The following is a 41,549-nucleotide window of genomic DNA, read 5'->3' on the forward strand; positions in this document are numbered from 1 at the left end:
AGGGCACCGCCAGGTTTTTTATTTTAATCCCGAAGTTGATAGGCTTTGGGATTTTTTATATTTACGACATAAAGTCATCCCCTGAGCCGAAAGGTTCGGGGGATTTTGCTTTTTTGGCTATTGCTAATTGCTATGTGTGGGGAGTTAAAATTCCTTATCAAATTAACTGCACTTTACTTTTTACGTTTAGCACGAGGATGTGCTTGATCGTAAACCTCTGCAAGGTGTTGAAAATTAAGATGGGTGTAAATTTGTGTGGTTGAAAGGTTACTATGCCCAAGTAATTCTTGCACCGCTCGGAGATCAGAGCTGGCTTCTAGCATATGAGTTGCAAAGGAATGACGGAGTTTGTGTGGGTTTAGGTGACTGTTTAGCCCTTGGCGAATTCCCCAAGTTTCCAAACGTTTTTGGATGGACCGATGAGAAATACGGTTTCCTAATTGACTGACAAATAGTGCCTCATCTTTCGGATTAAATAATAACCGCACTTTTAACCATTGTTGTAGGGCGTGTGAGGCATAACGCCCAAAAGGTACAATACGCTCCTTGTTACCTTTTCCTAATACTCGAACTTCACGGGTGCGTGTATTAATACTGCTTAAATCTAATCCTTGTATCTCTGATAAACGTAACCCGGAACTATACATTAATTCTAAAATGGCACGATCGCGGATATCTATCGGCTCTTTGCTGTCATTGGCAAGAAGCTGTTGGATTTGGTCGCCATCAATATTTTTGGGTAAACGTTTACTTTGTTTAGGTGCTGAAATTCCCGTGGTAGGGTTGGCTTTCAATTTGCCTTGCTGCACTAAATAGCTCAAAAACATTCGAAGGGCGGAAAGACGCAATGCTAAACTTTTTTCTTGAAGACCTTCTTTCTTGCTTTGAGCCAATATAAAACGCACGATGCTAGGGGTAATTTGTTGCCACTGTTGGATACCCTGTGTGGTTAGTAGGGTTAATACAGCATTAAGCTGCCGTTGATAATTGGCAAGAGTATGTGGACTGACTTGACGCTCAATACGCAAATAATCCCAGTAAGATTGAAGATCTGTAAGCATTATAAGGTTAATTCAAATAGACTTTTTTTCGGATTTAATCTGAAACCTTCTTGTTCTAATAATTCACGTTGCGCTTGCCCTAACTCAGCGACCAAGCGATTTGATTGCGTATAAAGTACAAAATCTTTTGCTTTGGAGATTAGTGCGGTATAGATTTCAGTTTGCATAGAGCAATTCACAACATAGATATCTGTCAGCTGCCAATAGCGTTGTAATTGGAGGGAGGATAGACGCGGGTAAAGTTGAATAAATCCAACAGCTTCATCTTGTGAATTTACGGCAATAAAAAAGAGGCTTTCATTAAAGCGGATACGGTTGGTTAAGAATGTTAAAGTGCGGTCAGGATTTTCAGTCATTCCATTGGCAAGACGGTAATGTTCAAAAAGGGGCAAAAGCACCTCAATGTTCCATTGTTCAGCTTTAAAAATCTTCATTTTAATAAAACCGGTTACTTTCTATGATTTCTATAGAATAGATTGTAGCTTTTTCAGATTGAAGAATCACGCACTCAGGAAAAAATTTTTAAAATTTGTGATTTTGAACAAAGAATCAAGACGAAAATTTGGTATAGTAACTCCATTTGTTAATTAATATGGAGAAACACAAATGGCACGTCGTCCTTTAGTAATGGGTAACTGGAAATTAAATGGTAGTAAAGCTTTTACCAAAGAATTAATCGAAGGTTTAAAAGCAGAATTAGCTAATGTGAATGGTTGTGATGTCGCAATCGCTCCTCCGGTGATGTACTTAGCAGAAGCAGAAACAGCTCTCGCTGGTAGTAAAATTGTGCTTGGCGCACAAAATGTAGATGTGAATGTGAAAGGGGCATTTACCGGTGATATTTCAACGGAAATGTTAAAAGATTTTGGTGCAAAATATATTATTATTGGCCATTCTGAGCGTCGCACTTATCACAAAGAAAGTGATGAATTTATTGCGAAAAAATTTGCTGCATTAAAAGAAGCGGGTTTAGTACCTGTATTATGTATCGGTGAATCTGAAGAGGAAAACGAAGCAGGTAAAACCGAAGAAGTATGCGCTCGTCAAATTGATGCAGTCATCAACGCACTGGGCGTGGAAGCTTTTAACGGTGCAGTGATTGCTTATGAGCCAATTTGGGCAATTGGTACCGGTAAATCCGCGACTCCGGCACAGGCACAAGCCGTTCACGCCTTTATTCGTGGTCACATTGCGGCTAAATCTCAAGCGGTGGCAGATCAAGTGATCATCCAATATGGTGGCTCTGTTAATGATGCAAATGCAGCGGAATTATTTACTCAACCTGATATTGATGGGGCATTAGTGGGTGGTGCATCACTTAAAGCGCCGGCATTTGCCGTGATTGTAAAAGCGGCAGCGGCGGCAAAAAATTAGTTTTTTATCGTTAGAAATGAAAAAGTGCGGTTAATTTTAACCGCACTTTTTTAATGCTGCTCTCTTTCCCATAAATCGGCATATTTCACAAAGGTGGAATGGGCAGAAAGTATAGCCAGTAAAAAACCTTGTCTTCCGTCCAAAAAACCGGCTTTTAAAAAGTACATTTTCATAAAACAGCCGATCCCATGGCTTATTCCTTGCCAAAGCGTTGCTTTTTTTCCTTTTGCTTGGCGTTGATCTGCCCATGCTTTGGCATAACCGGCTGATTTTACTAAATAATGATGAAGATTTTTGTAAGTGAAATGTTCTAAATCACCTGTTAATTGCTCAATGCGGGTATTTTTCGGATAACACACTTTCTCATGAACTAAAGCATCATTATAACCGGCATAATCGGTGCGGTATAAACGAACGACATAGTCAGGATACCAGCCGGAATGGCGAATTTTTCGCCCGAACACCTCGCTGATGCGTGGAATTTCAAACACTGTATTTTCCGGGTTTTGCTGTACGGCACCTTGGATTGATTGGCGTAATTCCGGTGTGATACGTTCATCGGCATCTAACCAAAGTACATAGTCGGAAGTGACATATTGTTGGGCAATTTGACGTTGTTTACCGAAGCCCGGCCAATCGGTATTTTCATAGAATTTTGCCCCATAGCTTAGTGCAATTTCCTTTGTATTATCGGTACTGCCAGAATCTAAAATGATGATTTCATCTACCCAATCTTTGACTGTCTCTAAGCATAATGCAAGATCTTGCCCTTCATTTTTTACAATCATTGCAACGCTAATTGTTGGCATATTTTGATTCCTTTTTTGCTATACTACTAAAAATTTTTCAAGTATAACCGAATTTAGTTTATGTGGCGTTTTTTTTATACCGCTCTAATGTACCTGATTCAGCCATTAGTGCTACTTTTTATGTGGATGAGAGGGTTTAAAGCACCGGATTATCGTAAAAGATGGGGAGAGCGCTATGGTTTTTATCACCATTTAACCGCTCCTTCTCCTCATGGCATTGTGGTTCATGCGGCTTCTGTTGGCGAAGTGATAGCCGCAACGCCTTTAGTGCGCCGCATTCAGAAGGATTATCCTGATTTATCCATTACGTTTACCACTGTGACACCAACCGGTTCCGAACGTGTTAAGGCTGCCTTTGGTGAGAGCGTGACCCACTGCTATTTACCTTATGATCTCCCTTTCTCGATTAATCGTTTCATTGATTTTATTCAACCAAAACTTTGTATTGCTATTGAAACTGAGTTGTGGCCGAATTTAATTCAGCAACTATATCACCGAGATCTTCCTTTTATTGTGGCAAATGCCCGTTTGTCTTCCCGTTCTGCGAGGCGTTATGGAAAAGTACGGCCTCGTTTACAAAATATGTGGTCTCAAATTAGTTTGATTGCCCCGCAAGATCAAATTAGTGAAAGACGTTTTCTTGAACTAGGTTATCCCCAAGAGAAACTTAAACTTACGGGTAATATTAAATATGATTTAACGGTGAACCAAGCGTTACTTGAGCAAATTAAAATGTTGCGTGAACAATGGGCACAAGCACGCCAAATTTGGATTGCAGCAAGTACGCATGAAGGGGAAGAAGAAATTATTTTGCAGACACATCGTCAACTGCTTGAAAAATACCCTAATCTCCTTTTATTACTGGTGCCACGTCATCCTGAACGATTTAACTCCGTTGCCGCCTTGATCAAAAAGGAAAAATTTCAATTTATTCGTCGTTCGACCGGTGAATTGCCGAATGCAAATACTCAGCTGATTTTAGGCGATACGATGGGAGAAATGATGTTGATGTATGGTATTTCTGACATTGCTTTTGTGGGGGGGAGTCTTGTCAAACATGGCGGACATAACCCTCTTGAACCGCTGGCATTTAAAATTCCGGTGATTAGTGGAAAGCATACCTTTAATTTTCCTGAGGTTTTTAGAACGCTTGTTGAAATGCAGGGAGTATTAGAGGTTAATTCAACGGTTAAAGCGTTAGAGAGAGCGGTGGAAGCATTACTTAGCTCAAAAGAAGCCCGCTTGCGTTTGGGTCATGCCGGCTATGAAGTATTAATGGAAAATAGAGGCGCATTATCACGTTTATTTGATTTATTAAAGCCTTATTTGGAGCGTAAAGTATGACAGCGGTAATCTATCCCGGCACTTTTGATCCCATCACAAACGGGCATTTGGATATTATTGAGCGAAGTGCGGTCATTTTTCCCAAAGTTTTCGTGGCAGTGGCGAATAGCCCAAGTAAAAAACCATTATTTTCTTTGGATGAACGAGTGGAACTTGCCCGACAATCCGTTGCTCATTTAGCGAATGTGGAAGTCTTTGGTTTTTCCGATTTGTTGGCGAATGTCATTAAAGCCTATGATATTACAGCGATTATCCGAGGGGTGCGTACTACAACAGATTTTGAATACGAACTCCAACTTGCGTCCCTTAATCGGCTTCTCACAAAGGGGGTTGAAAGCCTGTTCTTTCCACCTACCGAAAAGTGGGCTTTTGTTTCATCGACTATCGTGCGTGAAATTTATTTACATGGTGGCGATGTGGCTGAGCTCGTGCCAACGACAGTCTTCAATACTTTGCAAACGCGATGCGAAAAATAGCCTTTATTTTAACCGCACTTTTTGCCTTATCCGGTTGTGGCACCGTGGTGAAATTGGTTGACCCTTCGCAAGATTATACCGCCTATGCCGGTGTCGCCTACGATCTGGAAATGGCACAGAAATGGGGCTTACCGATTTTGGATTTGCCTCTCTCCTTTTTACTCGATACTGTTTTACTGCCCTACGCATGGGCTCAATAACAATGATGAAACTGAATCCCCAACAACAACACGCAGTAGAATATGTGACCGGCCCTTGTTTGGTGCTTGCCGGTGCAGGTTCCGGTAAAACGCGTGTCATTATTAACAAAATTGCCCATTTGATTGAAAAGCGCAGTTATTCGCCGAAACAGATTGCAGCGGTCACTTTCACCAATAAAGCGGCGCGGGAAATGAAAGAGCGGGTGGCGCATTCCATCGGAAAAGAACAATCGAAAGGGCTGACGGTTTCCACCTTTCATACCCTCGGTTTTGACATCATCAAACGGGAATACAAGGCATTGGGTTTCAAAGCCAATATGACATTGTTTGATGAACAGGATCAATTTGCTTTATTAAAAGAACTCACCGCAGATGTATTGAAAGAAGACAAAGATCTTCTGCGTGAATTAATTTCTGTGATTTCCAATTGGAAAAATGATTTAGTTTCACCAAAGCAAGCCTATGCCTTAGCACGGGATGGGAAATATCAAACCTTTGCCAAATGTTACGAACGTTATGCGGCACAAATTCGTGCTTATAATGCCTTGGATTTTGACGATTTGATTATGCTCCCGACTTTATTATTCAAACAAAATGAAGAAGTGCGGTCAAAATGGCAGGAAAAAATTCGCTATTTATTGGTGGATGAATATCAAGATACTAACACTAGCCAATATGAATTGATTAAATTGTTGGTGGGGGAACGAGCCTGTTTTACCGTGGTGGGCGATGATGACCAATCTATCTATTCTTGGCGTGGAGCAAAACCGGAAAATATGGAGCGTTTGCGTGATGATTTTCCTCATTTACAAGTGATTAAATTGGAACAAAATTACCGTTCCACCCAGCGTATTTTGCATTGTGCCAACATCTTGATTGATAACAATCAACACGTGTTCGACAAAAAATTGTTTTCTAACATCGGTGAGGGGGAAAAATTGCTGGTGATTGAAGCGAAGAATGAAGAACACGAAGCCGAACGCATTGTGGCTGAATTAATCGCTCATCGTTTTAGTCGCAAGACAAAATATAAGGATTACGCGATTTTGTATCGTGGTAATCACCAATCCCGTTTGTTGGAAAAGGTACTGATGCAAAACCGTATTCCCTATAAAATTTCCGGTGGCACCTCTTTTTTCTCTCGTGCGGAAATTAAGGATATGATGGCGTATTTGCGTTTAGTGGTGAACCAAGATGACGATGCGGCATTTTTGCGTATCGTCAATACGCCAAAGCGTGAGATCGGCACGGCAACTTTACAAAAACTGGGCGAGCTTGCACAGGAAAAACACATTAGCTTGTTTGAGGCGATTTTTGAGTTTGAACTTATTCAACGAGTGACACCGAAAGCCTATGATGCGCTGCAAAAATTTGGTCGTTGGATAGTTGAATTAAATGATGAAGTGCAACGTTCGGAGCCGGAAAGAGCCGTGCGTGCAATGTTGTCTGCCATTCATTATGAAGAATATTTATACGAATATGCCACCACGCCAAAAGCCGCAGAGATGCAAAGTAAAAATGTCGCCACATTGTTTGATTGGGTTGCGGATATGTTGAAAGGCAATGAAACCAACGAACCGATGAATCTCAATCAAGTGGTCACCCGTTTGACTTTGCGTGATATGTTGGAGCGGAGCGAAGATGATGAGGAAAGTGACCAAGTCCAGTTGATGACGTTACATGCCTCAAAAGGACTAGAATTTCCCTACGTGTACTTGATCGGTATGGAAGAAGGCATTTTGCCACATCAAACCAGTATTGATGAAGATAATGTAGAAGAAGAACGCCGTTTGGCTTATGTGGGGATCACCAGGGCACAGAGGGAGCTGACGTTTTCCCTATGCCGAGAACGCCGTCAATATGGAGAGCTGATTCGCCCGGAACCGAGCCGATTTTTAGCCGAATTACCGAACGACGATGTGCTTTGGGAACGGGATAAACCTCAGCTTACCGCAGAACAGAAACAACAACAGACGGAAAGTCAGCTGGATCGTCTCCGTGCCATTTTAAATGGCTAGAAGTGCGGTCGGAAAAAGGAAAGTTTTTCTAAGCGCACTTTATTTGCACAATATGAAGATAAAATATTCAAATACATTACCTTTTTCAAAAAAGGGTTTGACATATTTTCAAAAAAACGTATTATACCGCCCACACACCGATTGTGGTGAGATGGCCGAGAGGCTGAAGGCGCTCCCCTGCTAAGGGAGTATGGGGTCAAAAACTCCATCGAGGGTTCGAATCCCTCTCTCACCGCCATTTGTGGTTTTATTTATTCTGCACCCGTAGCTCAGCTGGATAGAGTACTCGGCTACGAACCGAGCGGTCAGAGGTTCGAATCCTCTCGGGTGCGCCATTTTAAAGCGGCTCTATCTTTTTTAAATGGTCAAGAATAACTAAAACATCACTACGCACCCGTAGCTCAGCTGGATAGAGTACTCGGCTACGAACCGAGCGGTCAAAGGTTCGAATCCTTTCGGGTGCGCCATTTCCCTTTTATCTTTCGTTTTTAATAATTTCCACTCATAATTTAGTTAGAAGGTGTTTTATCTTCCTTCACGATCATCAATATTTTTCAATAAATAATTTCCATCGACATCAGCAAGGCTACGGAATCCCACATTTGTAATTTTGTAAGAATGCTGGGTTTTATAAATAAAATTATCGTGGTGATGTCCGTGAAAAATATGTTTTACGCCCATTTTTTCTGCAAGCCCGTTAATCACTTGAAAACCCATTGGATGGGGTTTAGGCGCTTCATGGCAGATTAAAATATCTGCTTTTTCATTTTCCAGCGCCTCGATATCTGAAGGAAAAATAGAAGTGCGATGACGCAGTGGCACGCCACCACGCCAAATTTTTTCCTGAGGGCTATATTGGCAATAATGAATGGGATCAAAAAACATTGGACGATTTGGCGGCATCCAGATTTGACCTCGGAATACGCCGCCTAATCCGGCAATACGGACACCTTGAATTTCCTTTACACGATTATGTAAATTGCACTGTTTCCATTCCGATCCCCAAATAGCATCAAAGGCTTCGACCGTTTTACTGTCGTGATTACCATGAATAAACCAGATATCACAGTACTGTGCCAGTTTTTCCAATTCATCAGGTGAAGAAAGTTGTAAGTCACCCAAAATAATCAGAGCAACGTTGTCGTTTTTTTGTACAAAAGGATAGAGATGTTCATAACTTCCGTGTGGATCACCTGCAAATAGAATCATCTTATTTACTCTTTAATGTTTTCGGACCGTTTTGTAAATTATCCAATTCTTCTTCATTTAATATTTTTTCAATCACTGATTTCACTTGATTGTAGCGCTCTAAATAGCTTGGTGATTCAATTTCAATGTAAGGCACTTTGTATTTATCTAACAATTTTTTAAGCAATTGTTGGAATTGTTGACGTTGTTTTTGAGATCCTAAACTGCGTAAACCGTCATCCACCCACTTGGTGTTATTTTTTAGCAAAATGGTGACATCAAAGGGGTATTCTTTGATCATGGAATCAAGGAAAGGGTGGGCTTTTCCTTCGTATTGAATACAAAATGCTTGTGTAGTAATAAAATCCGTATCAATAAAGGCGATTTTATGTGCGTGGCGAACCGCATAATCAATGTAACGCTGGTGCCCTAATGCCATTTGCGGATAGTCTGAATACTGCATAGCTTGCTCATCACCGCCCAGTTTTTCAAACACGAACTCACGCCCGTATTCCCATGCAGATGTGGTGTTAAATACCGCAGCCAGTTTATTCACCAGCACACTTTTACCGCTGCTTTCCCCGCCTAAAATGGCGACGGTTTTGGCAAAAAACGGACGAACTTCTTTCGGAATAAATTTCCAATATTGGAAAGGGGTGGTGCGTATTTTGGTTGCTGACACATTAAAGAACGTACGGTCAGGATCCACCAAAGAGACTTCTAAACCCAAATATTTTTCGTAAGGGGCTTTATCCTGTGGTTCACTGCTGAAAACCACGGCGGGCTCAAATCCTTTTTCTTTGAACAGGTTTTTTACTGCTTCGCTCCAAGCCTGCCAACCATTAGGATAGCTCGGAATACCGTCTTCAATTAAATGGTGGATAAAAATCTGATTTTTTTGATATTTGAAGATTTGCTGCATCCAACGTAAACGATCTTGCACGGTAGGCATACGTTTCATTTTGCTATCATAAAAGAGCTTCAAATCACGTTCGGTATCGCTACACACTATCACGTGCAATTCATCGACTTTACTAAACGCTTCATAAATCATATTAATATGACCGGTATGGACGGGATAAAACTTCCCGAAAATAACACCGACTTTTTTCTCTTGGATTGCTGACATGCTTTACCTGCCAATCACATAAGGATTAAGTAGGCGTATTGTAGGATAAATGCAAATATTTTTCACGTTCTGATTTTTTACTTAATGATTTTAGGCTATACTCTACGCGCATTCTCAGGGCAGGGTGAAATTCCCTACCGGCGGTAAAGCCCGCGAGCACTTAAAAGTGCGGTCAATTTTTAGTAAGCATTTTTTGACGCATTAAACACTTTTAAGGTTAGCAGATTTGGTGTAATTCCAAAGCCGACAGTAAAGTCTGGATGAAAGAGAATAAAGCGGATTGGGTTGCCAAGCCGTTCTTTTTATTTGCATTTCTCAGCCCTGATTCTGGTTAATTTTAATCTAAGAAATAAAGGAAATTACGATGAATCAGTCCATTTTATTCCCATTCGGTACAACCGCCGAAGAACGTGTAGCCAACGCCATTCAAGCATTCAAAAAAGGGAATGGTGTATTGGTTTTAGATGATGAAAATCGCGAAAACGAAGGGGATTTAATCTTCCCGGCGGAAACCATCACCACCGAGCAAATGGCGAAATTAATTCGTTACGGCAGCGGTATCGTGTGTCTGTGTATTACGGAAGAACGTTGCCAACAACTTGATTTACCGCCGATGGTGGAAAACAACAATAGCGTGAACAAAACTGCTTTTACCGTGACTATTGAAGCTGCGAAAGGCGTATCCACCGGGGTATCTGCCGCTGATCGGGTTACCACGATTCAAGCTGCGGTTGCGGATAATGCTGTACCTGCGGATTTACATCGCCCCGGCCATATTTTCCCGCTTCGTGCGGTAAATGGTGGCGTACTTGCTCGCCGTGGACACACAGAAGCCTCTGTGGATCTTGCCCGCCTTGCAGGTTTTAAAGCAGCAGGGGTGATTTGTGAAATCACCAATGATGACGGCACCATGGCACGAGCACCGGAAGTTATTGAATTTGCACAAAAATTTGGTTATGTAGTGCTGACGATAGAAGATTTGGTCGAATATCGCTTGGCGCATCAGGTTTAATCTAACAAAAAAGAGCGGTCAAAATTCTCTCAGATTTTTAACCGCTCTTTGTTTTTGATCTCTTTATGCTGAAACTTTATTTTTCTTAAGTTGTAAGAAATAGACAAGTACAAGCAATAACGCACAGCCTAGTGATACGATAAAGAGACTACCGAAGAAACCGTTCCAGTGTAAGGATTGGATAATCCATGCGAGTGGTGCGCCGGCTGCTGCGGCACCAATGTAGGCGAATAAGCTCACAAAGCCGGTAGAGGATCCTGAGGCATATTTATGGGAGTTTTCGGCAGCTGCCATGGCGATTAAGAATTGTGGTCCGAAAATAAAGAATCCTATTAAGAAGAATAGCCCGCTCATAATAATATAGTTATCACTTGGAATGAACCATAGTGCGAGAGATGTAGAGATAATGCCAAGCACATAAATAATGTTCATTTGAGTACGATTACCATTGAAGAACTTATCCGATCCCCATCCGGCAAACAATGCTCCTAAAAAACCGCCGACTTCAAAGAATGAAACGGCAGAGTTGGCTTTTAATAAATCATAACCATGAGTTTCTGTTAAATAGAGATTTCCCCAGTCATTAATACCGGTACGGATGATATAAATAAAGCACCAAGAAAATGCTAATGCCCAAATAATGCTATTTTTGAATACGTAGGTTTTGAGAATTTCCCAGTTAGATAAACCTAACCCTTCATTCTCATGCTCTTTTTCAGCGATATCATCGCGCCATTCACCGACAGTGGGTAAACCCATTGAAGAAGGGCGATCACGCAATAAGAAACACAAAGCAAATCCAAGAACACAAGCAATAATCCCCGGTACGATCATGCCATAACGCCATCCCCAATAAAGAGTGACAGCACCGGCTAAGAGAGGAATTAGCGCACCACCAAGATTATGTGAAGTGTTCCAGATCGCCCACCATAAACCGCGTTCATTACGTGAGTACCAAGTGTTTAAAATTTTAGAACAAGGTGGCCACCCCCAACCTTGGAAGAATGCATTAATCATCCAAAGTGTAATGAACATAAAGACGGATGAACTCATTCCAAACAGGATATTTACCACACCGGTCATCATTAATCCGATGCCCATAAAGTAGCGGGGATTAGAACGATCACTAAGTACGCCAGATAAGAATTTGGATACACCATAAGTAAGGTAAAACGCTGTACCCATAATTCCAATATCTGCTTTTTGTAAACCTAAATCTGTCAACATTGCCGGCATAACAAAGTTAAAACTTTTTCTTGTGAAATAGAATACGGCATAGCCTATATAGCTTGTGATCATCAAATGCAGCCGCCAATAACGGTAGGTTTTATCTATTTCTTCTTTAGATTTTGTGACCGGTAAATCCGGTGGGACACTAAAAATACTCATAATGATCTCCTTGTATATTATTTGTACTACTAAAGTGTTAGTGTAGTGCAAATAGGAGAATAAAAAATAGAGATAGATCAAGTTTTAAGGATTTAGAAAAGAGCGGTCAAAATTCTCTCAGATTTTTAACCGCACTTATTCTGTCTAAATTCTCTTGGTGTCATGCCAAATTCTTTTTTAAATACGGAATAAAAGTATTGAATGGAAGGATAACCGCAGATTTCGGAAATTTCTTGAATAGAGATATCTGTTTGTTGTAACAAATTCTTGGCTCGGGAAATTTTTTCTTCGTGAATAACCTGATGGATGGTTTTATTCATCGAATTTTTGAAACGCTGCTCAAGATTAGAACGTGATGTTTCAAGATGATCCAATACCTGTTCCACTTTTATGCCTTGGCACGCACGATGGCGAATATAATGCATCGCTTGCATTACGAGGGGATCATGTAGCGATCGATAATCGGTGGAGTTTCTCGAGTGTATGGTGATAGGTGGAATTAAAATCGGCGTATGAGGGACTTTTTGCCCGTTTAGCTGCCGATGTAGCAATTTGGCGGCTTGGTAGCCAATTTCCCGAGTGCCTTGTTCGACAGAGGAAAGGGAGACTCGAGATAGATACTGAATCAATTCCTCATTATCAATACCCACTACGCAAAGTTCTTCCGGGACGGCGATTTTGCTGTATTCGCAAGCTTGTAACAAATGGCGTGCTCGTGCATCTGTCACTGCCACAATTCCGGTATGAGGAGGAAGACGTTTTAACCAATCAACCAGTTTGGCTTGTTCCGATAACCAATTTTGTGCATCAATTTGTCCGCCCTCATAGAGATGAAGTGGATAATGATTTTTTTCCATTAATTCAATAAACGCATTCTTTCGTTCCCTCGACCAATGCTTTTCGGCTTCTACTTGGATTCCGTAAAAAGCAAATTGAGACAAGCCTTTTTGTTGAAGGTGTGAAAGGGCGAGTTCAACGAGGGCGAAATTATCGGTTGCAACATAGGGAAAGTGCGGATAAAAATGAGGCTGTTTATAAGAGCCGCCAACGGCAATCGTCGGAATTTTGGTATGTTCAAGTAACTCCGCCGTTTTAGGATCATCAAAATCGGCAATAATGCCGTCAATAGATAAATGGTTTATGCTGTCAGCATGGTAAATAAATTCATCTTCTACGAAAATATCCCACGTACATTGTGAAGCCTGAATATATTGCCCAATACCTTCCACCACTTGTCTATCGTACACTTTATTGGCATTAAATAAGAGTGCGATTTTGTAGTATTGTTCCGCCATTGTTTTGTCCGTTGATTGGGTTGTGAGAAATATAGCGGAAAATGGATTTTTATAAAAGTGCGGATAGAAAAATCGCCATTTTTCAATGGCGATAATATGTTACATTTTTTTCTTGCTACTGGTATCAATCCATACGGCAAGTAATAAAATTGCCCCTTTTACGATATATTGCCAGAAGGTCGGGACATCAAGCATACTCATGCCGTTATCTAATAATGCGATAATCAATGCTCCAATGACCACACCGAAGACACTCCCGATACCTCCCGCCAAACTCGCGCCGCCAATGACACAAGCGGCAATGGCATCTAATTCGGCATTTTGTCCGGCAGAAGGTGAACCTGCACCTAAACGGGCACTTAAAATTAATCCTGCGATGGCGACCAATACGCCGTTCATGGCAAAGATGATCAGTTTGGTTTTTTCCACGTTAATGCCGGATAATTTTGCTGCATCAATATTTCCCCCAATGGCGTAAACGTGGCGACCAAAGGCGGTTTTACGGGAGAGAAATAACCCAAATATAGCGAGAACGGCAAGCACTAATACAGGGAATGGAATACCACGATAATCGTTTAATAAATAAATGGCACCTAATACAATGATGGCAAACAAGGCATATTTTGAAAAATCTTTTGATAGAGGAGGAACGTTAAGTTGAAGCTGCTGGCGGCTTTTGCGTTGGTAATTTCCCCAGAGAACAAAACCAATGACCGCTATTCCGCCAAGTATGAATCCGGTCATATCGGAAAGGTAACCTTGTCCAATGACTGTCATTGAACCGCTAATCGGAGATACGGTTGTTCCATTGGTGAGACCGATTAAAATTCCACGGAATGCGAGATAACCTGCGAGGGTGACAATAAATGAAGGGACTTTACGATAGGCAACCCACCAACCGTTCCAAATACCGAAGAGTAAACCTAAAGCAAGGGTGGCGATGATTGTGACCGGTAATGGCAATCCCCACCATACATCTGCGATGGCGGCAAATCCCCCTAATAGTCCCATTAGAGAACCAACGGATAAATCAATTTCGGCAGAGATAATGACAAATACCATGCCAATGGCAAGAATACCCGTGATTGATGTTTGACGCAGTAGATTAGAAATATTTCGTGCACTTAAATAAGCACCGTCCGTTGTAATAGTGAAAAATACCATAATCACCGCTATGGCAATTAACATAATATAAACTTGTAAGTTTACGGATTTTAACTTAAACATAGATTACTCCTTAAGCGCGGTTTCCATTACTTGTTCTTGCGTGAGTCCGTTATTGACCAGACTGGCTTTGAGTTTACCTTGGTGCATTACGAGAACTCGGTCACTAATGCCCAACACTTCTGGCAATTCGGAGGAAATAACAATAATAGCCATTCCTTCTTTAGCTAATTGGTTGATTAATTTATAGATTTCATATTTTGCACCAACATCAATCCCTCGTGTCGGCTCGTCTAAAATAAGAATTTTAGGATTGAGTAATAAGCATTTTGCCAAAATGGCTTTTTGTTGGTTTCCACCGCTTAACCGTCCGATAGGAAGTTCCGGAGACGAAGTTTTCACTTTCAATTGTTCAATCGCAGAGCCAATAACCTTTTCCTCTTTTGCATCATTGACGACGATTTTGCCAAAACAATATTCTTTTAACGATGAAAGTGTAATGTTTTTGCCAACGCCCATAATAGAGACGATACCGTGTTTTTTCCGATCTTCCGGAACCATCATCATTTTATGTGCAATAGCCTGCTCACAATTTTTGATCTGCACTTGTTTCTGATGAATGAAAATCTTTCCTTCATATTTACCTTGGTAAGATCCGAATAAGCATTGCACCATCTCTGTGCGACCGGAACCTACAAGCCCGGCAATACCAAGAATTTCTCCGGAATGAAGGTTAAAACTTACATTATTCACACGTTTAATATGTGTATTGATAGGATGCCAGGCAGAAAGATTTTCAACCCGTAAAATTTCGTCTTTAATTTCGTGAGGCTCATGAGGGTAGAGAGAAGTGATTTCCCTTCCCACCATCATGGTGATAATGTCATCTTCACTCATTGTGTCGGCATTTTTTGTTCCGATATGTTCACCATCTCGAATGACACAGATTTTGTCAGAAATTTCTTTTACTTCATTTAACTTGTGGGAAATATAGATACAGGCAATATTATGTGCTTTTAAATCTTTAACGAGCGTTAATAGAATGGCTGTTTCTTTTTCGGTTAATGAGGCGGTAGGCTCATCAAGAATTAATAATCTCACTTGTTTATTTAGTGCTTTTGCAATTTCAACCAATTGCTGTTGACCAAGCCCTAATTCTCCCACACGGGTATTAGGATCAATATCTAATTGAACCTGTTGCAGTAATGTTTTACAGCGTAGATACATTTCATTATCTGCGGTGATACACTTATGTGTCACTTCGTTACCCAAAAAGATATTTTCTAACACTGACATATTTTTAACCAGAGTGAGCTCCTGATGAATAATGGAAATGCCTTTTTCCTCCGTCTCCTTGATATTTTTGGCTTTTAATTCACTTTCTGAAAAATAAATATTGCCACTGTAATCCCCATAAGGATAAATACCGCAAAGCACTTTCATTAGTGTGGATTTCCCTGAACCGTTTTCACCACATAAGGACAGGATTTCCCCGGCTTCAAGCTCAATGGAAATATCGCGGAGTGCGGTCACATCACCAAATTTTTTTGTGATGTTTCTCATTTCTAACAATGCCATAGCTATACTCCCTAAAGAATAGGGGAAGAAACTTCCCCTTTAAACCTATTGATAAATGCTTTCTTTTGTATGGAAACCGTCTTTAATGATCGTTTCATCAATATTGGTTTTATCAACGGCAATCGGATCAAGTAAATAAGCAGGGACGTTTTTAAGTCCGTTATTCAGTTCTGCATTGGATTCAACTTTCTCGTTTTTACCTAGCTGTACTGCGATTTGAGCAGCTTTATCTGCGAGTTTTGTAATAGGTTTATAAACGGTCATGGTTTGTGAGCCGTTGACGATACGTTTAATCGCAGCTAAATCCGCATCTTGACCTGAAATAGTGACTTTACCTGACAATCCTTGTGCACTTAATGCCTGAATTGCTCCACCGGCGGTCGCATCATTTGAAGCAACAACGGCATCAATATTATTTTTATTGGCGGTGAGTGCGTTTTCCATAATTTGCAATGCTTTTTCGGCAAGCCAAGAATCGACCCATTGATCGCCAACCACTTTAATTTTCCCTGTTTTAATTAAAGGGTCTAAGACTTTCATTTGCCCTTTTCTAAACAATTTTGCATTGTTATCGACCGGTGAGCCGCCCATTAAGAAATAATTACCTTCCGGTTTTACTGCGACAATGCTTTTGGCTTGTAATTCCCCCACTTTTTCATTATCAAAAGAAACATAGAAATCTAATTCAGCATTGTTAATTAAGCGATCATAAGCCAATACTTTAATGCCTTCTTTTTTCGCTTCGGCAATGACATTGCTCAATACTTCACCGTTGTGCGGAATAATCACTAAGACATCAATGTCTTTATTGATCATATTTTCAATTTGAGAAATTTGTGCCGAATCATCACCGTTCGCAGATTGTACGAAAACTTTTGCGCCCATAGACTCTGCTTTTTTGACGAAAATATCACGGTCTTTTTGCCATCTTTCTAGGCGTAAATCATCAATAGATAAACCGATTTTAAGATCTTTGGAATAGGCAGAACTACTCAATACCGTTAATGCCGCTGCAAGGGTGAGTAAAGCTGATTTAATTTTCATACTGATACCTCAATAGTTAATTGAATAGAAGGTAGAGCGATTGCTCCGATAGTTAGTTTTCTTCTTTTAACCCTCTCTTTCAATTATAAAATCTTTCACTATTATTACGTTTTTTCACAATTGTGATCTATGCCACAATTGCAAATTATCGCCATTGGAAAACAAAATAACGTAATTGATGAGGACGGTGTTTTTCATAAAAATACAGAAAATTTCATCATTCAAAGAGGAAAATCCTATGGCAAACTACTTCGATAAAATTGAAAAAGTCACCTTTGAAGGCGTACAATCAACCAACCCCTTTGCTTTTAAACACTATGATGCGAATCAGGTTATTTTAGGCAAAACGATGGCGGAACATTTGCGTTTAGCCGTATGCTATTGGCATACCTTTTGTTGGAACGGAAATGATATGTTTGGGCTGGGGTCTCTTGACCGAAGTTGGCAAAAGAACGCTGATGCACTTGCCGGGGCGGAACAAAAAGCAGAGATTGCCTTTGAGTTTTTCAGCAAGTTAGGCGTGCCTTATTATTGTTTTCATGATGTGGATGTTGCACCGGAAGGTAATTCTGCAAAAGAATATTTACAGAATTTCCATCATATTGTGGATATTCTAGAACGCAAACAAGCGGAAAGCGGTGTAAAACTGCTATGGGGAACGGCAAATTGTTTCACCAATCCGCGTTATATGTCCGGTGCATCGACCAACCCGAATCCGGAAGTGTTTGCCTGGGCGGCAATGCAGGTATTTAATGCGATGAATGCCACACAACGCTTAGGAGGGGAAAACTATGTGTTGTGGGGTGGGCGTGAAGGCTATGAAACCTTGCTTAACACGGATCTTAAACGTGAGCGTGAACAACTTGGTCGTTTTATGCAAATGGTGGTGGAACATAAGTATAAAATTGGTTTCAACGGCACGTTATTGATTGAGCCGAAACCGCAAGAACCGACAAAACATCAATATGATTATGATGTGGCAACTGTTTATGGTTTCCTAAAACAATTTGGATTGGAAAAAGAAATTAAGGTGAATATTGAAGCCAATCATGCGACACTTGCCGGACACAGTTTCCAACATGAAGTGGCAACCGCCTGTGCATTGGATATTTTCGGTTCTATTGATGCCAACCGTGGTGATCCGCAACTTGGTTGGGATACGGATCAATTCCCGCACAGCGTAGAGGAAAACACTTTAGTGATGTATGAAATTTTGAAACATGGCGGATTTACCACGGGTGGCTTTAATTTTGATGCAAAAATTCGTCGCCAAAGTACCGATCCTTATGATTTATTCCATGGTCATATTGGGGCGATTGATGTGTTAGCATTATCTTTAAAACGTGCGGCAAAAATGATCGAAGAAGAAACGCTACAAAAAATCGTTGAGGCACGCTATGCAGGTTGGAGCGGTGAACTCGGTCAACAAATTTTGCAAGGTCAGCTTTCTTTGGAACAACTTGCCCGGCTTGTTCAAGAAAAAGGATTTGATCCAAAACCGGTATCCGGTCAGCAAGAATATTTAGAAAATATTGTGAATCAAGTCATTTATCGTTAGGTTTATTTCAAAAGTGCGGTCATTTTTCACCGCACTTTTTAGCGTTGGAGGCAATATGTATATCGGCATTGATTGTGGTACGCAAGGCACAAAAGCGATTATCGTAGATTATGCGCAGAAAAAAGTGATTGGGGTGGGGTATGCCGCACATGATTTGATTGAGCAATCAAACGGGCGACGTGAACAGCATCCTAATTGGTGGCTTGACGCATTCAACCAAGCATTAAGCATGGCGTTAAAACAGGCGCAAACTTCACCGCACTTTTCACCACGTTTAGTGAAAGGCATCGGGATTTCCGGTCAACAACACGGTTTAGTTTTGTTGGATGAGGACGATCAACCTTTATACAACGCAAAACTTTGGTGTGATACGGAAACGGCAGATGAAAATGCCGCGTTGATTGAGCGTCTTGGAGGCAAAGAGGCGGCATTTCATCAACTCGGTATTATGTGCCAAACAGGCTATACCGCCTCTAAATTGTGTTGGTTTCGCCGGCATTATCCGGCGCTTTTTGGACGAATCCGAAAAATTATGTTACCTCACGATTATCTTAATTATTGGCTTACCGGGAATTTTTGTACAGAGTTTGGCGATGCTTCCGGTAGCGGTTATTTTGATATTGTGAAACGGCAATGGAATCCAACTGTATTTGCACAAATTGCACCGGAATTAAATATGGAAGAGGTGCTGCCAACCTTGCTTTCAGCACAGGAAAAACTTGGTGTGATAAAACCTGACATTGCGGCTCAATTCGGTTTTAACGAAGATGTCGTGGTTTCCACCGGCGGTGGCGATAATATGATGGGCGCAATAGGTACAGGAAATATCCGTGAGGGCATTGTCACGATGAGTCTTGGTACATCCGGCACCCTCTATGCTTACACACATAAACCGTTGCAGGATTTACCTCCGATGATTGCTAATTTTTGTTCGAGTAATAATGGTTGGTTGCCGCTCATCTGTGTGATGAATATGACGTCATCAAATAAACAGGTAATGAATTTGCTTAATATTGATGTGGCGGAATTTAATCATCTTGCACAACAAGCACCGATTGGATCGGAAGGGATGACGATTTTGCCATTTTTTAACGGCGAGCGTGTTCCGCCTTTACCGAATGAAAAAGCCCGTATTTTAGGATTAGATTCCAGTAATTTCACCCAAGCCAATCTTTGCCGTGCCATGATGGAAAGCGCAACTTTTACCTTGCGTTACGGATTGGATCTTTTCCGCCAAGCGGGTTTGGCAACATCACAAATTCGTTTGATCGGCGGCGGTGCGAAAAGTGTACTTTGGCGGCAAATCATCGCCGATGTGATGAATACGGAAGTCGTGTGTCTGTTGGAAGACGAAGCGGCGGCGCTTGGTGGGGCAATTCAAGCTATGTGGGCAAATGGCGAAGATGAGTTAGACAGATTATGTGAGGCATTTGTGCATTTAGATCCGGATTCAAGATGCTTTCCTCATCAACAAAATGTTGAATCCTATGAAAGGATTTATCAACGTTATCTTGCTTATCTTCATTCTCTCTATTCTCCCCATTAGAGCAAAAGGTGGGTTAGCCCACCTTTTACTTTTAGGCTATTTCATTTGCCAAATTGACGGCACCTTCATAGCCCAGTTGCCGCCAAGCCTCATACACAGTGACGGCAACGGCATTGGATAAATTCATACTGCGGCTGTTGGCGGTCATCGGAATACGGATTTTTTGTTCCATTGGCAGGGTATCTAAAATTGCCATCGGAATACCACGGGTCTCGGGGCCGAACATTAAGTAATCCCCTTGTTCAAATTTTACTTGGCTGTGAGCCGGTGATCCTTTGGTGGTGAGGGCAAACAACCGTTTCGGTTTTTCGCTTTCTAAAAATGCCTCAAAAGTTTTATGGCGTTCAATATTGGCAAATTCGTGATAGTCCAATCCCGAACGGCGCAGGCGTTTATCATCCCAAGTGAATCCGAGCGGTTCGATTAAATGCAGACGAAATCCGGTGTTGGCACAAAGGCGGATGATATTGCCGGTGTTTTGTGGGATTTCCGGCTCGTATAAAACAATGTCTAACATAAATTTTCTCAATTTTGATATAAACGATAACTCACCATTCCGGTGGTTTTCTCTTTTAATAATGTCCAATTCTCAGGCGTGTTGAGGTGATTTTCTTTTTCCGTTTCCACATAAATGAGGGCGTTCGGCTGCAGCCAGTTATTTTCGGCAAGCAGTCTGATTGCTTGCTCTGCCAAGCCAAAATGGAAAGGCGGATCGAGAAAAACTACATCAAAGTGCGGTTGATTTGGCACTTGTTTTAAAAAATCCAAACAACTTTGATTCAGTACTTGAGCCTGTTCCTCAGTGCATTTTAAGGTCTGCAGGTTTTTTTTCAGTTGATTGGCAACGGTTTTATCTTTTTCTAAAAAGGTCACTTTTTCGGCTTGACGGGAAAGCGCCTCAATCCCTAACGAACCGCTGCCGGCAAAACCGTCCAAACATTTTGCCTGATGAATGTAAGGCATTAACCAATTAAACAAGGTTTCTTTGACACGGTCTCCGGTAGGGCGTAATCCCTCTGCGTTTAACACGGGTAATTTACGACCACGCCAAAGTCCGGCGATAATACGAACTTCGCCTTTTGGCGATTGTCCTTGCGATTTTTTCATAAAGAAGCGGATTTTTAGTGAAAATTGTGCTTAGTTTAGACGATTTTTTGCTAGAATGAACCACATTTTTATCGGACAGCAGTTAAGAGAACAATTTATGGCAGAAGAAAAGAAAAAAGGCGGATTTTGGGCATCATTATTTGGGCGTAATAAAAAACAAGAAAGCACGCAAACTGAACCCATCATTGAAGAAGAAAAAATCGAGGAAACGGCTGTTGAAAGTGAAATTATCGAACCTTCTGTTGAAAAGGTGAAAGAGCCGTCAGATGAAGCAGAAAGTGCGGTCAATTTTGACTCTGTTTTCACTGAAGAAACTCAAAAAGATGAGGTGGAACAAGCCGAAATAGCAGAAAAAAATTCAGAAATTTCAACCGCACTTGAGCAGTCTGATACTATTATTGAACCTGAAAATGTAGAAGAAAATCGCACCGTTGAAGGGGCAGAGATTGAAGCCGATATTGTCGAAGAGGTGAAACAAGAATTTTATCCTGAAACACAATCGGAAGTGCCGAGTGAAACCCGTGAAAAACCAAGCGAAGGCGGTTTTTTTAGCCGTTTAGTGAAAGGGCTACTCAAAACTAAACAGAATATCGGTGCCGGTTTCCGCAGTTTTTTCTTAGGCAAAAAAATTGATGATGAATTGTTTGAGGAGTTGGAAGAGCAGCTTCTCATGGCGGATATTGGCGTGCCAACCACCACGAAAATTATTAAAAATCTAACGGAACACGCAAGCCGTAAGCAATTGCAAGATGCCGAATTGTTGTATCAACAGTTAAAAGTAGAAATGTCGGCAATTCTTGAACCTGTGGCTCAACCGTTAGTCATTGATAGCACGAAAAAACCTTATGTGATTTTAATGGTAGGGGTGAACGGTGTGGGGAAAACCACCACCATTGGTAAACTCGCGCGTAAATTCCAAGAGGAAGGGAAATCCGTGATGTTGGCGGCAGGTGATACTTTCCGTGCGGCAGCGGTGGAACAGTTGCAAGTATGGGGCGAGCGAAATCATATTCCGGTAGTGGCACAAAGTACGGGCGCGGATTCTGCTTCGGTGATTTTTGATGCCATGCAATCTGCTGCGGCTCGCAATATTGATATTTTAATTGCTGATACCGCAGGGCGTTTACAAAACAAAAATAATTTAATGGACGAGTTGAAAAAAATCGTTCGCGTGATGAAAAAATATGATGAAACCGCCCCTCATGAAATTATGCTCACGCTTGATGCGGGAACGGGGCAAAATGCCATCAGCCAAGCCAAATTATTTAATGAAGCCGTTGGTTTAACCGGTATTTCTCTCACCAAACTGGATGGAACGGCAAAAGGCGGGGTGATTTTCGCCATTGCCGATCAGTTTAACTTACCGATTCGCTATATTGGTGTCGGCGAAAAAATTGAAGATTTACGCGAGTTTAATGCCCAAGAATTCATTGACGCATTATTTATCCACGAAGAAGAATAAGGACAGATCGTGATTAAATTCTCTAATGTATCCAAAGCCTATCATGGAGCAACCCAACCGGCGTTGCAGGGGCTGAATTTTCATTTGCCGGTAGGGAGTATGACTTATCTTGTGGGGCATTCCGGTGCAGGAAAAAGTACCTTGCTCAAATTGATTATGGGCATGGAAAAAGCCAATGCCGGGCAAATTTGGTTTAATGGCCACGACATTACCCGCCTGTCAAAATATGAGATTCCTTTTTTGCGTCGCCAAATAGGTATGGTTCACCAAGATTATCGTTTATTGACGGATCGCACAGTGGCAGAAAATGTGGCATTACCGCTGATTATTGCCGGTATGAATCCGAAAGATGCCCACTCTCGTGCGATGGCATCGCTTGATCGCGTAGGGCTTCGCAACAAGGCACATTATTTGCCGCCACAAATTTCCGGTGGGGAACAGCAACGGGTCGATATTGCTCGTGCGATTGTGCATAAACCACAACTTTTATTGGCGGATGAACCGACGGGGAATCTTGATGATGAGCTATCTTTAGGGATTTTTAATCTCTTTGAAGAGTTCAATCGTTTGGGAATGACCGTATTAATTGCCACCCACGATATTAATTTAATTCAACAAAAACCAAAACCTTGTTTAGTGCTTGAACAAGGCTATTTACGTTATTAAGGAAAAACCATGAGCCGATCAACCGATGCTTCTTTTTTTGTGAAAACGGCTTACACCTTACGTGCGGTGTGGGCGGATTTGTGGCAACGCAAATTCGGTACGTTGCTCACGATTCTGGTTATTGCCGTATCACTCACTATTCCGACTGTCAGCTATTTAATGTGGAAAAATTTACATTTAGCCACCACGCAATTTTATCCGGAAAGCGAGCTCACCATTTATTTACACAAAAATTTAACGGAAGAAGATGCGAATTTAGTGGTGGAAAAGATTCGTCAGCAGGAAGGCGTTGACTCCCTCAATTATGTGTCTCGCCAAGAAAGCTTAAAGGAATTTAAAAGCTGGTCGGGGTTCGGCGAAGAATTGGATATTCTTGATGATAACCCACTACCGGCAGTGGTGATGGTGAAACCGACTAAAGAATTTAATGCTTCAGAAAAACGTGAGGTGTTGCGTACCAATCTTGATAAAATCAAAGGTGTGCAAGAAGTCCGGTTAGATAATGATTGGATGGAAAAATTGACCGCACTTTCATGGCTTGTGGCACATGTAGCGATTTTTTGCACTGTATTAATGGCAATCGCTGTCTTCTTAGTGATCGGCAACAGTATTCGTTCAGATGTGTATAGCAGCCGGGCAGACATTGATGTGATGAAATTACTCGGCGCAACTGATCATTTTATTCTCCGTCCTTACCTTTACACCGGCATGATTTATGCCCTGTTGGGTGGTTTTGTTGCCGCCATTTTTAGTAGTTTTATCATTGGCTATTTCACTTCTGCGGTGAAGTATGTCACCGATATTTTCGCCGTACAGTTTGCCCTAAACGGCTTAGCTGTCGGAGAATTGATTTTTCTCTTAGTAAGCTGTTTGATTATGGGCTATGTTGGCGCATGGATCGCCGCAAAAAGACACATTGCCTTGATTGATAACCGAGTTTAGGTGTTGATATTGAAAAGTGCGGTTGTTTTCTATTGTGTTTTGATTTTGAAACAATGTGGAAAATAACCGCACTTTTTGTATTAATGGGATAGCATTTTTTTCCATTCTATCAGGGTATTTTCAAAGGCATCCGATGAAAACAAAGCACTACCGGATACAACCCAATCGATTCCATATTTTTTCAAATGTGAAGCCAATTCAAATGTCATTGAGCCATCAATAGAGATGAGTTTTTCCTGTCGTGAGTCATTAAGTTGGTTAGATAATTGGGTTAATCTTTCGGTTATTTGATCAAAATTAGCTTTTTCCCCTGTTCTTGGATCCAATGTTAAGATTTGGATTAAATCAATATTCGGTAAATAGGGATAAAGTAATTCTAAAGGTGTATTAGGACAAATAGCCAAGCCACATAATATCGTTTTTTGCGTTTTTAGCCATTGTAATGTGTTGTCCAGATCAACGGTATTTTCAACTTGTAAGGTAATAATATCTGCACCGGCAGCAGCACATTTTTTAGCAACGTTAAATTGATCTTTTACCATTAAATGAACATCTTTTATGAATGTGTTAGGAAACTGCTGTATCGCCATACTTCCCACAGTGAAAAAAGGAGAAAACTGTCCGTCAGCAATATCAAAATGCAGGAGGCTGAGTTGGTTTTGGCTCAATAGATTGAGTGTTTCTGAAAATTTAAGCCAATCAGACGCCAATATTCCCACACTGATTGGCTGTGATTTTAACGCTGAAATTAACCGCACTTTTTCTGCGTTCATGATTTAATTTCCTCAGGGAAGACCCATTCAAAGATTTTTTTGCTTCGATGTGTCGTCATTAAGGGCTCAAGCTCTTTCACACAACGTTGGTAATGTTCCGTTTTTCTGTGTTCTGCCAATGCTTGTTCATTTTCATAAACTTCATAAGCATAGAAGCGGGTTCGAATTTCCGGGTCACGTAAGACATCAAAGCGTAAGTTACCTTTTTCTTGGCGTGTTCCGAGATGGTTGCGTTCAAATACATCAAGAAATTCTTGTTCTTTACCTTCTTTTATATTAATTTCAACGAGCATAGCAAACATAATTTCTCCTTAGTTTCAGTGGAATAACATTCCTCCGTTGTAGCAAGGGAGGAATGTTGAGTGATTAACAGTGATGGTTTTTTTCGTGTAGATATAATTGGTATGCCTGTTCAGCATTTTCGCTACCATGAACAATCGCGTTAACAGCTTTTAACATCGCGATTGGTGCATCTGATTGGAAAATATTGCGCCCCATATCTACACCGGCTGCGCCTTGATCAATCGCTTTATAGCACATTTCTAAGGCTTCATTTTCCGGGAGTTTTTTGCCACCGGCAATCACAATCGGTACCGGACAACCTGCGGTAACACGCTCAAACCCTTTATCAACATAATAAGTTTTAATAATATGTGCGCCCATTTCCGCTGCAATACGGGTTGCGAGTGAGAAATAACGTTGATCACGCGCCATATCTTTACCCACGCCGGTTACTGCCATAATAGGCATTCCGTAGCGAGTGCCTTGATCCACCAACTGAATAATGTTTTTAATAGACTGGTGTTCATATTGAGAGCCAATATAAACTTGTGCAGCCATAGCGGAAACGTTTAATCGAAGCGCATCTTCAACGGATACGGCAACGGCCTCATTGGAGAGTTCTGTTAAAATTGAATTTGCACCGGAAGCCCTCAATGCAACGGGTTTACGAACGCTAGGAGGCACAACACTGCGTAAAATACCTCGTGTACACATTAATACATCGGTATATTCAAATAACGGCGCAATATTTAAATCAATGCGTTCAAGCCCGGTTGTTGGGCCTTGGAAATAGCCGTGATCAAAGGCTAACATAATTGTTTTGCCTGTTTTGGGATTAAAAATATTGGCTAAGCGGGATTGCATTCCCCAATCCAGCGCACCCGAGCCTTTTAAATAAAACGCTTGATGAGTTTGTGGTTTGTCTAAACCAAAATCTTTACCGTCTCGAATATCATCTAAATCTGCCATTGTTATGCTCCTTAATTAGAAATTGTACTGATCAATATTGTCTTTAGTGAAGACAACACGTTGTGGTAATAGCACAATGCCGTTACCTTTTGCTTCGTATTCGTAACCCTGAACTTTGTTTGGTGATACTTCAATTGTGCCAATACCTTCAACTTCTACTTTATCACCGACATTAAGCGGTTTGCCTTTCAGTAAATCGTTTGCTACGGCAATGGAAATTTTGCCTTGTTGCACGACATCCCAAAGACCAAACTGTTTAACCGTGCCTCGTTTTACATAAGGTCGCATCACGTTAGGGGTACTAAAACCAACGATAGCAACATGGTTTACTTTGAGATTTTCAGCGGCTTGTGCGGCGGCCGGTAATGCATTGGCATCCGGTGCAATAATGGCATCTAAGTCCGGATAAGCTTTTAAAATACCCTCTGCGGTTTGAAGTGATTTAATCGCATCGTTGTAACCGAATTGAGTGGTGACAATTTCCCATTCCGGATGATTTTTAGCGATTTTTGCTTTCGCTTCTTTTACCCATTGATTTTGATCAGTGACCGTTGGACTGGAATAAAAGAAGGCAACTTTGGCGTTAGGTTTGGTTATTTGGCTTGATGCCATTTCAACAAGCATAGAACCTAATTGTTCCGGTGTTCCTTGGTTAATATAGTGGCTACGGCATTCCGGTTTCGTGTCTGAATCCCAAGTCAATACTTTTACACCTCGTTTCATCGCTCGTTGTAATGTAGAGCATAAGCCATCAGGTGAAACCGCCGAAACTACAATGGCTTTGTAGCCTTGATTGACGAAGTTATTAATTAATTGTACTTGATTGGAAACACTCGGTTCCGTAGGACCGTCATAGGTAACATCCACCCCAAGGGTTTTTCCCATTTCAGTTGCACCTTGCCCACCGCTAGTGAAGAAGCCGACGCCGACTAATTTGGGGATAAAGGCGATGCGATCTGCTGCTTGTGCGGCAGTCGTCACAGATAAACCGAGTAATATGGAAAGTGCGGTCATTTTCATACGAGTTTTCATAACAAGTTCTCCTCTTAAGGTTGAGTGTTTAAGGACTAATCTACGATTGCTTGATGTTTGGCTTTTCGACGTATCCATTGCATCATTGCACCGTAGTGCAAGCTAACGGATTTGCCGATTAATACAATAATCAGTAAGGCACCGGATAGGGCACTTGAAATCTCATTTGGAATACCGATCATTTGTAAACCTTGTTGTAAATAACCGATTAATAGGGCTGCGATAGCGGTACCGATAATAGAGCCTGAACCGCCATAAATGTTGGCACCACCCAATACAACGGCGGTCAGCACCGGCATTAATAATGAGCTGCCTAAATCTGAACGGGCGGAACCAAAATAGGACACTAATAGCACTGCGACAAAAGCGGCAACAAGTCCGATAAATGCGTAAATGAGAAAAAGTGTTTTTTGAATCGGAACTGCACTGTAACGAGAGGTTCGTTCACTCTGACCAATTAGAAAAATGCTTCTTCCAATTTTGGTTTTGTGCATAAGTAGCCAGAAAACAAACGTCATTAATATGAAGTAAAGAATAGGAGTGGGAATTCCTAATAAGGTTTGATTAGCAAATTCTAATAGTGATTCAGGGAATCCACCGATACCTTCATAACCGGTTGCCCCAGCGAAACCGGATAGGAGCAATGCGCCACCGCCAAAAAGATACATGGTGCCTAGCGTGATCACCAAGGGATTAACTTTTGTATAAAGAATAAGCCCGGCATTAATAAGCCCACACAGTAGCCCCACAACAAAGGTTGCCGGGATAGCAAGGCTAAGCGGCATATCCAATTTAAATAACACGCCTAATGTTATGGCGCATAAGCCAACCGTTGAACCGAAAGAAATGTCCATTCCCCCACTGATAATAATCATTGTTAACGGAAGTGCCAGCATACCAATATAGATGAAATCACTTGTACTATATAAGAGTACGTTGAGATCAAGCATTAAGGGATTGAATAGACCGAATCCAAGAATTTCAAGTATTAATAGCAGTAGCAATGTCAATTCCCAAGCATGTTTTTTTATCGTCAACATCATCTTTCTCCTTTAATGACCGCACTTTGATAAACAAATGGGGCTAGTCGTCTTTTAAAAATCGTGCATAGCGTTGTAATTTGAGATTGTGAGCAATCATGACTCGGATTCGACCGTCAAAGACCAAGACGGCTAAAAGCACGATACCCGCAACGAAGTTATTCCAGTAAGCCGGTACTTTTAGAAGTACTAGGATGGAATCAATTTGAATGAGGAAATAAGAGCCAAGCACCGCACCGATTAAGTTGCCGGCACCACCTAACAAACTAATTCCGCCCAATACGCAAGCGGCTATCGCTTTCATCTCTAGCCCATTTCCGGTTGAGTTTGGCACGAATCCGATTTGAGACGTGAACACAATACCGGCGATGGCAGCCATTAAGCCATTTATCGCAAAGGCAATAATTCTGACCCGATTAATCGGTACGCCAAGTTGCATTGCACCTTGTAAATTGTCTCCCACAGCATAAAAATACCGTCCGGTTGAGCATTTTGTTAAGAAATAGTAAGTGGCTAGAATGATGAGAATTAATATCCAGCCAATAGCAGAGATATTCAGAAAAATCGGGGCTGATAAGGTTTTTAGGTCTTGCGGTAAACCTTCAATCCATTTCCCACCTGTGATCAATAACATCATTCCTTTATATAAACCTAATGTTCCCAAGGTTGCCACAATAGCAGGGATTCGTAAGAGCGTAACTAATACGCCATTCAGTAATCCGGCGGTTAAACCGCAAAGTAAAGTGAGGGTAAAGGCACTTGCAAGTCCGAATCCGGCATTGAGCAGACTCCCGACAATAACTGCACTTAATCCCATTGTGGAACCGACTGATACATCAATATTTCGCGTTAAAATGACAAAGGTTGCGCCAATTGCCAGTAAAATCACGATTTGGGCTGAATTAAAAATCATCGTGAGTGTTTGCAAATGAAATCCGGCACCAACAAATCCTAATAGGGCAAACAGCAAACCGATAGCAATTAAAATGGTCAATTCGCGATTATCTTGAATGAGTTTCCACATATTTTTCTCCTTAATGCCCACTGCTACCAAATGCCATTTGCATAATATTGTTAGTGTTAATTTGTTCTCCACATAATGATTCGCTGATTTGTCCGTCATGCATAACCAATACGCGATCAGACATTTGTTCTATTTCTTCTAAATCTGAGGAAATAAATAAAATGGCAACATTTTGTTTTGCAATATTTTTGATTAATTGATAAATATCTGCTCTAGCGCCAACATCTACCCCACGTGTTGGTTCATCAACAATCAATAATGAAGGATTCGCCTCTAAACATTTTGCGATAAGTACTTTTTGTTGGTTTCCGCCGGAAAGTGTTCTGACAGCTTGTTGTTCATCTGAAAATTTAATTCCGATTGCGCGATGGTAACGTTCTAAGATCGCACTTTCTTTTGAGGTGTTTAGCCAAAACCCCGTATTGTTGTAGGTTAGTGCACACACATTCCAAGTGAGTGATGAATCAAGGTATAACCCCGAGGCTTGGCGATCTTCGGGAAGATATACAATCCCTTTATGGAGCCGTTCTTTGATGGAGAGTGGATTGATTTCTTGATTTTCAAACAGAATTTGACCGCACTTTGATTGACGTAAACCATATAAGGTTTCTGCTAATTCCGTTCTTCCTGCACCTACTACACCGGCAAGGCCTAGAATTTCACCGGGATAAATATCAAAGGAAATGTTTTTAAACCCTTCTCCTGTTAAATGATGGACTTGTAGAAGAGGGCGATCTGTTGTTTTTACTCGTTGCTGCCCCGGGAGCTCAAGCCATAATTTTTGAGCTTCGCTGAGTGGTGAGTTTTTGGCTTTTGGTGTAATTGCTTTGATAACGTCATCTTTATTAATTTCATCAATCTTTCCATTAAGTGCAATATAGCCGTCACGCATAACACTGATTCTATGCGATATTTGCCAGACTTCCGGTAACTTGTGGGAAATAAAGACGATACCCACGCCTTTTGTTAGTAACGAATTAATTTTTTTAAATAAATTATCGGTTTCAATTGGCGTGAGGGACGCGGTTGGCTCATCCAAAATAAGAATAGAGGCATCGCGCATAAGCCCTCGCATAATTTCTACTAATTGTTGATCGGCAACTTCAAGAGAACCTGCCTGCATATCAAGTTTGAGGTGTGAGTTTAGTTCTTGTAAAAGTGCGGTCAGTTTTTCAGTTGTTTTTGCATCCCGGGATAAGCCAAATAAAATGTTTTCCTTCACCGTTAAATTAGGAAATAAAAGAGGTTCTTGGGGAACTAAATAAATACCGAGTTGATGCGCTTTATGAGGGGAAAGTCGGTTTTGTTGCGAACCATGAATAACGAGTTCACCGCAGTCCTGTGGGTGAATGCCGGCGATAATTTTCATTAATGTCGATTTTCCTGCGCCATTCCCTCCTAATAACGCATGAACTTCACCTTCAAAAAGGGAAAAATTAATCTCTTTCAAGACTTCAACACCGGAAAATGATTTGCCAATATTATGCGCCGAAAGAAGACATTTTTGAGTTTTATCACACATAATTCCACCATGCCGAATTAACAAATGTAATTTAAATTAATCATTTGTTCATAACTCTATATTAAAAGATGAGAAAAAACAGTGATCAATCTCACATAATTGAATATTTTTTGATCTTTTGTTGTTTGTATTTAAGAAATGTGAGCTTGTTCACGTTTTTGTAAAAATTAGGAAAAGAACAATTGATAAAATTTTTAAACAAATGAATAATATCAGACAAAGAAGGAATGAAATATGAATGAACGAATAGACGATAACGGTGAATTTTCCCAAAACATGACGGAAGAAGAGCTGCTTGCCAGAATGGCGTGGTTTTATTATCACGATAATTTAACGCAGAGTGAGATTGGGGAAAAATTAAAGCTACCTCGCTTAAAAGTTTCCCGATTATTAGAAAAAGCCCGGCAATTAGGAATCATTAAGGTACAGATTAACTCTCGTTTTACAGGTTGTTTTGAGCTAGAAGAAGCCTTACAACAACATTTTCAATTAAAGTATATTCGTATTTTACCGGCATTAGAACAGCATGAAATTAATGAGCGTTTAGGCGTTGGAGCGGCGCAGATGTTGATGTCATTAATGAAACCAAATCAAGTTTTAGCGATTGGTTTCGGCGATACGATTATGAAGACATTAAAGTATGCAAGTGAGTTTATTACCCACAATAACATTAAATTGATCACCTTGTCTGGTGGGGTGGGGCCTTATATGAAAGGGATCGGGCAATTGGACGGTTCCTGTTCTGTAAGCATTATTCCTGCTCCTTTACGTGCCTCTTCCATTGAGGCGGCAAGGTTATTTAAGCGTGAAGCCTGCGTTCGTGACATGATGCTTGCCGCCTGTAGTGCCAATACGGCAATTGTTGGTATAGGAGCAACGCGCCAAAAGGGGCAAGCGACATTGCTCCGTTCAGGTTATATCACGGAGGAAAAACAGCAAATTATCCGTAACCAGGGCGCAGTAGGGGATATTTTGGGCTATTTTATGCGTAGAGACGGAAGTTTGCAGCCTGATATGCCATTACATGAAGAACTGATCAGTGTACCGCTTGAAAATTTAAAGAAAATTTCTAATGTCGTTGGCGTTGCAGGCGGAGAAGATAAGGTGGAGGCTATTTTAAGCGCATTGCAGGGAAATTATATTAATTCATTAGTTACAGAAGAAAACACGGCTCGAATGATGTTAGCTCAGTTGGTTTAGCAATAAAGGGCTTATTTTCTTCTTAATTGAAAGGAGAAAATGATGAATACACAGCAAGCAATTTATTTAATGGCATTAGATGCCGGAACGGGGAGTGTAAGAGCGGTTATTTTTGATATAGAAGGTAATCAGATTGCAGCTGCCCAACGAGAATGGACGCATTTATCGGATCCTAATATTCCCGGTTCTATGGAATTTGATTTAAAAAATAATTGGCAATTAACTTGTGACTGTATTCGTCAGGCTTTGCAACAATCGCAAATCCAAGCTGGACAGATTGCGGCGATTTCTACTTGTTCAATGCGTGAGGGTATCGTGCTTTATGATGAACAAAAACAACCGATTTGGGCATGTGGCAATGTAGATGCGCGTGCGGTAGAAGAAGTCAAAGAGTTAAAGACGCTTTGTAGCAATACATTTGAATCCTATTTATATTCTATTTCCGGTCAAACTTTGGCATTAAGTGCTGTGCCTCGTTTATTATGGCTCGCTCACCATCGACCTGATATTTATCGTAAAACGAAAGCGATTTCAATGATTAGTGATTGGTTGGCATTTATGCTGAGTGGGGAGTTGGCAGTTGAACCTTCCAATGCCGGTACGACAGGGATGTTGGATTTAAAGACTCGTCAGTGGTCGGCTGAGTTACTGGATATGGCAGGGCTTGTATCGGATATCTTAACACCTGTAAAAGAAACCGGGACATTGCTAGGTAGTGTAACGGCAGAAATAGCCCGTCAAACAGGGTTAACACAGGGGACGCCTGTTATTGTCGGTGGTGGCGATGTTCAACTGGGTTGTATCGGTTTAGGTGTGACTGATCCTGAGCAGGCGGCAGTGATCGGGGGTACGTTTTGGCAACAGGTGGTGAATTTACCACATCCTGTAACGGATCCTGAAATGAATGTTCGTATTAATCCTCATGTTATTTCACCTTTAGTTCAAGCCGAATCAATTAGTTTTTTCACCGGATTAACCATGCGTTGGTTCCGAGATGCTTTTTGCGATGAAGAAAAGCGGCTGGCTGAACGATTGGGGACGGATGCGTATGCACTTTTAGAACAAATGGCTGAAAAAGTACCGGTTGGATCTTATGATGTAATTCCTATCTTTTCTGATGCGATGCATTTCAAATCTTGGTATCACGCTGCGCCTTCTTTTATTAATCTTTCTATTGATCCTGATAAATGTAATAAAGCGGTTCTATTCCGTGCATTAGAGGAAAATGCCGCGATAGTGTCTTCATGTAATTTGGAACAAGTGCAAAAATTTTCCGGTGTAAGATTAACCTCTATTGTGTTTGCCGGTGGAGGCGCAAAAGGAAAATTATGGAGCCAAATTTTATCTGATGTAACAGGTTTGACGGTTAATATTCCGGTTGTGAAAGAGGCAACAGCATTAGGTTGTGCAATTGCAGCAGGTGTGGGGGTAGGTATCTATTCTTCCTTATCTGAAGCCGGTAAAAAACTGGTGAAATTTGAACGCCAACATCAACCGAATGCCGACAATCACAGGTTATATCAAGCTCATAAATCTCGTTGGCAGGATATCTATAAGAAACAATTACAATTAGTCGATAACGGATTAACAACATCATTATGGAAAGCCCCGGGTTTATAAAAATATATGAGAAAATAACCGCACTTTTTGTATATTTTTGAATAAATACCTTGCAATCTGTTTTGGTTTTATGTAGTATTGGCGGGCTTTCAGTTTGAGAAGCCGTTTAATGTAATCATTTATTAAACGTGCGCAACGATATGTTGCGTTAAACAATGTTTCCGATTTGGAGACTATATAACAGGTAACTTGCACCTCCTTTTCTATGTTTGAAGTTAGAATTGTGATTGGTGTTAGTTTTTTTATTAGCTAAATTTTATTGGAGCTCTGGTCTAATGCAGAACCAAAGAATCCGTATCCGCTTAAAAGCGTTCGATCACCGTTTGATCGACCAATCTACTGCGGAGATCGTAGAAACAGCTAAACGTACCGGTGCGCAAGTTCGTGGTCCGATTCCTTTACCAACTCGTAAAGAACGTTTCACCGTGTTGATTTCTCCACATGTGAACAAAGATGCTCGTGACCAATACGAAATTCGTACTCATAAACGTTTAGTAGATATCGTAGAGCCAACAGAAAAAACTGTTGATGCATTAATGCGTTTAGATTTGGCTGCCGGCGTTGACGTGCAGATCAGCCTAGGTTAATTAAGAGGTTATTACAATGATTGGTTTAGTCGGTCGTAAAGTTGGTATGACCCGTATCTTCAATGAAGACGGTGTGTCAGTACCAGTTACCGTTATCGAAATCGAAGCCAACCGCGTAACTCAAGTTAAAACTCTTGAAAACGATGGCTATACTGCAATTCAAGTTACTACTGGTTCTAAAAAAGCGAACCGTGTAACTAAGCCTGAAGCAGGTCATTTCGTGAAAGCAGGTGTTGAAGCTGGTCGCGGTTTATGGGAATTCCGTACTGAAGGTGAAGAATTCACTTTAGGTCAAGAAATCAATGTTGACATCTTTGCAGATGTTAAAAAAGTGGATGTTACCGGTACTTCTAAAGGTAAAGGTTTCCAAGGTGGTGTTAAACGTTGGAATTTCCGTACTCAAGATGCTACCCACGGTAACTCTTTATCACATCGTGTCCTTGGTTCTATTGGTCAAAACCAAACTCCGGGTCGTGTGTTTAAAGGTAAAAAAATGGCAGGACATTTAGGTGCTGAGCGTGTAACCGTTCAATCACTTGAAGTTGTTCGTGTAGATGCTGAGCGTAAATTGCTATTAGTAAAAGGTTCTGTACCTGGTGCTATCAATGGCGATGTTATCGTTAAGCCGGCAGTTAAAGCATAAGTCTAGGAGATAGAGATGGAATTACAAGTTGTAGGTGCAAATGCACTCACTGTTTCTGAAACTACCTTCGGACGTGAGTTTAACGAAGCATTGATCCACCAAGTTGTTGTTGCTTATGCAGCAGGTGCGCGTCAAGGTACTCGTGCGCAAAAAACTCGTGCTGAAGTGTCTGGTTCAGGTAAAAAACCTTGGCGTCAAAAAGGTACAGGTCGTGCTCGTGTTGGTGATATTAAATCTCCAATTTGGCGTTCTGGTGGTACAACCTTCGCGGCAAAACCACAAGATCACAGCCAAAAAGTGAACAAGAAAATGTACCGTGGTGCAATTAAAAGCATTCTTTCTGAATTAGTTCGTCAAGACCGTTTAATGGTTGTTGAGAAATTTGAAATTGATGCACCAAAAACTAAAGTTTTAGTACAAAAATTAAAAGATTTAGCAGTTGAAGATGCGTTAATTATCACAGCGAGTTTAGATGAAAATCTATTCTTAGCAGCACGTAACTTATATAAAGTTGACGTACGTGATGTACAAGGTATCGATCCGGTAAGCTTAATCGCTTTCGATAAAGTGATTGTTACTGTTGATGCTGTGAAACAAATTGAGGAGATCTTAGCATGAGTCAAGAACGTTTGCTGAGCGTGCTTCGTGCACCGCATATCTCTGAAAAAGCAACCAACAATGCTGAAAAATCTAACACTGTTGTACTTAAAGTTGCTTTAGATGCGAACAAAGCTGAAATTGCTGCTGCAGTTGCTCAATTATTTGAAGTAAAAGTAGATTCTGTTCGTACTGTGGTTGTTAAAGGTAAAACTAAACGCCGTGGTACTAAAATGGGTCGTCGCAGCGACTGGAAAAAAGCTTATGTAACTTTAGCCGAAGGCCAAAACTTGGACTTCGTGGACAGTGCAGAGTAATCGGAGGAGAATAGAGAATGGCTATCGTAAAATGTAAGCCGACCTCCGCTGGTCGTCGTCACGTTGTTAAAATCGTGAACCCTGAATTACACAAGGGTAAACCTTACGCACCATTACTAGATACTAAATCTAAAACCGGTGGTCGTAACAACTATGGTCGTATTACAACTCGTCACATTGGTGGCGGTCATAAACAACACTACCGTTTAATCGATTTCAAACGTAACAAGTTAGATATCCCAGCGGCTGTTGAGCGTTTAGAATATGATCCAAACCGCTCTGCTAACATTGCTTTAGTGCTTTATAAAGATGGTGAACGTCGTTATATCCTAGCACCGAAAGGCTTGTCAGTAGGCGATCAAATTCAAGCGGGTATTAACTCACCAATTAAAGTGGGTAATGCATTACCAATGCGTAATATTCCAGTTGGTTCAACAGTACATAACGTTGAATTAAAACCGGGTAAAGGCGGTCAAATTGCTCGTTCTGCCGGTGCATATGTACAAATCATCGCACGTGAAGGAAACTATGTGACTTTACGTTTACGTTCTGGCGAAATGCGTAAAGTATTGGCTGAATGTGTTGCGACAATTGGTGAAGTTGGTAACTCAGAACATATGCTTCGCGTATTGGGTAAAGCCGGTGCTAACCGCTGGAGAGGTATTCGTCCTACAGTTCGTGGTACTGCAATGAACCCAGTTGACCACCCACACGGTGGTGGTGAAGGCCGTAACTTTGGTAAACACCCTGTTACTCCATGGGGCGTTCAAACCAAAGGTAAGAAAACTCGTCACAACAAACGTACTGATAAATATATCGTACGTCGTCGTGGCAAATAATAAATTAAATTAAAGAGGATTAGCCATGCCACGTTCTCTCAAGAAAGGTCCTTTCCTTGACCTACACTTGTTGAAGAAGGTAGAGAAGGCGGTGGAAAGCGGGGATAAAAAACCAATCAAAACTTGGTCCCGTCGTTCAATGATCATTCCATCAATGATCGGATTGACCATCGCAGTCCATAATGGTCGTCAGCACGTTCCAGTTTATGTATCTGATGAAATGATCGGTCATAAATTAGGTGAATTTGCACCGACTCGTACATACCGCGGTCACGCGGCAGATAAGAAAGCTAAGAAATAAGAGGTAAAGAGATGGAAACTATCGCAAAACATCGTTACGCTCGCACTTCTGCCCAAAAAGCTCGCTTAGTTGCCGATTTAATTCGTGGTAAAAAAGTTGCGCAAGCATTAGAAATCTTAACTTTCACCAACAAAAAAGCCGCGTCTTTAGTGAAGAAAGTTTTAGAATCAGCTATTGCAAACGCAGAGCACAATGATGGTGCAGATATTGATGATCTTAAAGTTGCTAAAATCTTCGTCGATGAAGGTCCTAGCATGAAACGTGTTATGCCACGTGCTAAAGGTCGTGCAGATCGTATTTTAAAACGTACTAGCCACATCACTGTGGTTGTGTCGGATCGTTAATCAGTAGGAGAATAGCAATGGGTCAAAAAGTACATCCACATGGTATTCGCCTAGGTATTGTTAAACCTTGGAGCTCTACTTGGTTCGCGAATACACAAGACTTCGCTGACAATCTTGAAGGCGATTTCAAAGTACGCAAATTCTTAAACAAAGAATTAGCAAATGCTTCAGTTTCACGTATTACTATTGAGCGTCCGGCTAAAAGTATTCGTGTAACTATTCACACAGCTCGTCCTGGTATCGTAATCGGTAAAAAAGGCGAAGATGTTGAAAAATTACGTAACGCAGTATCTAAAATTGCTGGCGTTCCGGCTCAAATTAACATCGCTGAAGTGAAAAAACCTGAATTAGATGCGAAATTAGTTGCAGAAAGCATCGCTTCTCAATTAGAACGCCGTGTAATGTTCCGTCGTGCAATGAAACGTGCGGTACAAAGCGCAATGCGTTTAGGTGCGAAAGGTATCAAAGTTGAGGTTAGCGGTCGTTTAGGTGGTGCAGAAATTGCACGTTCAGAATGGTATCGTGAAGGTCGTGTACCTCTCCATACTCTTCGTGCAGACATCGATTATAACACTGCAGAAGCACACACAACTTACGGCGTAATCGGCGTAAAAGTGTGGATCTTCAAAGGTGAAATTCTTGGTGGAATGGCTGCCGTTGCGCAATCAGAACAACAACCTGCCGACAAGCCTAAAAGAGCGCCGCGCGGTAAAGGTCGTAAGTAAGGAGAAACGCTAAATGTTGCAACCAAAACGTACAAAATTCCGTAAAGTTCACAAAGGCCGCAACCGTGGTATCGCAAATGGTACTGAAGTGAGCTTCGGTACTTACGGTTTAAAAGCTGTTGGTCGTTGTCGTTTAACCGCTCGTCAAATCGAAGCGGCACGTCGTGCGATGTCTCGTGCGGTAAAACGTCAAGGTAAAATCTGGATTCGAGTATTCCCGGATAAACCAATTACTGAAAAACCATTAGAAGTCCGTATGGGTAAAGGTAAAGGTAACGTTGAATACTGGGTAGCCTTAATCCAACCGGGTAAAGTGCTTTATGAAATGGATGGTGTGTCTGAAGAAGTGGCAAGAAACGCATTTGCATTAGCAGCAGCGAAATTGCCTGTTAAGACCACTTTCGTAACTAAGACGGTGATGTAATGAAAGCTCAAGATTTACGTACAAAAAGTGTTGAAGAGCTGAATGCTGAATTATTAAACCTTCTAGGTGAACAATTCAAATTGCGTATGCAAACAGCCACCGGTCAGCTTCAACAAACCCATCAGGCTAAACAAGTGCGTCGTGATATTGCACGTGTAAAAACTGTATTAACCGAAAAGGCGGGTGAGTAATGACTGATAAAATTCGTAGCGTACAAGGTAAAGTTGTTAGCGACAAAATGGAAAAATCTTTCGTTGTTGCTATTGAACGTAAGGTAAAACACCCGTTATACGGTAAATTTATCCGTCGTACAACAAAATTACACGTACACGATGAGAACAACGAAGCCAAAGTTGGTGATACCGTAGAGATCCGCGAATGTCGCCCTCTATCAAAAACCAAATCTTGGACATTAGTTCGCGTTGTTGAAAAAGCGATTATTGCTTAATTCACAATTGTAGAAAATAAAAGCCAATGGGATAATCCCATTGGCTTTTTTTTGATGCTTAAATTTCAAACAATTACTCCATTTATTCCCTTTCCATTTTTATTTTTTGTTAAAAAGTGCGGTCATTTTTTCCTTATTTTTTAGTTTTTCTAAATTTAAACACAATGAATGTCATACCCACAATTTTCTTATGTAAAGTTGTGCAAAGAATGATAGATTTATTTGTTATAAGTCTAGAACTTATTATAAAATTCAGTTAATTTTCAACCTGTTTTTTGGGATGAAAAGAGTTTTATTTTTTGGAGTATTAAAAAATAAATAAGGAACAAGATAGGAGATCCTAAATGAACAAGATTTTTAGAGTAATTTGGAATCATGCGACCCAATCTTGGGTGGCGGTGTCCGAATTAACTAAAGCGAAAGGCAAAACGAAGTCGAAAACAGAAAAGAAAATTTCAGTTTTTGCCATTTCAATGATTACGGCTGGGGCAACTGTGATTGGTGGCTCGGCGATGGCGGCGGTTGTGGATAATGCTGGTACTGGCAGCACAAGTGTTCAAGGTGGTGCGAGTGCTAGTGCTTCTGGAGCAAGCTCAGTAGCACTTGGTTGGGGGGCTAAATCACCCGGATTGCAGGCTATTGCGATTGGTAATGAGCCGAATGCGAGCGGTGAACGATCTATAGCGATGTCCTTTAAGGCACAAGCACAAGGTGCTAGCTCCATTGCTATCGGTAATTCTTCAAATGCAAGCACTGACCGTTCTATTGCCATTGGTCATAATACTACGATTGGATTTGACCCTACAGCGGATGATGGCAAGGGTAGTGGTGCTGTGGCAATTGGTGCTGATTCATACGCTCAAGGACAAGGTTCGCTTGCTATTGGTTTGGGAAACAGAGCGGTTGGTCAACATGCAGGCGGACGTGATGGCTCAATTGCTATTGGTGAAGGGAACACGGCGTTAAACACAAGTTTTGCGATGGGGCGTCATAATAAAGCGATAGGCGATGTTTCTACCGCATTTGGTGTAAATAGTACCTCTTCCGGTCAGCAATCCGTTGCCTTTGGTACAAATACGAATGTATCGGGTAACTTCGCCTATGGTATGGGTTCTTACTCAATCGTAGAAAGTAACTTTTCTACTGCGATTGGTTATATGAGTAAAGCTTTAGGTGTAGGAAGTCGTGACAGTACGGTAGTTGGTTCGTATGCATGCTCAACTAATTCAGAGAGAGCCTCTGCTTTTGGTGTGAATTCTTATGTAACCAACAGTAGTTTTGGTACAGCGATTGGTACGAGAACTAGCATAACTGATTCAGAGTACGGTTCCGCATTAGGTGCAAATGCCACTGTAACTAATAATTCTCAACGCTCTACCGCTCTAGGTTTCTCTTCTAGTATTACTAATGCACCAAGAAGTATTGCCGCAGGTCCTGGCACAAGCATTTCTAATGCCACAGAAGGTACGGTTATCGGTGCTAGAAGTAAAATCACCGACGGCGATAAAGGCATTGCTGTCGGGGTAGCTAACACTATCACTGGCACTCGCGCAGGTGCGGTTGGTACAAATAATACCGTTTCCGGCACAGATAGTTATGTAATGGGTAACAACGTTAGCTTAACTACTAACGGATCTATTGTTCTTGGAAATAATTCCGCAGGCTCTGAAATTGTTTTAGCGGCACCGGATGCTAAGATCGATTCCTATACTTACAGTGCTTCACGTTTTGCAGGGAATGTATTTAGTAACCCGGGTAAACGTTAGCGTAGGTTCAGCAGGCAAAGAACGCCGTATTTTACACGTAGGTGCAGGACGTATTTCTGAAAATTCAACCGATGCGATTAATGGATCACAGCTTTATTTAGTCGCAAAACGTGTTGAAGAAGTAGCAGGCTACAAATGGAACACGAATGCAGCTGGTAATGTTATTGGTTCTTCAACAAATACAGCAATTGAGAAAAATTATGGCGTTAATTTCCAAGCCGGTACAGGGTTAACGATCGAACAAAAAGTTGTTACTGATAGCAACGGAAATAAAGTTGTAACCTATGTTCTGAATGCAACGAACACGGGTGGTACACCTGGACCTCAAGGTGAGAAAGGCGAGAAAGGTGATACCGGACCTCAAGGGCCTCAAGGTGAGAAAGGCGAGAAAGGTGATATCGGACCTCAAGGACCTCAAGGTGAGAAAGGCGAGAAAGGTGATACCGGACCTCAAGGACCTCAAGGTGAGAAAGGCGAGAAAGGTGATACCGGACCTCAAGGGCCTCAAGGTGAGAAAGGCGAAACCGGAGCTAAGGGCGATAAAGGCGACCAAGGCGAAAAAGGTGAAACCGGAGCTAAGGGCGATAAAGGCGAAAAAGGTGAAACCGGAGCTAAGGGCGATAAAGGTGACCAAGGCGAAAAAGGTGAAACCGGAGCCAAAGGTGATAAAGGCGACCAAGGTGAAAAAGGTGAGAAGGGTGATAAAGGTGCAGACGGTAAAGACGGTACCAGCA

General features: G+C 41.3%; 43 protein-coding genes, 3 tRNA genes, 2 pseudogenes and 1 riboswitch. Of the genes and pseudogenes, 29 read left to right on the top strand and 19 right to left on the bottom strand.

Annotation, left to right across the window (positions count from 1 at the left end):
• Window positions 1–173: 173 nt before the first annotated feature.
• Complete coding sequence (gene xerC / locus BKG94_RS07935) at window positions 174–1,061, bottom strand: tyrosine recombinase XerC (RefSeq protein ID WP_077435996.1); 888 nt, start codon at window positions 1,059–1,061, stop codon at window positions 174–176.
• Window positions 1,061–1,495: a GNAT family N-acetyltransferase gene (locus BKG94_RS07940; RefSeq protein WP_077435998.1), complete on the bottom strand. Its 435-nt coding sequence runs from the start codon at window positions 1,493–1,495 to the stop codon at window positions 1,061–1,063. Before BKG94_RS07940 ends, xerC begins: the two co-directional genes overlap by 1 nt.
• 172 nt (window positions 1,496–1,667) lie before the next feature.
• Between BKG94_RS07940 and tpiA the strand changes: the two genes are divergently transcribed.
• A complete protein-coding gene (gene tpiA, locus BKG94_RS07945) occupies window positions 1,668–2,435 on the top strand; it encodes a triose-phosphate isomerase (protein WP_077436000.1) in 768 nt (255 codons plus the stop codon).
• Between the two features lie 50 nt (window positions 2,436–2,485).
• Here the strand turns inward: tpiA and BKG94_RS07950 are convergent, their stop codons facing one another.
• Window positions 2,486–3,244: a glycosyltransferase family 2 protein gene (locus BKG94_RS07950; RefSeq protein ID WP_077436002.1), complete on the bottom strand. Its 759-nt coding sequence runs from the start codon at window positions 3,242–3,244 to the stop codon at window positions 2,486–2,488.
• Window positions 3,245–3,304: 60 nt separating this feature from the next.
• Between BKG94_RS07950 and waaA the strand changes: the two genes are divergently transcribed.
• From waaA to BKG94_RS07985, 7 genes are all read left to right on the top strand, one after another.
• Window positions 3,305–4,588, top strand: a complete 1,284-nt coding sequence (gene waaA / locus BKG94_RS07955; protein ID WP_077436004.1) for a lipid IV(A) 3-deoxy-D-manno-octulosonic acid transferase — start codon at window positions 3,305–3,307, stop codon at window positions 4,586–4,588.
• Window positions 4,585–5,064, top strand: coding sequence for a pantetheine-phosphate adenylyltransferase (gene coaD / locus BKG94_RS07960; protein ID WP_077436006.1), 480 nt, complete (start codon window positions 4,585–4,587; stop codon window positions 5,062–5,064). Before waaA ends, coaD begins: the two co-directional genes overlap by 4 nt.
• Complete coding sequence (locus BKG94_RS07965) at window positions 5,052–5,264, top strand: YceK/YidQ family lipoprotein (protein ID WP_077436008.1); 213 nt, start codon at window positions 5,052–5,054, stop codon at window positions 5,262–5,264. The genes coaD and BKG94_RS07965 overlap by 13 nt, the downstream gene beginning before the upstream one ends.
• A 5-nt stretch (window positions 5,265–5,269) precedes the next feature.
• Window positions 5,270–7,282 carry a DNA helicase Rep gene (gene rep, locus BKG94_RS07970; RefSeq protein ID WP_077436062.1) on the top strand — a complete coding sequence of 671 codons (2,013 nt, stop codon included), beginning with the start codon at window positions 5,270–5,272 and terminating at the stop codon, window positions 7,280–7,282.
• A 145-nt stretch (window positions 7,283–7,427) separates the two neighbouring features.
• Window positions 7,428–7,520: transfer RNA gene (locus BKG94_RS07975), tRNA-Ser, on the top strand.
• Window positions 7,521–7,540: 20 nt separating this feature from the next.
• A tRNA-Arg gene (locus tag BKG94_RS07980) sits at window positions 7,541–7,617 on the top strand.
• A 55-nt stretch (window positions 7,618–7,672) separates the two neighbouring features.
• A tRNA-Arg gene (locus tag BKG94_RS07985) sits at window positions 7,673–7,749 on the top strand.
• A gap of 58 nt (window positions 7,750–7,807) precedes the next feature.
• On the opposite strand, the gene BKG94_RS07990 is transcribed toward BKG94_RS07985, so the two are convergent.
• Window positions 7,808–8,491: a metallophosphoesterase family protein gene (locus tag BKG94_RS07990; RefSeq protein WP_077436010.1), complete on the bottom strand. Its 684-nt coding sequence runs from the start codon at window positions 8,489–8,491 to the stop codon at window positions 7,808–7,810.
• Window position 8,492: 1 nt separating this feature from the next.
• Window positions 8,493–9,711 (bottom strand): annotated as a pseudogene (gene nadR, locus BKG94_RS07995) (multifunctional transcriptional regulator/nicotinamide-nucleotide adenylyltransferase/ribosylnicotinamide kinase NadR).
• A riboswitch (FMN riboswitch) is annotated at window positions 9,706–9,875 on the top strand. It overlaps the preceding pseudogene by 6 nt.
• A gap of 88 nt (window positions 9,876–9,963) precedes the next feature.
• Here nadR and ribB point away from each other — a divergent pair.
• On the top strand, window positions 9,964–10,611 hold the full coding sequence (gene ribB / locus BKG94_RS08000) for a 3,4-dihydroxy-2-butanone-4-phosphate synthase (protein WP_077436014.1): 648 nt from the start codon (window positions 9,964–9,966) through the stop codon (window positions 10,609–10,611).
• A gap of 63 nt (window positions 10,612–10,674) precedes the next feature.
• Here ribB and uhpC read toward each other — a convergent pair whose 3' ends face one another.
• The 5 genes from uhpC to xylF form a co-directional block, all read right to left on the bottom strand.
• The gene (uhpC, locus tag BKG94_RS08005) at window positions 10,675–12,000 is read right to left on the bottom strand and encodes an MFS transporter family glucose-6-phosphate receptor UhpC (RefSeq protein ID WP_077436016.1); all 1,326 of its coding nucleotides are present in this window, start codon (window positions 11,998–12,000) and stop codon (window positions 10,675–10,677) included.
• A 125-nt stretch (window positions 12,001–12,125) separates the two neighbouring features.
• Entirely contained in the window at window positions 12,126–13,295 is a 1,170-nt protein-coding gene (locus BKG94_RS08010; protein ID WP_077436018.1) for a XylR family transcriptional regulator, read from the bottom strand.
• Between the two features lie 99 nt (window positions 13,296–13,394).
• The gene (locus BKG94_RS08015; protein WP_077436020.1) at window positions 13,395–14,522 is read right to left on the bottom strand and encodes a sugar ABC transporter permease; all 1,128 of its coding nucleotides are present in this window, start codon (window positions 14,520–14,522) and stop codon (window positions 13,395–13,397) included.
• A gap of 3 nt (window positions 14,523–14,525) precedes the next feature.
• The gene (gene xylG / locus BKG94_RS08020) at window positions 14,526–16,037 is read right to left on the bottom strand and encodes a D-xylose ABC transporter ATP-binding protein (protein ID WP_077436022.1); all 1,512 of its coding nucleotides are present in this window, start codon (window positions 16,035–16,037) and stop codon (window positions 14,526–14,528) included.
• 45 nt (window positions 16,038–16,082) lie between these two features.
• Window positions 16,083–17,081 (bottom strand): D-xylose ABC transporter substrate-binding protein, encoded by a 999-nt coding sequence (xylF, locus tag BKG94_RS08025; protein ID WP_077436024.1) that lies wholly within the window; start codon window positions 17,079–17,081, stop codon window positions 16,083–16,085.
• 238 nt (window positions 17,082–17,319) lie between these two features.
• Here xylF and xylA point away from each other — a divergent pair, with 238 nt between their 5' ends.
• Both xylA and xylB read left to right on the top strand, forming a co-directional pair.
• Window positions 17,320–18,639: a xylose isomerase gene (gene xylA, locus BKG94_RS08030; RefSeq protein WP_077436026.1), complete on the top strand. Its 1,320-nt coding sequence runs from the start codon at window positions 17,320–17,322 to the stop codon at window positions 18,637–18,639.
• Between the two features lie 55 nt (window positions 18,640–18,694).
• The gene (gene xylB, locus BKG94_RS08035; RefSeq protein ID WP_077436028.1) at window positions 18,695–20,185 is read left to right on the top strand and encodes a xylulokinase; all 1,491 of its coding nucleotides are present in this window, start codon (window positions 18,695–18,697) and stop codon (window positions 20,183–20,185) included.
• Between the two features lie 31 nt (window positions 20,186–20,216).
• On the opposite strand, the gene trmL is transcribed toward xylB, so the two are convergent.
• Together trmL and rsmD are read right to left on the bottom strand one after the other, a co-directional pair.
• Window positions 20,217–20,702 carry a tRNA (uridine(34)/cytosine(34)/5-carboxymethylaminomethyluridine(34)-2'-O)-methyltransferase TrmL gene (gene trmL / locus BKG94_RS08040; protein WP_077436030.1) on the bottom strand — a complete coding sequence of 162 codons (486 nt, stop codon included), beginning with the start codon at window positions 20,700–20,702 and terminating at the stop codon, window positions 20,217–20,219.
• Between the two features lie 8 nt (window positions 20,703–20,710).
• Window positions 20,711–21,292: a 16S rRNA (guanine(966)-N(2))-methyltransferase RsmD gene (gene rsmD / locus BKG94_RS08045; RefSeq protein ID WP_077436032.1), complete on the bottom strand. Its 582-nt coding sequence runs from the start codon at window positions 21,290–21,292 to the stop codon at window positions 20,711–20,713.
• A gap of 97 nt (window positions 21,293–21,389) precedes the next feature.
• Between rsmD and ftsY the strand changes: the two genes are divergently transcribed.
• Genes ftsY through ftsX form a run of 3 tightly spaced genes read left to right on the top strand, consistent with a single transcriptional unit; the run spans window position 21,390 to window position 24,362 of the window.
• Entirely contained in the window at window positions 21,390–22,754 is a 1,365-nt protein-coding gene (ftsY, locus tag BKG94_RS08050; protein WP_077436034.1) for a signal recognition particle-docking protein FtsY, read from the top strand.
• Window positions 22,755–22,763: 9 nt separating this feature from the next.
• Complete coding sequence (gene ftsE, locus BKG94_RS08055) at window positions 22,764–23,420, top strand: cell division ATP-binding protein FtsE (RefSeq protein WP_077436036.1); 657 nt, start codon at window positions 22,764–22,766, stop codon at window positions 23,418–23,420.
• A gap of 9 nt (window positions 23,421–23,429) precedes the next feature.
• Complete coding sequence (ftsX, locus tag BKG94_RS08060) at window positions 23,430–24,362, top strand: permease-like cell division protein FtsX (protein WP_077436038.1); 933 nt, start codon at window positions 23,430–23,432, stop codon at window positions 24,360–24,362.
• Between the two features lie 80 nt (window positions 24,363–24,442).
• Here ftsX and BKG94_RS08065 read toward each other — a convergent pair whose 3' ends face one another.
• From BKG94_RS08065 to lsrA, 7 genes are all read right to left on the bottom strand, one after another.
• Window positions 24,443–25,135, bottom strand: a complete 693-nt coding sequence (locus BKG94_RS08065; protein ID WP_077436040.1) for a beta/alpha barrel domain-containing protein — start codon at window positions 25,133–25,135, stop codon at window positions 24,443–24,445.
• Entirely contained in the window at window positions 25,132–25,437 is a 306-nt protein-coding gene (gene lsrG, locus BKG94_RS08070) for a (4S)-4-hydroxy-5-phosphonooxypentane-2,3-dione isomerase (protein WP_077436042.1), read from the bottom strand. The genes BKG94_RS08065 and lsrG overlap by 4 nt, the downstream gene beginning before the upstream one ends.
• A gap of 64 nt (window positions 25,438–25,501) precedes the next feature.
• Window positions 25,502–26,386 carry a 3-hydroxy-5-phosphonooxypentane-2,4-dione thiolase gene (gene lsrF, locus BKG94_RS08075; protein WP_077436044.1) on the bottom strand — a complete coding sequence of 295 codons (885 nt, stop codon included), beginning with the start codon at window positions 26,384–26,386 and terminating at the stop codon, window positions 25,502–25,504.
• Between the two features lie 15 nt (window positions 26,387–26,401).
• A complete protein-coding gene (gene lsrB, locus BKG94_RS08080; RefSeq protein WP_005685961.1) occupies window positions 26,402–27,418 on the bottom strand; it encodes an autoinducer 2 ABC transporter substrate-binding protein LsrB in 1,017 nt (338 codons plus the stop codon).
• Window positions 27,419–27,453: 35 nt separating this feature from the next.
• Window positions 27,454–28,458: an autoinducer 2 ABC transporter permease LsrD gene (gene lsrD, locus BKG94_RS08085; protein WP_077436046.1), complete on the bottom strand. Its 1,005-nt coding sequence runs from the start codon at window positions 28,456–28,458 to the stop codon at window positions 27,454–27,456.
• 43 nt (window positions 28,459–28,501) lie between these two features.
• Window positions 28,502–29,482 carry an autoinducer 2 ABC transporter permease LsrC gene (gene lsrC, locus BKG94_RS08090; protein ID WP_077436048.1) on the bottom strand — a complete coding sequence of 327 codons (981 nt, stop codon included), beginning with the start codon at window positions 29,480–29,482 and terminating at the stop codon, window positions 28,502–28,504.
• A gap of 10 nt (window positions 29,483–29,492) precedes the next feature.
• Window positions 29,493–31,004 carry an autoinducer 2 ABC transporter ATP-binding protein LsrA gene (gene lsrA, locus BKG94_RS08095; protein ID WP_077436050.1) on the bottom strand — a complete coding sequence of 504 codons (1,512 nt, stop codon included), beginning with the start codon at window positions 31,002–31,004 and terminating at the stop codon, window positions 29,493–29,495.
• 234 nt (window positions 31,005–31,238) lie between these two features.
• Here lsrA and lsrR point away from each other — a divergent pair, with 234 nt between their 5' ends.
• The 15 genes and pseudogenes from lsrR to BKG94_RS10110 all read left to right on the top strand — a co-directional run.
• Window positions 31,239–32,204 carry a transcriptional regulator LsrR gene (lsrR, locus tag BKG94_RS08100; protein WP_005690379.1) on the top strand — a complete coding sequence of 322 codons (966 nt, stop codon included), beginning with the start codon at window positions 31,239–31,241 and terminating at the stop codon, window positions 32,202–32,204.
• Window positions 32,205–32,273: 69 nt separating this feature from the next.
• Window positions 32,274–33,824 carry an autoinducer-2 kinase gene (lsrK, locus tag BKG94_RS08105; RefSeq protein ID WP_425272263.1) on the top strand — a complete coding sequence of 517 codons (1,551 nt, stop codon included), beginning with the start codon at window positions 32,274–32,276 and terminating at the stop codon, window positions 33,822–33,824.
• Between the two features lie 275 nt (window positions 33,825–34,099).
• Complete coding sequence (gene rpsJ / locus BKG94_RS08110; protein WP_001181005.1) at window positions 34,100–34,411, top strand: 30S ribosomal protein S10; 312 nt, start codon at window positions 34,100–34,102, stop codon at window positions 34,409–34,411.
• 16 nt (window positions 34,412–34,427) lie between these two features.
• On the top strand, window positions 34,428–35,054 hold the full coding sequence (rplC, locus tag BKG94_RS08115; protein WP_018356226.1) for a 50S ribosomal protein L3: 627 nt from the start codon (window positions 34,428–34,430) through the stop codon (window positions 35,052–35,054).
• 15 nt (window positions 35,055–35,069) lie between these two features.
• Window positions 35,070–35,672: a 50S ribosomal protein L4 gene (rplD, locus tag BKG94_RS08120; RefSeq protein ID WP_077436054.1), complete on the top strand. Its 603-nt coding sequence runs from the start codon at window positions 35,070–35,072 to the stop codon at window positions 35,670–35,672.
• Window positions 35,669–35,968 (top strand): 50S ribosomal protein L23, encoded by a 300-nt coding sequence (gene rplW, locus BKG94_RS08125; protein ID WP_018356228.1) that lies wholly within the window; start codon window positions 35,669–35,671, stop codon window positions 35,966–35,968. Before rplD ends, rplW begins: the two co-directional genes overlap by 4 nt.
• Window positions 35,969–35,985: 17 nt before the next feature.
• Window positions 35,986–36,807 (top strand): 50S ribosomal protein L2, encoded by an 822-nt coding sequence (rplB, locus tag BKG94_RS08130; RefSeq protein WP_077436056.1) that lies wholly within the window; start codon window positions 35,986–35,988, stop codon window positions 36,805–36,807.
• A gap of 25 nt (window positions 36,808–36,832) precedes the next feature.
• A complete protein-coding gene (rpsS, locus tag BKG94_RS08135; RefSeq protein ID WP_005539416.1) occupies window positions 36,833–37,108 on the top strand; it encodes a 30S ribosomal protein S19 in 276 nt (91 codons plus the stop codon).
• Between the two features lie 11 nt (window positions 37,109–37,119).
• Window positions 37,120–37,452 (top strand): 50S ribosomal protein L22, encoded by a 333-nt coding sequence (rplV, locus tag BKG94_RS08140; protein WP_018356230.1) that lies wholly within the window; start codon window positions 37,120–37,122, stop codon window positions 37,450–37,452.
• A 17-nt stretch (window positions 37,453–37,469) separates the two neighbouring features.
• Window positions 37,470–38,177 carry a 30S ribosomal protein S3 gene (gene rpsC / locus BKG94_RS08145; RefSeq protein WP_077436058.1) on the top strand — a complete coding sequence of 236 codons (708 nt, stop codon included), beginning with the start codon at window positions 37,470–37,472 and terminating at the stop codon, window positions 38,175–38,177.
• Between the two features lie 13 nt (window positions 38,178–38,190).
• Window positions 38,191–38,601 (top strand): 50S ribosomal protein L16, encoded by a 411-nt coding sequence (gene rplP / locus BKG94_RS08150; RefSeq protein ID WP_018356232.1) that lies wholly within the window; start codon window positions 38,191–38,193, stop codon window positions 38,599–38,601.
• A complete protein-coding gene (gene rpmC, locus BKG94_RS08155) occupies window positions 38,601–38,792 on the top strand; it encodes a 50S ribosomal protein L29 (RefSeq protein WP_018356233.1) in 192 nt (63 codons plus the stop codon). Before rplP ends, rpmC begins: the two co-directional genes overlap by 1 nt.
• Window positions 38,792–39,049, top strand: a complete 258-nt coding sequence (gene rpsQ / locus BKG94_RS08160; RefSeq protein WP_077426746.1) for a 30S ribosomal protein S17 — start codon at window positions 38,792–38,794, stop codon at window positions 39,047–39,049. Before rpmC ends, rpsQ begins: the two co-directional genes overlap by 1 nt.
• 344 nt (window positions 39,050–39,393) lie before the next feature.
• Window positions 39,394–40,815 (top strand): ESPR-type extended signal peptide-containing protein, encoded by a 1,422-nt coding sequence (locus BKG94_RS08165; protein ID WP_077436060.1) that lies wholly within the window; start codon window positions 39,394–39,396, stop codon window positions 40,813–40,815.
• Window positions 40,787–41,549: pseudogene (locus BKG94_RS10110) on the top strand (hypothetical protein); the annotation flags it as partial. The gene BKG94_RS08165 and the pseudogene BKG94_RS10110, both read left to right, overlap by 29 nt.

The organism is Rodentibacter ratti (assembly GCF_002000485.1).
Classification (GTDB): Bacteria; Pseudomonadota; Gammaproteobacteria; order Enterobacterales; family Pasteurellaceae; genus Rodentibacter; species Rodentibacter ratti.

Coding starts and splice junctions, on each gene's coding strand:
- BKG94_RS08065 (WP_077436040.1), bottom strand. CDS start 25,135: ATGAACGCAGAAAAAGTGCGGTTAATTTCAGCGTTAAAATCACAGCCA.
- BKG94_RS07965 (WP_077436008.1), top strand. CDS start 5,052: ATGCGAAAAATAGCCTTTATTTTAACCGCACTTTTTGCCTTATCCGGT.
- waaA (WP_077436004.1), top strand. CDS start 3,305: ATGTGGCGTTTTTTTTATACCGCTCTAATGTACCTGATTCAGCCATTA.
- coaD (WP_077436006.1), top strand. CDS start 4,585: ATGACAGCGGTAATCTATCCCGGCACTTTTGATCCCATCACAAACGGG.
- BKG94_RS07940 (WP_077435998.1), bottom strand. CDS start 1,495: ATGAAGATTTTTAAAGCTGAACAATGGAACATTGAGGTGCTTTTGCCC.
- xylB (WP_077436028.1), top strand. CDS start 18,695: ATGTATATCGGCATTGATTGTGGTACGCAAGGCACAAAAGCGATTATC.
- BKG94_RS08165 (WP_077436060.1), top strand. CDS start 39,394: ATGAACAAGATTTTTAGAGTAATTTGGAATCATGCGACCCAATCTTGG.
- rplC (WP_018356226.1), top strand. CDS start 34,428: ATGATTGGTTTAGTCGGTCGTAAAGTTGGTATGACCCGTATCTTCAAT.
- rpsJ (WP_001181005.1), top strand. CDS start 34,100: ATGCAGAACCAAAGAATCCGTATCCGCTTAAAAGCGTTCGATCACCGT.
- BKG94_RS07990 (WP_077436010.1), bottom strand. CDS start 8,491: ATGATTCTATTTGCAGGTGATCCACACGGAAGTTATGAACATCTCTAT.
- rplD (WP_077436054.1), top strand. CDS start 35,070: ATGGAATTACAAGTTGTAGGTGCAAATGCACTCACTGTTTCTGAAACT.
- lsrD (WP_077436046.1), bottom strand. CDS start 28,458: ATGTTGACGATAAAAAAACATGCTTGGGAATTGACATTGCTACTGCTA.
- rplW (WP_018356228.1), top strand. CDS start 35,669: ATGAGTCAAGAACGTTTGCTGAGCGTGCTTCGTGCACCGCATATCTCT.
- ftsY (WP_077436034.1), top strand. CDS start 21,390: ATGGCAGAAGAAAAGAAAAAAGGCGGATTTTGGGCATCATTATTTGGG.
- rpsC (WP_077436058.1), top strand. CDS start 37,470: ATGGGTCAAAAAGTACATCCACATGGTATTCGCCTAGGTATTGTTAAA.
- xylF (WP_077436024.1), bottom strand. CDS start 17,081: ATGAAAATTAAATCAGCTTTACTCACCCTTGCAGCGGCATTAACGGTA.
- lsrA (WP_077436050.1), bottom strand. CDS start 31,004: ATGTGTGATAAAACTCAAAAATGTCTTCTTTCGGCGCATAATATTGGC.
- BKG94_RS08015 (WP_077436020.1), bottom strand. CDS start 14,522: ATGTTTAAGTTAAAATCCGTAAACTTACAAGTTTATATTATGTTAATT.
- rpsS (WP_005539416.1), top strand. CDS start 36,833: ATGCCACGTTCTCTCAAGAAAGGTCCTTTCCTTGACCTACACTTGTTG.
- xerC (WP_077435996.1), bottom strand. CDS start 1,061: ATGCTTACAGATCTTCAATCTTACTGGGATTATTTGCGTATTGAGCGT.
- ribB (WP_077436014.1), top strand. CDS start 9,964: ATGAATCAGTCCATTTTATTCCCATTCGGTACAACCGCCGAAGAACGT.
- lsrR (WP_005690379.1), top strand. CDS start 31,239: ATGAATGAACGAATAGACGATAACGGTGAATTTTCCCAAAACATGACG.
- rep (WP_077436062.1), top strand. CDS start 5,270: ATGAAACTGAATCCCCAACAACAACACGCAGTAGAATATGTGACCGGC.
- uhpC (WP_077436016.1), bottom strand. CDS start 12,000: ATGAGTATTTTTAGTGTCCCACCGGATTTACCGGTCACAAAATCTAAA.
- rsmD (WP_077436032.1), bottom strand. CDS start 21,292: ATGAAAAAATCGCAAGGACAATCGCCAAAAGGCGAAGTTCGTATTATC.
- lsrC (WP_077436048.1), bottom strand. CDS start 29,482: ATGTGGAAACTCATTCAAGATAATCGCGAATTGACCATTTTAATTGCT.
- rpsQ (WP_077426746.1), top strand. CDS start 38,792: ATGACTGATAAAATTCGTAGCGTACAAGGTAAAGTTGTTAGCGACAAA.
- lsrK (WP_425272263.1), top strand. CDS start 32,274: ATGGCATTAGATGCCGGAACGGGGAGTGTAAGAGCGGTTATTTTTGAT.
- tpiA (WP_077436000.1), top strand. CDS start 1,668: ATGGCACGTCGTCCTTTAGTAATGGGTAACTGGAAATTAAATGGTAGT.
- rplV (WP_018356230.1), top strand. CDS start 37,120: ATGGAAACTATCGCAAAACATCGTTACGCTCGCACTTCTGCCCAAAAA.
- rplB (WP_077436056.1), top strand. CDS start 35,986: ATGGCTATCGTAAAATGTAAGCCGACCTCCGCTGGTCGTCGTCACGTT.
- lsrB (WP_005685961.1), bottom strand. CDS start 27,418: ATGAAAACTCGTATGAAAATGACCGCACTTTCCATATTACTCGGTTTA.
- ftsX (WP_077436038.1), top strand. CDS start 23,430: ATGAGCCGATCAACCGATGCTTCTTTTTTTGTGAAAACGGCTTACACC.
- BKG94_RS07950 (WP_077436002.1), bottom strand. CDS start 3,244: ATGCCAACAATTAGCGTTGCAATGATTGTAAAAAATGAAGGGCAAGAT.
- BKG94_RS08010 (WP_077436018.1), bottom strand. CDS start 13,295: ATGGCGGAACAATACTACAAAATCGCACTCTTATTTAATGCCAATAAA.
- lsrF (WP_077436044.1), bottom strand. CDS start 26,386: ATGGCAGATTTAGATGATATTCGAGACGGTAAAGATTTTGGTTTAGAC.
- xylA (WP_077436026.1), top strand. CDS start 17,320: ATGGCAAACTACTTCGATAAAATTGAAAAAGTCACCTTTGAAGGCGTA.
- rplP (WP_018356232.1), top strand. CDS start 38,191: ATGTTGCAACCAAAACGTACAAAATTCCGTAAAGTTCACAAAGGCCGC.
- lsrG (WP_077436042.1), bottom strand. CDS start 25,437: ATGTTTGCTATGCTCGTTGAAATTAATATAAAAGAAGGTAAAGAACAA.
- rpmC (WP_018356233.1), top strand. CDS start 38,601: ATGAAAGCTCAAGATTTACGTACAAAAAGTGTTGAAGAGCTGAATGCT.
- trmL (WP_077436030.1), bottom strand. CDS start 20,702: ATGTTAGACATTGTTTTATACGAGCCGGAAATCCCACAAAACACCGGC.
- xylG (WP_077436022.1), bottom strand. CDS start 16,037: ATGGCATTGTTAGAAATGAGAAACATCACAAAAAAATTTGGTGATGTG.